The organism is Iodobacter sp. BJB302, assembly GCF_002735645.1.
Lineage (GTDB): Bacteria > Pseudomonadota > Gammaproteobacteria > Burkholderiales > Chitinibacteraceae > Iodobacter.
On record NZ_PDZG01000007.1, the window covers coordinates 56,872 to 100,325 of the forward strand.

Here is a 43,454-nt window from a genome sequence, read left to right on the forward strand (position 1 = left end):
TGGTGGCCTGGTCGCTGCGCGCCAGCAGAATCGGCAGCAAATAGTTGCCTATGGTTTGGGTGGCTCCAAGGCGAAGCTGGCCGACCGGCTCGCTATCGCTGGCAAACATCGTTTCAATATCCATCATCCGGGCGAGTAATTCTTCGGCCACGGGTTGTAATAATTTACCTTCTGCATTTAATTGCAGGCGTGGATGAACCCGATCAAACAGCGGCGTTGCCAGCTGGCGCTCTAACTCTTGCAAAGACTGCGAAATGGCCCCTTTACTCAGGCACAGCTCATTGGCTGCCGTGCCAAGATTGCCAAAACGGGCAATGGCAGCGAAGGATTTTAGCTGTTGCAGAGTAAGCTTCATTTGATTTTACTAAACGCCTTATTCAAATCATTTAGATATGATAAACAATATCTGAGCGTTATCCTATTTGTACTGTAATAAACAAGAAGGTCGTCGTATGTTTAAGCGAATTCATCAATTACTTGCCGCTGCCCCCACTCCTATGGCGGGCTTAGCTCTAGGCCTTGCCAGCCTTGGATGGAGTTGGGAAAACGCTGGCGATTTTTCGGGTAAAGCCCAATTATTAGGCGCGGTAATTGCCGCCTTGCTGTTACTTATCTTAGCTTTCAAATTTGTGCTTCACCCTCGTTTACTCTTGAAAGATTTGGCCCACCCTGTGGTGGGTAGCGTGGTCCCTACCTTTGCAATGGCAACGATGGTGGTGTCTAAGGCCTTAGGCCAGTTCACTCCCGATTTTGCTGAGGGCCTTTGGTTGTTTGCCGTGATCTTGCATATGGTGTTTCTGGCGACGTTTATTTGGCATCGGGCTAAAGACTTTGAAATTCACCATATGGTGCCAAGCTGGTTTGTGCCGCCGGTAGGGATTATCGTGGCCGATGTGGCCTTCCCCGGCGGGCAGTTTGCCGCTTTAGCGAATGGCTTACTGTGGTTTGGGATATTTTGCTACGCCGTGATGCTGCCGCTGATGCTTTACCGTCTGATCTTTAGCCACGAAGTACCCGATGCGGCCAAGCCTACCATCGCCATTCTGGCGGCCCCTGCCAGCCTTTCACTTGCTGGCTACTTAACCGTGACCGCCGAGCCATCGCTGCTGATTGTGGCGCTATTGTTTGGGATTGCTCTACTGATGACAGGCATTATCTACCTCGCCTTTTTCAAGCTGCTGATTCTGCCTTTTTCACCAGGCTATGCTGCCTTTACTTTCCCGTTGGTGATTGGTGCTACAGCGCTGTTTAAAGTGAGCCACCTGCTTGGGCAATGGGAATTTGCTGCTGCTTATGTGAATCAGATTCAATGGTTGGCGCAGTTTGAATTAGGCGTTGCCACCGTAGTTGTGGGCTATGTGGCTCTGCGGTATGTGATGTTCTTTATGACAAAAGAGGATGCAGTTACATATAAAGCAGGACAGTTGCTGCACAGATAAGAAGGTTTGCGTAATCTGAGTGGATTACTGAGGGGATTAAAAAAGGCCGCTGCTGCGGCCTTTTTTTATGGAGCAAAGCTTATTCTGCTTTGTTTTCTGCGCCGGTGATGTCTGCTTCTGCAATCACTTCGCTGGTCAGAATCGGATCAACCGCCACTTCTTCTGCTGTGGCTGCGGTTTGTGGCTTTTTGCGGTCTTCGATGTTTTGTACAAACTTGGCTGCGGCTGCTTTTTCTTCTGCAGTTACATCGCCTACCGGTTTGCCATTCAGATCAAAGCGCTTACCGCCACGGGCTACCGATTTCAGGTAGCGCACTTTACGGCAATGGGCCGCAATCGAGCGATGTACATGATTAGCACCGAATTGTGGCAGTGCTTTTTCCAGTTCTTTATGAACACCGATCATTAAAGGCTTGAACTGCTTCATCACCGGATAACGCTGATAAAGTAATTCAATAATCATAATTTGCTGTTGACGGGCTGATTTCTCGCCAATCGCAGATTGTAATGCTTGGGCTAAAGCTGAATTTTGATCGGTCATCATTAGAAAACTAGGGTTGGTATGAAGGGGTAGCTTACCTTAACTCGGCGTTTGCATATACCGTACTATCGCAAAGTGTCGCTTATCGGTCTTTTTGAAAATGGCTTTTTAGCTGGCTTGTGTTGCTGGAATACGCTGAAAAAAGCGGATTAAGCACCTTTAAACTCAATTTTTCAGGCATTTTTTGTCTTTTAGGCTGAATTTCACCCTGTTTTTTGTATTTTTGGCAGCAGGGGTACTATTTGCCGGAAGTGCTGTGCTTATGGCAACTAAAGGCTGGATTTGTGGATTAAAACCATGAAGCAGGGAGCTAAACAGGCGATACTGACCCGTTGAGAGGGCTCTCTTTCACTGGCCCAGTGCCAGGCTGGCTTGATATCCCCGTCAATCATTAAGCTGCTGCCACGGATTACCTGCTTACGAATACCGGCTTTAAAAGCCGCTTCACGCAGTGTCCAAAGCAAGTAAAAACGCTCTTGTGATTCTTCCGGAATGGCGTTAACCCAGCAGGCTTCATCCTGATGCAGTGCAAATTCAGCCAGCCTGGCGATATTGGCCTTGGGGCGGCAGCTTTCAATATCTAGCCCTACTCGCTCAGCATTGACCGTCACTCCTAAGCTATCTCCGCTATGCGAAATGCTGGCGTGCAAATGAGTGGCTAGTCTTAAATAAGGGAAAAATTCGCCTTCTTCAATATCAGCAGGCGCGTAATCAAATCCTAAAACTCGTGTAGCCGCTTGGGCGAGCAGTATGCGGCCAAGAATAAATTGCTGAGTGCGGGCAGGCGATTGAATTGCCGCCAGCTTAATTTTGCTACTGGCCGAGAGAGAATCGCTGCTTAGCGAGGGATTAAGCGAGATTTGGGTAAGAAGTACTTCGGCGTGAAGCATGAGCAAACCAAGGGCAAAGGATGAGGAATGATATACCTTGGTGCGGTACACAGCAGCGGAAATTCCTTCCTGTGCAAAACCCAAATCTTGAAACACAAAGAGCACAGAGGACACGGAGTTTCACGGAGAAAACCTTGCGTGTGTTTTTCTCCGTGGCCCTCCGTGGTTTAAGGTTTGGGTTTTAGGTATAACTACCCCGCCTTCCCATCCGCCCTGGGCTTTAAATACACCGGCATAAAGCGGCTGCCCCATAGCAAGAAGGCGAGCAGTGCGCCCAAGGCTGCGGCGCAGAGCAGGGTGTTTTGCCAAGGCAGCACTTCGGCCAGTACACGGGCAATGGCAACACCGTGCAATAGGCAATAGAGTGCCCAAGCCAAGCGGCTGAGGATAAGCGGCAGGCCAGCGTGGCCCAGACTCACCCTTGTGGCAAAGCCCAGCAGCATCGTGCCAAAAAAGCCGATGCTGATGGCGTGCAGCGGAGCAAATCCCAGAATGGTTGAGTCAGCCAACATGGCCGCATCTTGTAAGGTGTAAAGCAGCATAGCGACCGCCGCCCAAGCAAAGGCGAGGTGTAGCATGGCTAAGAGCCGGTTTTGGAGCGAGGCAAATAGACGCCAGCGGTAACTGGTATAAAGCAGCAGCCCAGCAAATATGGCATCAACAGGCAGGCTGTTGAAATGCGCCAGCTTTAAAGCACCATGCCCCCAAGATAAGGCAATCATGGCGTTTAACAGCCATAGCGGCCGCCATGCGCTGTAGTTTGGGATGGCGTTGGCAGAGAAAAACGGCAGCATTCTGTGGCTAACGGTTAAATACACCGGCAGTAGAAATCCCCATAAACCGATTTCTACCATACTCAGCCAGCTTGTCGTTGCACCAAACACGGCCCAATACAGCGCTAGTGCTTGTCCTATCCACCCCATGGCAAAGGCAAGTGCAATACGATTGGCGTGGCCACGATCTGGGGCGCTGCTGGCCCGCACACGGCCGAGCCAGACAAGGCTGGCGGCTCCCCAACTAATCCAGTGCAAGGCAATGCCAAGGCTAAGCAGTGGCTGCCAAAATAGCGCGGCAATCAAGAGGGCGCTGCCTAGGGCATAAGCGATAAAAATCGGTACATAGAGCTTGGCCGAGGGGCTGGCTACTCCCAGCCATTTGGGCCCTGCTGTATAGATAAAACCCAGCATAAACAGCGGAAAAAAACCGTACAGCATCAGATAGCCATGCAAAAACATCGGCGCAACGCTGCTGGGCATGGTGCTGCCACCAGCCCTGAACAGCATTTCGCTGGCCCACCAAGCAAGGCTTGCAATTAGTAATAAAGTGCCGCAAAAAAAGCCAATACGGTGAGGGGCGCTGAGAATGGTTTTCATAAGGTTTTATCACTGCTTTGGGTGCGTCGGTTTGCCATGTTCTGCCCCATTGTTGCTAGCGTAGGAGCATCAAGCAGCAATTCGGCGCTAGGATAAATACGGTCTTCTTCCAGATCCGCATGGGCGGGGTAGCGCTCGGCAAATTCACTGGCTAAAGCCAGCGGCAGGCTGCCACCTTGCCCTGCTGCCAGTGGGATTAGATAGCTGCGTACCTCTTGCCAGAGCAGGCCAAGTGCGTCGTGTTCGGCGCTGGTCGATGCAATGATGGCTTTCAGCTCAGCGTCGCCGTATTGGCTAAGCAGCGGAAATAGATCGAAATCTTCATCGTCGTGGTGCAGTGGTGCTGCTACATCGAAATAGCGCAAGATGCTGGCTGCAGCGTCCTGTGCTTTAGAGTCAGGTGCTGCTTGTTGCAGATATTGAGCTAGCTTGAGGGTTAATACAGCATATTGGCGCACCCTGTCGTGGCAAGCCATCAGCATGGTAATGGGTGTTTCAAAGGTGACTGTTTCGGCAGAAAACAAAGACATGATGCCTCTCCTTAATTCCCGACTAATTTAGTCGGATTTTACGCAGATACAGGGAGTGTGGTTTGATTTAAGCCAAAAAAATCGACAATCGTACACTTACGTTTGTAAGTATTTTTACTAACAAGATTTAATTAAAACAAGTCAGATTCGGTTAAGTATTTTGTGATTTAGCCGTTATAATCGCCGCTTTGTAAAAAATTGCAGGGGCATTATGGAAGACCAAGCTTCAACACCAGCAGCAAATAGCCAAAGGGCTGTGATCAAGCCATACGCTAATGAGCAGCGTTTATTTGTGATCATGGCGGTGATTTCGGGCCTAAGCTGGCTGGCTTTAACGCTGGTCACCTTTGGCATTATCTGGATCATTATGCTGGTGCTTTATCTCATTGGCTTATTTGGATTTTCATATTTTATTTCTTATGTACGCGGCAATGGTGTGCGTGTTACTGCTGAGCAGTTTCCTGATTTACATACCCGTTTTCAAAATTGCTGCCAGATTATCGGGCTGAAAAAACAGCCAGAATTCTATTTAATGACCGGTAATGGCGCTTTAAATGCATTTGCCACCCGTTTTTTACGCCGCTATTACGTGGTGCTGCTCAGCGATATTGTTGATGCTTTGCAGGATGATAACGAGGCGCTCAATTTCTATATCGGCCACGAGCTGGGTCATATCGCACAAAAGCATTTAGTGCATCACTGGTGGCTGGTTTTTGCCAGCTGGATTCCCCTGCTCGGCACTGCGTACTCCCGTGCCAGAGAATACAGCTGCGATCAGTACGGCTTAGCCTGCACAAGCAATAAACAAAGCGCTGTGCATGCTCTGGCGGTATTAGCAGCCGGCAGCAGCCGCTGGAAAAACCTGAATACTCAGGCCTATATCGCTCAGGCCCAAGATACAGATGGCTTCTGGATGGCGGTGAATGAATTAACCGCAGATTACCCATGGCTTTGTAAGCGGGTTGCCCGCATAGAAAACGGTGATGCTGCGGTATTTCCACACCGTAATATCTTTGCATGGATTATTTCTGCCACGATTCCAAACACAGGTTTTGGTTTAATTGGCGCGATGGTTGTTTATATCTACTTGCTGCTGATTCTGTTGCCGGTTTCTATCTCTGCGTATTCCAAGTACCAGACGAAAGCATTGAATGCCAAAACACAGGTGGAATTAAGCCAGGCTTATACAGAGGGCATGGTTGCGGCCAAGCTGGCAGGAAACTTCTATGAAGAAAACCAATATATGCCGGAAGCCGTTGAAGCATTGGGTTTTAAAATTCCGGCTAAGAGCCTGATTAAAAGTATAGAAATCAATCCTGAATCGGCCGAAATAAGCTTAGCGCTTAACGCGCCTCATCAGGATAAAGAGATTATTCTCAACCCTTCTGCAGGTGATGATGGCTCGGTCAGCTGGACTTGCAGCGTAACGGGTAAAGTGGATACAGATGCTTTACCACATGATTGCTCCCCCGCTTTTGATGAATCTGACGCTGGCAGTGAAGCGCCGGAATCAACAACATCGCTGGGTAAATTTCTTAAATTCTTAAAGTAATTTAATAAAAAAGGGCCACAGGATTAAATCTGCGGCCCTTTTTTTAAGGCGGTTTAAATCACATCAGGCTTAAACATCGGCCTCGGCTTCATTGCCCCGCGCTTCCAGCCACGCTTTGCGGCTGCTGGTTTCAGTTTTACCCATCAGCATATGCATCAGCTCACGGGTGTTGAGCGCCACATCGTCGTTAATGCCTACCCGCAGCATGCGGCGGGTATCCGGGTTCATGGTGGTGTCGAATAATTGCTCGGCATTCATTTCCCCGAGACCTTTAAAGCGGCTGATGCTCCATGCGTTTTCGCGGATTTTTTCTACACGCAGCTTATCCAAAATTGCTGTCAGCTCGCCTTCATCCAGCGCATAGAATTTACGCGGTGGCTTGGCCTTGCCGCTGCCAGCCACATCCACACGATAGAGCGGTGGTTGCGCCACAAACACATGGCCATGGGCAATCAGCTGCGGGAAATGGCGGTAAAACAGCGTGAGCAGCAGTACCTGAATATGGCTGCCGTCTACGTCCGCATCCGACATAATGATGATCTTGCCGTAGCGCAGGCCTGATAAATCGGCTTTGACATCATCCAGGGTATGCGGATCAACGCCAATGGCCACTGCCATATCGTGCACTTCATTATTGGCAAAAATCTGATCGCGATCGACTTCCCAGGTGTTCAGCACTTTACCGCGCAGAGGCAGAATGGCCTGAAAATCCTTATCGCGGCCTTGTTTGGCCGAGCCACCCGCCGAATCACCCTCTACTAAAAACAACTCGCAGCGCTCGCTTTCATCCGATGCGCAATCAGTTAGCTTGCCTGGTAAAACGGCTACGCCTGATGATTTTTTCTTTTCTACTTTTTGCGAATTCTTTTGCCTTGCCTGTGCCGCACGGATACACAGCTCTGCCAGTTTTTTAGCCAGATCAACGTGCTGATTCAGCCAGATTTCAAATGGCGAGCGCACTACAGTAGAAACCAGCTTTAAGCCATCGCGGCTGGTGAGCTTGTCTTTGGTCTGGCCTTGGAATTGTGGGTCCAGAATCTTGGCCGAAAGTACAAAAGAGCAGCGGCCAAACAAGTCTTCCGGCAGCACTTTCACGCCCTTAGGCAGCAGGCTGTGGAATTCAATAAAGGTTTTAACTGCCTGAAACACCCCGTCGCGCAGGCCCGATTCGTGCGTGCCGCCCGATGGCGTAGTAATCAGGTTTACATAGGATTCGCGGTTAACCGGGCCGTCTTCTGTCCAGGTTAGCGCCCATGCGCAGCCTTCTCCCAGCGAGAATGTATCGTCAACCTGCTCGATATATTTCTCGCCTTCAAAAATAGGGATCAGCTGGTTGTAGCCTGCTACTTTCTCGGATAAATAACCCGTTAAGCCGTCCGGGTAGCACCAGCTTTTATTGATCAGTTCGCCATTAGGCTGCTCGATGGCTAGGTTGACGACTAAGCCGGGTAAGAGCACGGCCTTGGATTTGAGCTGATGTTCCAGATCGGCCAGAGGGATATTGGGCGAATCAAAGTACTTTGGATCGGGCTCTACATAAACGCTGGTGCCGCTGTCTTTTTTGGCACATGTGCCTAGCACCACCAGTGGCTCGATCACTTCCCCTGAGCCAAATACAAGGCGATGCTGCTGGCCTTCACGTTTGACTTCTACTTCTAAGCGGGTAGATAAGGCATTGGTGACCGAAACGCCCACACCATGCAAACCACCCGAAAACGCGTAAGCACCGCCATCTTTTTTATCGAATTTACCGCCGGCATGCAGCTGGGTAAATACAACTTGCACCGTCGGTACGCCTTCTTCAGGGTGCAGCCCAACCGGAATACCACGGCCATTATCGCTGACGCGCACACTTTGATTGCGGTACAGCACCACGTCAATTTGAGTGGCATAGCCGCCCAAAGCCTCGTCGGCGGCGTTGTCGATCACCTCCTGGCAGATATGCAGGGGATTATCGGTGCGGGTGTACATACCGGGACGGTGCCGGACGGGATCAAGGCCTTTTAAAACCTTAACGGAAGATTCGTCGTATTTAGGAGTTGCCATGTTTCACGTGAAACCGATTACTAAAGTTGTCGCGAGTCTAGCAAGCTGCGGCAAATATAACTACCACAAGGCCACAGAAATAAAACCTGCAGGGCCGGAGTTAACCTTGTTTAGTGCTTGCTAGCGCTTCCTATAAAGTCTTAAAAAACCACATTTCCGTGGAAGGTCACCGGCAATCCTGCATCGTTGTATCTCCACAGAATGAGGCTCGTGTATTCATTATCCGCCAAGGCCGCGCCGGTATTGGATTGCCTCGGCAATATGCGCCGTGTTGATGGCTTCATCCCCTGCCAGATCGGCAATAGTTCTGGCTACTTTTAGCACACGGTGGGTGGCGCGGGCGGAAAGCGATAATTTCTGGATGGCGCTTTGCAGCAGGCCGCGCGCTTCCTCATCAAGCGGGCAGTGCTGCTCCAGCAGCTTGCCATTTAAGCGGGCGTTCGGTGTATTTTGCCGCGCTGCCTGCATCTGGTGGGCCGTGGCGACCCGTTTTCTGACAAGGGCTGAGCTCTCGCCGGTAGCCGCGGCAAGCAGGGTGGTTTCAGGTAACAGTGGCACCTCGATAACTAAATCGATCCGATCCATAAACGGGCCGGATAATTTACCCCGGTAGCGGGCAATTTGATCTGGTGTGCAGCGGCAGGCTTTTTTAGGGTGGCCTAAAAAGCCACACGGGCAGGGGTTCATGGCAGCAATTAATTGAAAATCAGCCGGAAATTCGGTGGAGTGTGCCGCTCGGGCGATATGGATTTTCTGGCTTTCTAATGGCTCACGCAAGACTTCCAGAACCTTTCTGTCAAACTCTGGTAATTCGTCTAAAAACAACACTCCGTGATGCGCCAAAGAGATTTCACCTGGTTGTGGCACACTGCCCCCGCCAACTAAGGCCACTGCGGATGCTGTGTGATGAGGTGATCTGTAAGCTCTGATCCCAAAGCGGCCGGCATCCAGACGCTCCCGGCCCAGCGACTGAATTCTGGCGGCTTCCAGCGCTTCCAGCTCGCTCATATCGGGCAGTAAGCTGGGTAAGCGCTGTGCCAGCATAGATTTACCCGTGCCCGGAGGCCCGATCAGGAGCAGGCTGTGCCTGCCCGCCGCAGCAATTTCTAAAGCGCGTTTGGCCTGTTGCTGCCCTTTTACCTCACTTAAATCGGGCATGGCTGGCGAGGCTTCGATGGCGACCGGGGTGGCTAGGGGAAGTTGATCACTGCCGAGTAAATGTCTGCAAACTTGCATCAGATGATTGGCAGACAGCACGCTGGCGCTGCTGAGTAAGGCGGCTTCTGCAGCGCTTTCTGCTGGCAGAATCAGCGTTCTGCCCACGGCTTGGGCGGCCCAGGCCATACCCAGCGCACCACGAATAGAGCGTAATTCACCCGATAGCCCTAATTCGCCGGCGAACTCAAAATCATTCAGCTGCTCTAAAGGAAGCTGGCCACTGGCTGCCAGAATGCCTACAGCAATGGGTAAGTCAAACAGACCCGATGATTTGGGTAAGTCGGCAGGCGCAAGGTTGACGGTGATGCGCCGGTTTGGAAATTCAAAACCACACACAGCCAAAGCAGCCCGCACGCGCTCCCTGCTTTCTTTGACTTCCAAATCAGGCAGCCCTACCAGATTAAAAGCTGGTAAACCGTTGGCCAGATGGATTTCTACCAGCACGGCGCTTGCTTCTATTCCTATCATGGCGCGGCTATGAACAATGGCAAGAGACATTCAGCAGGCTCGGAGTGGATTCCTTATAGTGTAGGTAACAATATGACGATGAGTCATGGGATGTTTTGATTTAGGTGTGATCCAGTTCTGGTGCAAAAATGGGTTGGCCGCCAGCTGTGTGGGTTTTTATGAAGATGGTTGTTTTTTCAATTTAGATCAAGACGTTGTAGGTACGAAAATGGATGCATCGCATGCTGCTTGAACAATCGACTGAAGAGCCGGTCCCGATTCCTGATTTCCGTAATTTTGGGGTGATGCTGCGTATTTTGCTGCTGATTCACCTTGGTATGCTGGCTTACGTATTGCTGGGGCTTTCTGCATGGGAGGAATGGCCGCTCAGGCTGGGCGAGGCGGCAATGTGGGTAGAGCCACCGCTGCTGGGCACTTTATTGCTGCTGTCTCTTGTAATGCCCTGGCTGAATCGTTTCTCTTATCGCACGGGCACTTTGGCTGTGAGCGTGCTGGCTATGCTGTTGGTTTTTGGCCAGAGAAAAGTCTTGTTCTCTGTATTACAGCCTGTAACGGCCTTGCTTCCTGCGCTTCTGTTTACCATGATGTTGGTAGTGTCTGTGATGCTTTATCTGCGTTTACGCTGGAAATCATTGTCACCAAGGCTGACAGAAGCAAGATTGGCGGCCTTGCAGGCAAGAATCAGGCCGCATTTCTTTTTTAATAGTCTGAATGCGGTGCTGTCCTTAATTCGCAGCGAGCCAAGGCGTGCAGAGCAGGTTCTGGAAGACCTGGCTGATTTGTTCAGGGTGGTCATGGTCGATAAGCAGCAGCTTTCCACGGTGGAATGTGAGCTGGAAGTGGCGCGCCGTTATCTGAATATTGAGGCCGTGCGTTTGGGGGACAGGCTAAAAGTGGAGTGGGATATTGCGCCATCATCTTTGATGGCCGCCCTGCCCCCGCTTCTATTACAGCCCCTGCTGGAAAATGCGATTTATTACGGAGTAGAGCCCATTTTAGATCCCGGGCCTGTACTGATCAGCATTGCAGTAAAAGATAAACATATTCATCTGGGCATTAAAAATTCTCTGCCGCCAGCAGGGACGGTGAGCCAGCATAAGGGCAATGGAATGGCGCTGCAAAATATTCGCCAGCGGTTGTTGCTCCACTTTGATGCTGAAGCTAATTTAAGCACTTACGCGAATAACGACTATTATCAAGTACATATCGTCTTGCCTTACCGGGAGATTCCCCATGGGAACGCCACTGCGCCTTTTTCTTGTTGATGATGAAATACCCGCCTTGCGCAGGCTGCAGGATGTGCTGGCCGACGTTGCTGACGAGTGCCCGCACGATGTGGTGGGCACCGCTACCAGCGGTATGGCCGCCCTTGCTGCCTTAGCCGAGGCCGACGCCGATGCGGTGATTGTGGATATTCAGATGCCACAAATGAGTGGCATTGAGCTGGCCCGCGAGCTAAGCCATTTTTCACACCCGCCTGTAGTGATTTTTGCCACAGCTTTTGAAGAATACGGTGTGGCCGCATTTGAGGTGCGGGCCGTCGATTATCTTTTAAAGCCGATTCGTAAAGAGCGGCTGATTTCTGCTTTAAAACGGGTGCAGGACATGCGCACCGCCAGATCGCAGGCAGAGCCAGCTAGCCATGCCCGCACACATTTCAGCGTTACAGAGCGTGGCCGGGTGCATTTAATCCCTGTTTCGGATGCTTATTATTTAAAGGCTGAGCAAAAATACATTACTTTGCGCACGCGCGATCGTGAGTATCTGCTGGAAGATTCGCTGACCCGTTTAGAAGAAGAATTTGGCAATCACTTTGTGCGTATTCATCGTAATTGCCTCGTTGCACGCGACATGATGTCGGGCTTTGAAAAATCTGCGGTAGGTGGCAGCGAAGTGCACTGGCAGGTGATTTTGCGCGATTTACCCGAGCGCCTTGCCGTAAGCCGCAGGCAGCAGCATGTGATTAAAGAGCTTAAAAAACTGGAAAGCGAAGGCAGGTAGGTGTCAGTGCGTAGCTTGGGTTAGACGATATTTTGCGGGTTTTAGCGGATAAACAGGCGTAACCCAACAGGCTTAAGCGAAAAGATCACAAAGCTTAAGGCGTACCCGAAGCGCAGCGTGCAACAGATTTTAGTCGCTTCGCGAATGCGCTGTTTGCCACTACCTGAATGAAAATTATCCATAGCTATTTCGGCCAGGCTAAATCCCAAGGCGCTGAGATCTCTGCTAGTTGCGCTTCAATCCCCTGAAAAGCCGATCCTGTTTCCGGGGCCAGCAAAATTCGCTGCTGTTCTCCCTGATAATCAAAATCTAAAGCCCATGCATGTAAATAGCCGCGATCCGCAGGCGTGCCGCCATAGCGCTCATCACCCAAAATAGGGCTGCCCAGGCTTTTAAGTGCCACGCGTAACTGATGGGTGCGCCCACTGAGCGGCCTTAGTACAAACAGCCGCTTACCTGTTTCCATATCTCCATAGCTAAAGAATTGCGTGGCTGCTTTTAGCTCGCCATCCCGGCATAAGCGCCACGATCCTCCCCTGCCCTTTTCCATCGCCCCCTTGATCCAGCCCTGTTTTTTGGATGGTTTTTTATCTGAAAGGGCCAGGTAATATTTATTAATACGATGCTCAGCAAAGGCTTCGCCAAAGTAGCGGGCCACTCCTGCACTTTTAGCAAAAAGCAGCAAACCTGAGGTAAGTTTATCCAGCCTGTGTACCGGCCAAAGTGGCATGCCACCTAGAGCCTGGCGTAATACTTCTACAAAGCCGGCTTCTCCGTCTTCCTGATGAAAAGACAGGCCAGCGGGTTTGATGGCAACCAGAAAATCAGGGTGCTCGTAGGCGATAAATGTGTGATTTGTATTTATGGTCATGCTTGGCTAGGCTAAAAATATTACGATGAAGGACATTTTCCTAAAGATAGGATGTAAGCATAATCGTATGCGCAAAAAGAAACTATTCTGGCAAGCCATTCTAATCTCGATTCTTGCCTGTGTGGCAGTCACCATGTTTGCAGCCTGGCTGGCCAGAGGGCAGGCAAAAAAAGAGTTACAGAGCTATCTGCAGGATATTGCAGAGCAAGCCATGCTGCGCAGCGATCGTGTGTTTGCAGTAAGCAGTCAATTTTTGGATAAACTAAATAACTCAGCCTTAAATGACTGCAGTGAAGAACATCAGCAACGTTTAAGTGAAATTGCCTTTGACGAGTTGTTTGTGCGAAATGTTTTGTATGCACCTGATGGCATTGTGCAATGCTCTGCCGCCAGCCGCCTGGTTTACCCTTTGCCAAAGCGGGATCAGAAAACCACCATGGGGCGCTCGCTTTGGTTTGAGTTTAAAGGAGATCTCCCTAAGCCCTCTGTTTTATATGGAGCTGGCCCTTACTACGCAGTGATGGATTCCCTGTATCTGGTGGATATTCTGCCGGTAAAAAAACGTGGCTTATATATTGAAGCCGTGCTGAATCATCGGATACTGGCAAGCAGTCAGGGGGCAAAGAGTAAGCCGGACAATACATGGCTAAGCCAGTCCAGGGTGAGCAAAACGAACCCTGAGTACATTATTACGGCCTATTTGCCCCTCGAAGAATTGCAGCGTGCATGGCTGGATTATTTTGAAGATTTGCTGCCGTTATGCAGCGTCATTTGTCTTGTTTTGATTGGCATTATTATTTGGTTTACCCGCCGCAGCTTTACCATGGGGCTGGAGATCATTGAAGGCCTGCAATTGGGCGAGTTTGAAGTGTATTATCAGCCTATGGTAACGCTGGCTACCGGTGAGGTGTGTTGTGCCGAAGCGTTATTACGCTGGAAAAGGCAAAATGGCTCCAAAATCAGCCCAGATCTGTTTATTGGCTATGCCGAAGAAAACGGCCAGATCAGCCTGCTGACACAATATGTTCTGGAAAAGGTGGCTGCTGATTTAGTGCAGCTTGCAAATACGGATATTGCGGTCTCTGTGAATTTAGCGGGGGCAGATTTAGCTTCGCCAATGTTTGTAGAAAACTTGGCTGCTCTGTGCAAAAAACATCAGCTGGCCCCGAGTCGCATAGAGCTGGAGATTACCGAGCGCAGCCTGGTCATGGGCCAGAACGAGATCGAGGTGATTACCCGCTTGCGGCAAGCGGGCCACGTCATCCTGATTGATGATTTTGGCACGGGCTATTCCAGCCTCAGCTATTTGCATAATCTGCCTGTTGATATATTAAAAATCGATAAAAGCTTTGTGCACGCATTAGGCAGTGGTGCCGCCACGCATTATGTGGCATCGCATATTGTACAAATGGCTAAAGACTTGGGTCTGAGCGTGGTGGCAGAAGGAATCGAAACCAGCGTGCAGGCAGATACGCTGAAAGAAATGGGTGTTGAATGGGGCCAAGGCTGGCTCTATGCCAAGGCGATGCCCTATGCAGATCTGAAGCAATTTTTGCACGCCTCTACCCTCGCATCGCTTAAACCGCTAAGCTTCGCCCCTTTGCCTGAAGCCGTATGAAACTCACTTTAATTGCTGTTGGGCACAAGATGCCGGATTGGATTGACTCCGGATATAAAGAGTTTTCTAAACGCATGCCCCGCGATTTTCCTCTGCAATTGCTTGAGCTGAAGCCCGATAAACGTGGCAGTGGCAAAACGGCACAGCAAGTAATGGTGGATGAAGCCGAGCGCATTCTGGCCGCCATCCCGCAAGATGCCCGTGTTCTGGCGCTGGATGAGCATGGTGCCAACTGGACTACGATGCAGCTCGCTGAAAAAATGAAGACCTGGCAAATTGATGGCCGTGAAACGGTATTTATCATCGGCGGCACCGATGGCCTCGACCCAAGCGTAAAAAAGCGCGCCGATCAGCTATTACAACTCTCCGCTATGACCCTGCCCCATGGCATGGTCAGAGTGATCCTGGCCGAGCAGCTTTATCGGGCCGTATCGATTATTAATAACCACCCTTATCATCGTGAGTGATGCTTGGTCTTACAGGATGGGTAGAGCTGGTTTTTGGCGATACCCATCACCCCAATTGGCCATCCATTTCTTCTAAATCCTGATATAAAAAACCATGCCAACGACCCAACTCTATCTTGCTTCAGGCAGCCCGCGCCGCCAGGAGCTTCTGGCGCAAATTGGCGTTCAATTTGAGCGCATCTCTGCCCCCATCGATGAAACACCCTTTCCAAATGAAACCGCCAAAGACTACGTGCTGCGCTTAGCCAAAGCCAAGGCAGAAGCAGGCTGGCAAGCCATGCTGGCACAGGGCAAGCATCCCCTGCCTGTTTTAGCAGCAGATACCACGGTGGTGCTGGACGGGCAAATCCTGGGTAAGCCCCTAGATGCCAGAGACGCTGCGGCCATGCTGGAGCAGCTGTCCGGCCGCAGCCACGAAGTGCTTACCAGCCTGGGTTTACGCACCAATACCGGCACAGAAGTGCTGCTGTCGGTCAGCAGCGTTACCTTTATGGCACTCAGCCCAGCCCAAATCGCCGCATATATTGCAAGCGGTGAGCCTATGGATAAGGCGGGCAGTTATGGCATACAAGGCACGGCGGGGCTGTTTATATCTGATCTGCAGGGCAGCTTTAGCGGCGTAATGGGCTTGCCCCTGCACGACACCGCCACCCTGCTCGCCCGCCATGGCTTGGGTTTGCTTGCTGTTTCAGCATAAAAGACTTCAATTTTTGCCTGAAAATTGGCTGGTTTTAAGCTTATTCACAATGTGCTTATAATATGACATTTGGAATAAATGATCTGCCTGATGTCAAATTTGGGCGCTACCTGACCATTTTCGTCACATTGCAGTTGACTACCGCAATAAAAAAAGCCCCAGTGGGGCTTTTTTTAATTAAATCAGATGGTGCCGTTGAGGTGAATCGAACACCCGACCTACTGATTACGAATCAGTTGCTCTGCCAACTGAGCTACAACGGCAGCTGCCTAACAGGCAGTACTCAACAAAGTATAAAGCACTCACCGTTGGTCTGCCGACTAATCCCGCCGTTAATCAGCTTACCCCTGAAACCTATGCCGTCAGGCACCTATATTGCATTGTCATACCCAAGCAAAGAACATATTTTGCATGTAAGTGCTCAGGGAAAAAAGCTTTTAAATCAAAGGTTAGGAGCAAGAAATGAAAAACATGCAAAAGGGTTTTACCCTGATCGAATTGATGATTGTTGTAGCCATTATCGGTATCCTGGCAGCAGTGGCGATCCCCTCTTATCAGGACTACACCAAGAAAGCGAAATTCTCTGAAGTGCTGAGTGTTTCTGATTCGTACAAGCAGGCTGTTTCTATGTGTCAGTCAGATTTAAATACCTTTGCGGGTTGTAATGGGGGTACAAATGGGATTCCAGCTACCCCGTCAGTTGCGACTGCAGGTTTGGCTTCAGGCGGAACGGTAACAAATGGTGTTATTAGTTTTACAGGTACTGCCGCAACAGGGTCTTATACCTTTATTTTAACGCCAACTCTGAATGCTGAAAGCTCAGCAATTAATTGGACTCAAACAGGTACATGCCTTGGTGTGAAATATTGTAAATAAAAAGTTTGTACTTAACAAAATGAGCTAATTTTAATTAGCTCATTTTTTTTGTTGAAAAAATTATTTTATACGTCTAGAAATTATATACAACTATAGTTTGTTTTTCTCAGGGGCTTATACAATGACTAAGTTAGATGATTGCAATTTTACTAAAATTGACAACTATAAATTTAGTCATGAAATAAAAATATCATTTTTCATTGCGATTTTTGGTATTTTAGTGAAAATATTTTTCTCATATATCGGTTTAATAGAATATTCTTTTGACAGTTTAGTGTTAAGCATCTGGCAGCTAGGTACTATGTCATCAATTTTTAGTTTTGCCAGTGTTATGCTTTTAAGCACTCACAGACAAAATGCTGCAAAATTAATATGGTTATTAAGCGGTGTTGTTTGTTTTATTTATGTATATTTTATGGTGAAAGATAATGATGCAGTTAAAAAAATAACAATTATTTTATTAACTCTGGGGATTGTTTCATTTTTTTTACTCATGTACACAGGTTTTTATGATTTAAATCATACAATAAGAACGCAAGCTAAGGAAAAACTATTCTTAGTTTTAATTATTGCGATTGTTTCTGTATACGGAGTTGGAATAGTTTCAATTTCAAGCTCTCTTAGCCCCAGGGTTTATGATGCTATTTTATATAAATTTGATGCCAGTTTAGGGTTTTCTGCCAGTGTTATTTTAAGTAAATATATTGCAGACAATCCAAATTTGTTAAATTTTATTATATACCCTGTTTATCTGGCGCTCCCTCTTGGTATGGGCTTGCAGTATGTTCAGCAGATGCAGTCAAAAGAGCCTCCAAAAACATATCTTTTACTGTTTTGGTTTAGCTCAATTTTTATAGTATGCCTGCTTGCCTATTTACTGCTTCCAGCAATGGGTCCTAAATATTTATTTGGAAATTATTTTCCACATAATATGCCGCCATTAGATAATATAATTTCAATTCCCGTTGTAAATCAAGCTACTTTTCCCAGAAATGCTTTCCCTTCCATGCATTTTGGATGGGCTTTTACTATGTGGCTGAATGCAATTCTCATGAAAGGAAAATGGCAAGCAAGGTTTTTCTTTATTATTGGAATACTCACGATTATTGCCACTTTGGGGCTGGGTGAACACTATCTGATTGATTTAATTGTTGCGGTTCCTTTTTCTTACGCTTTGCAAGGTATTTTTTTAAGAGGATTGCCAATAGAAAATGTGCACAGATGGAAATGTATTTTGATTGGCTTAAGTTTGTGGTTGTTTTGGGTTGTCACTTTAAGGTTATCTCTTGATATATATACTAAAAATAATTATTTATCATGGATATCCGTGATTTTTACAATTGCTGTTTCAAGTTTATATTATCGGAGAATGATTAAAGCCCAGGATGAGCATTTTTCATCTGTATCAAATATGCCAATAGCTAAAGCTAATTTACAGGAAAATAATAATTTAAAACCAATTTTTTATCTTTTTATATTATCTGGATTTTCCGGGCTTATTTATGAAGTAGTCTTTTCAAAAGAGCTGGCTTTAATTTTTGGCAGCAGCAGCATAGCTACATATACGGTATTAGCAACATATATGGGAGGTATGGCACTGGGAGCCGGCTTAGGCGGATGGATTAAAACTCACCGCCCATTATTAGGATATATTTCATGCGAGCTGTTTATTGGTGTCTATTGTATTATTACACCATTATTATTTAAGTTAATTCAATCGTTATATGTTTCTCTTGCCTCCGGAGTTTCCCCGGATGCAGGAGTGCTTACTTTTTACAGGCTAGCATTAGGTGCCATATTGCTCTTGCCCCCTACTATTGTGATGGGAGCTACTATGCCTTTATTATTAGCACATTGCCGAGAAAAACAAGGCCAGCTTCATTTGGCAGTTGCTAATCTTTATGCTGCAAATACCATAGGCGCTGCATTTGGTGCTTTATTAGCTGGTTATTTTATTATTCCGAAGTTTGGTATTTCTTTAAGCACGGCATTTGCTGCGGCAATAAACTTTTTTGTTGCATTTATTGGTATTCAATTATTTAAGCGTCATGAAAAACGTGCTCATTATTTAAATACTAAGGATGTATATATTGATACGCAGTTACCAGTTAATAGACTAAAGGGGGTTCAGGCTCTGACTGTTTTATTTTTCGGTGGTGTAATTACTTTAGCTTTGGAAGTGAAATATATGTTTTTACTTGCCGTGGTGGCTGGCAATAGCAGCTATGCTTTTTCTTTGATGCTGTTCACCTTTTTATTAGGGCTGGCTGCAGGGTCTATCTTAATCAAACCATGGCTAAAAAGTCCAAATATATTAGCATTGCTTGAGTTCAGTCTTGCTGCTGTAATTTTATTAGGGGTATTTAGCTGGCAAAGCATTCCTGCGTATTTTGCGAGCTTTGCCAATTATCCATCGGCTCAGGCCTTTGGTGCCAGGGAGTTTATTCGTGGTTTAGTGTGTTTTTGTGCCATGTTTCCACCCGCTTTATTAATTGGTGCAATTTATCCTGTTGCCATGAATTGCGTCGCTACTGCATTTCCTAATCACCCAATAGTGGCTTTGGGGCTGGCAAATTCCTTGAATACAAGCGGTAATATTGTCGGGGTGTTGCTCACCAGCTTTGTTTTGATTCCTGCACTTGGTGTGCTTTTATCAATAAAAATATTAGCATGTTTGGCTTTTACGCTGGCAATAATGCTAAGTGTAAGTTTTATAAAAAACAGTAATAAATTAAATATTATTTTTGCCTTAATTGTTGTTGTTGTTTTTTATATTCAACCAAAATCGTTTAACTACACTGAACTTGCTTCCGGGGCAAATGTGTATTTTTCTGCATTAAACTGGGGGGAGTCAATTGATCATGCGGAGAGTATTGATGGTGGGTTAACAACAGTAGTCTTAAATAAAAATCAGCAGGTTAAGACATTACTTACTAATGGTAAATTTCAAGGAAATAATGCATTAAAAGGTGAAATGCAGGCTCAAACTGGCTTTGCTCTTGCTCCTTTATTACATACGGATGCAAGAGAGCGTGCCCTGGTTATAGGTTATGGCACAGGGGCAACCAGCCGCGTATTAAATGAGACAGGCTTTAAAAATCTGGATATCGTTGATCTAAGTTCCGATATTGTGAGACTTGCAAATCAGCATTTTCCTGCGATTAACCAGCATGTCACTGAAAAAAAAGGCGTTGCTACTTATATTACGGATGGCAGGAATTATTTATTACTTACTGATAAGTCTTATGATTTGATTGGCCTTGAAATTACTTCAATTTGGTTTGCCGGTGCAGCTTCTTTATATAATCAGGAGTTTTATGCTCTGGCTAAAAGAAAGTTGAAGTCTGATGGGGTATTACAGCAGTGGGTACAATTACACCATACACAGCTCAATGATTTATTAAGTGTTTTAGCTTCAGTACGCAGTGAGTTTAAATATGTCTGGTTGTATGAAATTGGCGGGCAGGGAATTATTGTGGCGACGAATAATCATGATCGCAGCCCTAAGAAAAGTTACGCTGATTTAATTAGCCAGACATCTGGATTAAAAGAAGTTTTAAAAATTTATGATCGTCCTGTAAATGAGCTGGCACAAAAAATACTCTTAGAGCCCGAGGGCCTTGATCGATTTTTACTAAAAGTATCAAGTGGAGACCCTGAGGCATGGGTTAGCACCGATGATAATCTTTATCTTGAATATGAAACGCCTAAAGGCAATGTTTTAGACGGCGCTCAATCATTAGCAAATAATCTTGAAATGATAAAAAAGTTTTCAGCAAAGTAGTTGTATTAATAATTGAGTAGATAGAGATTAAGCAGAACAGAGTCTTTTTCTCTACTATTCCAAGGCGGCAAGATGAGTAAGGTTTATATCTTACTTAAGCAGCGTGGGTTTCTGGCACGCTAGTTGCTTAGTAGTCTCCCACGTAAAATCATAGGTAAAGCACAGCAGGGGCAGTGCTTCCTAATGGTTGTAGGAGTGCAGTATGAAAAACATGCAAAAAGGTTTTACCCTGATCGAATTGATGATCGTTGTTGCGATCATCGGTATCTTGGCTGCGGTTGCGATTCCTTCGTACCAAAATTACACAGCGAAGTCTAAATTTGGTGCTGCCTTAGCTGAAGTATCTGCTGGTACTACTGGTGTAGATGCTTTGATCTCTGAAGGCACTCAGCCAACAACTGAACTTGTTGGGCTAAAGCAAGCGACTAGCAGTTGTGTAACAAATGAGGTTGCATTTGCATCTGGTGCAGAAACAGGGACTATTAAATGCAAAATTAATAGTGGTCCTTTGAGTGTAAAAGATAAAACTATTACTTTTACTCGTGCTGCGGCTGATGGCAAATGGACATGTACGTCCGATGTTGCTTCAGGCGATAAGGCTAAAGTTGCTGCTAAAGAATGCCAAGGCTAAGTTTTTAATTTCTTAGTTTTTTATATATTAATATTTTAAACTTTGATTTTATATAAAAGACGCACAATATTTTTTGTGCGTCTTTTTCTATGTAAAGAAAAATATGAAATGCTTTTCTAGAACATTGTATTTAGTTGCTGTGTTGCCATTTATTTCTCTTTATCCATATAGGCCTTATGGGACATGGATTGCAGAAATTGTTGCACTGTTCTTAGCTGGCTTACTTTTGATGAAGAAGGGTGAAGAAAGAAAATTACATATTGGGCCAATTCCTGTTATGTTTTTAGGGCTAGTCTTCGCCGTTGTGCTTAGTAAAATAATAAATAATCCAAGTTATGATTCAATTGGCTTGATTAGTATATATTTTTTACTTGTTGGTGCTGCTTTATCTCACCATGTTTATAATATAAGTGGCTGTAAAGAAAAAATAATTCCACTCATTGCAAGGGGGATGTTTTTTGGTGGTTTATTACAGTTTGTTTTTTGTGTGGCTAAAATTTCAGGATTTTTTACTATTTACTCACAATGGGTTGATGGCTTGCCTTTATGGGTTCCTCATATCAATGTAAATAGAACACCAAACGGTTTCATGTTTCAGCGTAATCAATTTGCAGACTATTTGTTTATGAGTGGTGCAGCAACTTGCTATTTATATGCTCAGGCAGAAATAAAAAAAATAACGTTTATTGGCACTATTATTGCTATTGGCTTGGCTATTTCTTTGTCTATGTCCAGAACAGCTTTATTATATATTGCGATGGGATTTGCCGTTGTCGCCCTATTGCACTTCAAAGGCGATAATACTAAAAAATTTAGTAAAGCTTTCTTATGGTTTTTGGCGTGTTGTATTGTATTTCAGGTACTTAGCCCATATTTGAATAAAATAATGGTTGAGTATTTCCCTTTACTAACCGAGGGAAGTGGCTTAAAGCGCTTGGGCGCTGGTGTTAATGATACTCGCTGGCCGGAGTGGCAAAAAGCTTGGCACACCTTCTTGGCAAACCCCTGGTTTGGGACTGGAGTGGGTACTTATGCTGCGGCTAGTTATCAATTAGGCGCGCAGTTTCCTTATAAAGGCGGGGAGATTGTTTATCAGTTATTTGCACATTGCCATAATATCTTTTTACAACTGCTGGCAGAAACGGGCATATTAGGGGGAATCAGCCTGTTGTTTGGCACAATAGCTGTAGTATATGGAATTATAAAAAATAAGCTGGATATCCATGCGGCCTTTGTACTCATTGCACTGTCTACCATGTTTATTCATAGCCAGCTTGAATACCCACTTTGGTATGCTTCTTTCTTTATCTTATTTACTATTTTGGCGTCTACAGTAAAGCTGGACTTGTATAGTTACACATCAACAGCAAGGCCTGGAGTTAAATATATATTTCCAGTATTTATTCTTGTTGCAAGTATTTATGGCTTATATTCGGTTGTAAAGTTGATTGATTTGAATAACCGGTATGAAAGCGGAGCATATTCCGAAGCTTTAGTGAAAGAAAGTGTATCGCTAGGGGGGGATTTACTTGTTGAGGACATGGCTGATTTTTATACTTTAGCAATGCTTAGCTTAGACGATAGAAACCTGGACTATAAGCTTTATTTAAGCAGCAAAATTTTGAAATTCCGCCCTCATGCAGAAATGATATTCAGGCACGCTATTTTTATTAGCTATAAAAACAGGCCAGATGAAGGTGCGGCAATTGTGAAGAATATACTTGATCAATATCCGCAGTTTATTGGCTCATTTAGAGAGAGCTTTGCTTCTGTTCAGGATGATCCGCGTTTAGATAAAATAAAAACTGTATTGCAGCATAAGTATTAAAAAAATGGCCCGCTCAATGAGTGGGCCATTTTTATATTTTATGGGTATTTAACAACCATCACTCCTTAAAAATCTCCCTCACATCCCTTGCGCCCCATTCTGGGAAGTGTTTACGCACCAGCGCATTTAAATCCACTTCAAACGCCCGCCATTTGGCCAGTTCATCCTGCTTATCGCTGGCGGAATGGGCTGCGGCTTGTTCTATCATGCCTGCGCCTGCGGTGGCGTTGCTCAGGCGGTCGATCACGATAAAGCTGCCGGTGCCTTTGCAGTCGCGGTAGCTATCAAACACGACGGGTGCATTCAGAATGACGCGGCAGAGGCCGATTTCGTTGAGTTTCAGCTCGCTGGCCTCTACGTGCTCCATGCTGTTTACATCTACACGGTGACTAATCTGGCTGACCCGGCCGAAGACATTTTTGCCTGCCAGTTTAAAGCCGTATTCTTTGCCAACGGTGAGTGGTGCTTCGTTCATCCAGACGATGTGGGCATCAAGTGCCTGGCCGGTTTGCGGGGCTAGCTCGCTGGCTTTGACGATCATATCGCCACGGCTGATGTCGATCTCGCGATCCAGCGTCAGGGTAATCGCCTGGCCGGTGAAGGCGGTGTCTAATTCGCCCTCATAGGTGACAATTGCTTTGACCTTGGCGGTCTTGCCGGAGGGCAGGGCGATGATTTCGTCGCCAGGGAAAACGCGGCCAGCGGCGATGGTGCCGCAAAAGCCACGGAAATCAAGGTTAGGGCGGTTCACGTATTGCACCGGCAGGCGGAAGGCTTCCAGGCGGCTGTCGCGATTGATTTGCACGGCTTCCAGGTGCTGCATAAAGGTCAGGCCGCTATACCAGGGCGCTTGCTCGCTTGGTGTCACTACATTATCGCCGCGCAGGGCAGAAATCGGCACAAACTGAATGTCGGCGATATTGAGGGATTTAGCCAGCGTCAGATACTCTGCGCGAATTTCATTAAAGCGCGCTTCGCTGAACTCAACTAAATCCATTTTATTGATGGCGATAATCACGTGCTTAATACCCAGCAGGCTGACGATATAGCTGTGGCGGCGGGTCTGGGTTTGCACGCCGTAGCGCGCGTCGATCAGAATCACGGCCAGATCACAGGTGGAGGCACCTGTGGCCATATTGCGGGTGTATTGCTCGTGGCCGGGGCAATCGGCGATGATAAATTTGCGCTTATCGGTGCTGAAGTAGCGGTATGCCACGTCGATGGTAATGCCTTGCTCGCGCTCAGCTTGCAGGCCATCCACCAGCAGGGCCAGATCGATTTCCTGATCGGTGGTGTTAAACTTTTTGCTGTCTTTTTGAATGGCGGCCAGCTGGTCTTCAAAAATCAGTTTTGAATCGTGCAGCAGGCGGCCGATCAGGGTGGATTTACCGTCGTCCACATTGCCACAGGTAATAAAACGCAGCAGGTCTTTGTTCTCATGCTGCTTTAAATAGGCTTCGATATCGCTGGCGATCAGATCAGATTGGTGTGACATGTTTATATTCCGAGAGTGGGGAGTATCAAGGGAATGCAGATAGGTGTCGGACTGTTTAGGGAGTAGGGAGGGGGAGTAGGGAGTAAAATCTCTCCTTATCTACTCCCCACTCTCTAATCCCTACTCCCCGCTTTTAGAAATACCCTTCCATTTTTTTCTTTTCCATCGAGCCAGATGAATCGTGGTCGATCATGCGGCCTTGGCGTTCGCTGGTGGTGGTCAGCAGCATTTCTTGGATGATTTCTGGCAGCGTTTGCGCGGTGGATTCCACCGCGCCGGTGAGCGGATAACAGCCCAGCGTTCTAAAGCGCACCGATTTCATTTGCGGCACTTCACCTGGCTCTAATGGCATACGGTCGTCATCTACCATGATCAGGGTGCCATTTCGCTCTACCACGGGGCGAACGTCGGCGTAGTAGAGCGGCACGATATCGATGTTTTCCATATAGATATATTGCCAGATATCCAGCTCTGTCCAATTAGACAGCGGGAAAACGCGGATACTTTCGCCCTGGTCGATTTTGGAGTTGTAGATATTCCATAGCTCCGGGCGCTGCACTTTTGGATCCCAGCGATGGTTTTTATCGCGGAATGAATACACGCGCTCTTTGGCTCGGGATTTTTCTTCGTCACGGCGTGCGCCACCAAAGGCGGCATCAAATTTGTATTTATTCAGCGCCTGCTTCAGGCCTTCGGTTTTCATTACGTCGGTGTGTTTGGCTGAGCCTGCGCTAAATGGGTTGATGCCTGCTTTTACGCCTTCTTCATTGATATGAACAATCAGGTCAAAGCCGCACTTTGCTGCCATTTTGTCGCGAAATGTGATCATTTCGCCGAATTTCCATGTGGTATCCACATGCATCAGCGGAAAAGGCATTTTGCCCGGGGCAAAGGCTTTCAGGGCCAGATGCAGCATTACGGCAGAATCTTTACCGATGGAATAGAGCATGACCGGGTTATCAAATTCTGCGGCTACTTCTCGAATAATATGGATGGACTCTGCTTCGAGTTGCTTAAGGTGAGTCAGCCTTGCTTCACTGAGGGTAGTCATACTTTATCCGGGCAAAATAATCGGTTACGAAGCTTATATCCTTAGGAATTTACCGAAGTAATGCAGTTAAGCGAAGGATCTAATCGTTATATCTATATGGATGCTTTCGCGATGATTTCTTTTACTAACTCGACATTCGTTTCTATCAAGGCGTATTCGTCTTGGCCGGGGATGCCCATATGCACATTCGGGTTGCAATAGCGCATTTTGCTGGCAAAGGGCAGACGGGCCGAGGTGTGGAATTCTTTGCAGCCGGTAGCGGCGACTAATTCAGCAATATTATTACTGCGTACACCTGCACCGGGCATAACGATTAAGCGATCACCAGCGGCGGTTTGCAGCGTTTTGAGCATGGCCGCACCCTCTGAGGCCGTAGCGGCCTGGCCGCTGCTCAGTAGGCGGTTACAGCCGCTGGCAATCACGTCTTCCAGCGCTTTGAGCGGGTTTTGCGCCACATCGAAAGCGCGGTGGAAGGTGACTTGCATGGGGCTGGCCAGCTCAACCAGGGCTTTGCAGCGTGGTACATCAATATGGCCATTGGCCGTGAGTATGCCGATTACTACGCCTTCTACACCCAGCTTTTTACAGGCGATAATATCGCGCTGCATCACTTCGTATTCCAGTTCTGTGTATAAAAAATCGCCACCGCGCGGGCGGATAATGACATTCAGGCCAATCCACAGCCGCTCTCTGGCAACGGCGATTTGCCCGTAAGATGGTGTGGTGCCACCTTCAAGCAGATTGTCGCAAAACTCAACCCGATGTGCGCCGCCTTCTTGGGCAGCGAGGCATGAGGTGACCGATCCGGCACAGATTTCCAGCAAAATATCAGACATATCAGCTTCCAAAAGAGAACGCCGCCTGTGAAGGGCGGCGTTGATAGACAGATCCTGTAAGACACGATGAAGCTTGAAAGGTTCGGGTGAAGGCTAAAACGCGAAGGCGGGAAACGTTGTAGGGTCCTGCCTGCAGGGCTTTTTCACCTGAAGGCGCTCTTTATGCGTATTTACGCTGCTTTTGCCGCAAAAATATCTGCATTAAGCGCGGTATAAATATTGCGTAAACGCCCGTCCATATCGGCCAGCTGGGTGCCGAGCTGTCTGTCCATTTCTTCCAGCTCTTCGATACGGCCTTCCAGTGTGTCGGTGGCCTTATGGATGCGCTTGATGCTTTCCAGGCGGCGGCGTAATTGCAGCTGATGCTCGCGTACCTGTGTTTCCATCGGAGCCATCACCGCTTTCAGCCAGTTTTCAACATCGCGGTTGGCTACTTCAAATACATAAAGCACACGGCTGGCAATGGTTTCAAAAAACTTGTGCGAGAGCTTGCCCTTGCTGGTGGTCAGCAGGGTGCTGATGGTGTTGAAATGCTCGCGGAAGGATTTTTCCAGCCGTGAAATTTCTTTGTGGTATTTCAAAGTAGAGAAGGGCGGAGGCGTGACATTGCCAAGGCCGTGTTCTTCACTAAACTTTTTATACATTGCCGCCATCATGGCTTGGATTTCAGCTACCTGTACGGCAGACTGGCTGATGTTGCCGTTTACGTCTTTAAAAAACTGATCCATGATGGCGCGCAGGCCGCCTTCGCCAAAGGAAAACATACTGTGTTCCATTTGATTGCGTACGGCTTCAATATTGCTTTTCAGCGCATCAATGCCCAGCAAGGATAATAATTGATTGGTTTGCTGGCTAAAAATACTGCGCAGGGCCTGAAAACGCACCAAGCCCTGTTCAAATTTGCGTTTGTCGGCGTGGACTTTGTCCATCATTTGCCCGACCACATCCTGATTTTTGCCGCGCAGGGTGGATAGCTCGTTCAGCTGCTCCAGCACGCCGCTGCGGCGAACGCTAAGGATGGAGCGCATGCTTTTAACGATGTCTTCCACTTCGGTAATGGTGCTGTCGCGCACGATATCCTGCTTGGATGGAAGCAGCTCGTTAGACAACGCTTCTTCCAGGGCAGTGAGGCGCGAGCGGGCGAGTAAATCGACGTCCTGATTTACTTTTGCCACCAGCGCTTTTTGTGCCGAAATAGGATAAACATGGCCAACAGGCACGCCCAGCAGCTCGGCCGTTGTGTTGATCTGGTGCTCGATTTCCGCTTCGATTTGCTCTGGGGTTTTTAATTCGTCCCACATACTGTCAATTTTATTAAGCACAGCCAAGCGGCCACGATTGCCGCCTTTGGCAATGTGGGAGCGCCAGATATCAATATCAGAGCGGGTTACACCCGTGTCTGCCGCCAGAATAAACAGAATAGCGTGTGCATTTGGCAGCAGATTAAGCGTCAGCTCTGGCTCTGTACCAATCGCATTTAGGCCCGGCGTGTCTAAAATGACCAGGCCTTGCTTAAGCAGCGGATGCGGGAAGTTGATCACTGCATGGCGCCAGCATGGAATCTCAATAGTGCCCTGGGCGTCCACCGCAATCAGCTGATCCGGGTCTTCTGCATTATAAAGCCCATAGCTGGCGGCCTCTGCCACCGGGGCACGGCGTGTGAGGCCTACATGGCGAAACGACTCAAACATGGCGTCAGAATCATTGATATCCAGAGGAATGGTTTTCCATTCTTCCGGATAGCGGCGGTATTCGCTGGTGGTGACATTCTGAGCGCGGGTTTCAATGGGCAACAGCTGAATTGATGGCTCACGTGATGCATCGTAAAGCAGCTCGGTAGGGCACATGGTAGTGCGGCCTGCTGATGAGGGCAGGATGCGCTTGCCATAATGAGCAAAGAAAATCGCATTGATGAGCTCTGATTTCCCGCGGGAAAACTCCGCCACAAACGCAATATTCAGTTTGTCTTCACGCAGTTTTTCGATCAGCTGGGAAATACGTAAATTACTTTGTGCGTCTTCTAAATCCTGCTCGGTTAACCAGCGTGCAAGCTGGCTGATCGCCTGCGTGAGTTCGGCACGCCAAGTGCTGTACGCCTGGAAATCCCCGACTAAGCGATCGCTGCCACTTGGGTCATTTACTGCCAAATCGTTTTGATGCAGATAATCGGTGCTCATTGCCATCTCTCTATTTGCGATGCCCGCACAAATGCAGGCTTTGTAAGTCGTTCTTTTTAATTAAATTATTAATGCTGGCAATGTGGGCAATAAAATGTACTGCGTTGCCCCTGGCGTATTTGTTTAATTTCAGAGTTGCAAATGCGGCACGGCATACCTGCCCGGCCATATACAAATGCACTCAGCTGAAAATAACCTGCTTTACCATCGCTATCCACATAATCACGCAGTGTGCTTCCGCCCGCAATAATTGCATCCCCTAGTGTTGCTTTGATTGCTGCAACTAATTGCGCTGATTCCTGAGGATTTAAGCTATTTGCCGCCCGGTTTGGATTAATTTTTGCTCTGAATAATGATTCAGAGGCATAGATATTCCCTACGCCTACCACTGTATGATTATCCATAATCGCAAGTTTAATCGCTATTTTCCGATTAGAGTTGGCTGATAGAAGATGGTCGGTATTAAATTGCTCTGATAATGGCTCCGGCCCCAGCTTTTGTAATAGCGGATGTGGTCCGTTTTCTGTGGCTTGCCACAAGCAAGCGCCAAAACGGCGCGGGTCCCGGTAGCGCAGCCGCTTTCCATTACTTAAAACCAAATCAAAATGATCGTGCTTTTCTGCAGGAAAAGCTTCAGTTAATACGCGTAAATTACCTGACATGCCTAAATGGATAATCAGTGTGCCGTGCTCAAAGCTAAAAAGAAGGTATTTGGCACGGCGGCTCAGGCTAAGAATTTTCCGGCCTTCCAGCGTTTGTGCAAGATCGGCAGGAATGGGCCAGCGCAGCCTTGGCTGGCGAATAATCACACTTTTGATCTCTGCACCCTCAATATGCGATGCGATTCCTCTTCGTGTGGTTTCAACTTCTGGTAATTCTGGCACTTTGTCTTCCTGTGAGCGGGCTGAAGCCTGATCGGGCTATGGGGTGTTCTGACGCGGAAATAATTTACAAAATCAACGCAATTGTCTGTTTTAAAAGGATTTAGTTCTTTTTCTGCATGGTGTGGTGCATTCATTAGCTTATTGCTTGCTATGCGTTTTAAATAAAGTAAGCGTAAGACGAGCTATTACTATCTGAAATATCCGAGTTAATATGGAATGATTACTGACGTTACTGGATTGTGCCATGCCCGTCCCTTTCCGACACTATGCTCTTTGCTTACTTATTAGCGGCTTATTCTTGGGCGGCTGCGCCTCTGTGCCCGTTGCATCAACGTCTGGCACTGCCGCAAGCGAGCCCGCCGAAGCTGCAGGTGATGCTGAGCCTGTGAGGGATGAAAGTTTTGCTCCGGAATCCTTATCGCGCTTACCTTTAACCAATGATTTATTGCTGCGCTTTTTAGTCGCGGATATTTCTTTGCAGCGTGGCCGCACCGCACTTTCTGCGCAAACATGGTACGACCTTGCTAACCGCACGCATGACCCGCGTGTGGCGCGCCGGGCAACAGAAGTTGCGGTAGGGGCAGGGCAGCTGGGGCTTGCTCAGGAAACTGCTCAGCAATGGATTACGGCCGCACCTAATTCGGTAGGGGCCCGGCAAATATTACTGACTTTATTAATTCGCGCTGACCGGATAGAAGAAGCCCGCCCGCATATCGAGGCTTTACTCGCTGCAAAACCGGAGGAAGCCCCTGCTTTCTTTATGCAAATGCATTTGCTGTGGGATAAAACCAGCGACAGAAAAGCCGCATGGCTGCTGACGGATGAGCTGACACAAAAATATCCGCAGCTGCCAGAGGCGCATTTTGCCCGTGCGGTAGCGATGGCCAACCAGGAGCGCTTTAACGATGCAATTGCAGAGCTGGATCGCGCACTGGCCAGCCGCCCCAATTGGGATGCGGTGATTCAGTACAAAGCTCAGCTTTTATCGAATCAATCGCCTGCCAGCAGCGTGGCGTTTTTGCAAAAATCAGTGAAAGAAAATCCGATGTCGCTGGTGCTGCGCAATTCGCTGGCACGCGAGCTGGTTGCTGCCCAGCGCTTAGCAGAGGCAAATCAGGTTTACCAGGAAGTGCTGAATCTGCAGGCGACAAATTTAGACGCTTTAATTGGCACTGGCTTAATTGCATTGCAGCAGCGCGATTTGGATACGGCTTACCGGAATTTAAGCGCGGCTATTACACAAAACCCACGCAATGTGGATAACTTGCGTTATTACCTTGGACAGATTTCTGAAGAGCGCTACCGTTTTGATGAAGCACTGAGCTGGTATAGCCAGGTAGGGGGCGAGTTTGCACCTTCTGCTAAAAAACGCTTACCCCGGGTTTATGCCCGCTTAGGCAGAATGGAAGAGGCGCGTAAAGCCATCGCGGCCTTGCCTGCAGACACTGAGCAGGCGCGGATTGAACACATCCAGATGGATGCGCAGCTGTGGCGCGAGGCAAAAGATTTTAAAAAGGGTGTGGATACTTTAAGTAAGGGCATTGCTGCTTATCCGCAGTCGGCAGATTTAATTTACGACCGGGCTTTAATGGCGGATATGCAAGGTGATTACGCCTTGGCTGAAAGCGATTTACGTAAGTATGTGGCGCTGTTGCCCGCCAATGCTCAGGGAATGAATGCTTTGGGTTATACCCTGCTGACACGCACCAGTAAGCTGGCAGAAGCCGAAAAACTGCTGGAGCAGGCCATTGCGCTTGAGCCAGACAGCCCGGTTATTCTGGATAGCTTGGGCTGGCTGCGTTATAAGCAGGGCAAAAAGCAGGAGGCAAAAGATTTGCTGCAACGGGCTTATGCAAAATTAACCGAGCCGGATGTGGCGGCTCATCTGGCAGAAGTATTGTGGCAGCTCGGTGATAAAGCCGAAGCAAAAAAAATCGTGGATGAGGCGCTTTTAGTGGATGCAAAAAATGAAACGCTGCTTGAGGTGATTTCCCGCCTGGGTATCCGCTGATGCGTTTATGGCTGGTTTTGCTGCTTTTATTAAGCGCCTGCAGCTCTGTGCCCCAGGCCCCGCGTGCAGGTTATTCGGCTAGTGGCAGGGTGGCTTTAAAAGTTGCAAATGAAAGGCATTATGCGCAATTTGACTGGCATCAGCTGGGTGAGCAAAGCGAGCTTTCGCTATCCGGGCCACTTGGGCAAACGGCGGCAGAGCTGCGGTTCAGCCCTGGCAGTGCCAGCTTGCGTGATGCAAATCAGCGGGAAACTAAAGCTTTCTCTGCTGATGAGTTAATTGCTGAAACTTTAGGTTGGCCCTTGCCTGTGTCAGGTTTGCGCTGGTGGTTGCGTGGTGAGGCTGATCCAGAGCTTGCAGTAACAAGCCAGAGTGAGATTGAAAATGGCCGTTTGCTCTTACAATCAGGCTGGCGTATTGAAAGCACAGATTATCGCGGACAGCCCAGTTTGCCGCACAAATTAACGCTGAGCCGCAGTGATTTAGAAATTAAAGTTGTGATTACAGAATGGCAATGGAATCCTTAATGAGTAACTCACACGATTGGCAGGATTTTCCTGCTCCCGCCAAGCTCAACCTTTTTTTACATATTGTGGGGCGCCGGAGCGATGGCTACCATCTGCTGCAATCTGTTTTTCAGCTGATTGATCTGGCCGATACCATTAGCCTGCGCATCAATGAAGGCGGAGAAATCCAGCATCTGAATCCCTTGCCTGGTGTGCCTGCAGAAAGTGATTTAACTGTGCGCGCTGCGCGCTTGCTGCAAAAAGAAACCGGCTGCAACAAAGGCGTGGATATCCGCGTGGAAAAGCGCTTGCCTATGGGGGGCGGTGTAGGCGGAGGCAGCTCAGATGCTGCTACCGTCATGCTGGCACTTAATCGCTTATGGCAATTAAATTTGCCGCGCAGCAGGCTGATGGAGCTGGGTTTAAGCCTTGGTGCGGATGTGCCGTTTTTTATTTTTGGTGAATCAGCATTCGTAGAAGGAATCGGCGAAATCATGACGCCAGTGGCTACGCCCGACGTTGATTTTGTGGTTCTACACCCGCAAGTCCATGTGTCGACACCACAAATTTTTTCTGATCCTGACTTGACAAGAAATACGCCGCCGATTAAAGTTCCGCACCTCAGCAGCGCCACCACCCAAAATGATCTGGAATACGTGGCCTGTAAGAATCATCCTGAAATACGCGAAAACATTACGTGGCTTAGCCAGTATGCTAATGCAAGGATGACTGGTTCAGGTAGTTGTGTTTTTGCAAGTTTTTCTTCACCCAACGAAGCAAACCGTGTAATATACGACCTGCCTAAAAATATGACCGGATATGTTGCTAGGTCATTAAGTAAGCATCCATTACATGAATTTGCCGAGTTTTAGGCAGTTTCATTAGGGGAGTCGCCAAGTTGGTTAAGGCATCGGATTTTGATTCCGACATGCGAAGGTTCGAATCCTTCTTCCCCTGCCAATCATTCTCAGAGAAGCGTGTAATTTTAAATTACACGCTTTTCGTCATTCTGGAATACGGAAATGGCTTACGATAGCCTCATGGTGTTTACCGGCAATGCTAACCCCAAGCTTGCTGACAGTGTAGTTAACCACCTGGACATCTCGATCGGCCGTGCAACGGTTGGTCGATTCTCTGACGGCGAAGTGACCGTTGAGCTCCTGGAGAACGTTCGCGGTCGCGATGTATTTGTTCTTCAGTCCACCTGTGTACCTACCAACGACAATTTGATGGAAGTCATGCTAATGGTTGATTCGCTGAAACGCGCATCGGCTGGCCGCATTACTGCAGCGATTCCCTACCTTGGGTATTCCCGTCAGGATCGTCGTCCACGCTCTGCACGGGTGCCTATTTCTGCCAAAGTGGTTGCAAATATGCTAACCGTGGCCGGGGTAGACCGTGTTTTGACTGTGGATGTACACGCAGATCAAATCCAGGGCTTTTTTGATATCCCCGTAGATAACATCTACTCGACACCTGTATTGCTGTCGGATATCCGTGAAAAACGCTATGAAAACCTAATGGTTGTAAGCCCGGACGTAGGCGGCGTATTACGTGCCCGCGCCATGGCTAAGCAATTGGGTGTGGATATGGCGATTATTGATAAACGCCGCCCTAAGGCTGGCGTTGCCGAAGTCATGCATATTATCGGTGATGTTAAAGACCGTACCTGTGTGATTATCGATGACATGATCGATACCGCCAACACCCTGTGCAAAGCCGCACAAGCCCTGAAACAACACGGTGCGAAACGCGTATTGGCTTACGCAACGCACGCTGTATTCTCGGGTGCTGCAGTAGAACGCATTATGCAATCTGACCTGGATGAAGTGGTTGTGACTGACACTATCCCGGTCAGCCAGGCTGCACAAGACAGTGGTCGTGTACGTGTGGTATCGATTGCCGGTCTCTTGGCTGAAACGATGCGCCGTATTAACAACGACGAATCCGTTTCGTCCTTGTTTGTAGATTAAATTTTGGACTTCGGTCCGCTTGCTGTGCTGTCTGGTCGCGGACAGCACTTATTTAAATGCACTAAGCCTGCCCTGAGGGTAAGCAAAGTGCTTATGGAGTTTTATCATGACTTTTGAAATCAATGCAGTAGCACGTGACGCGCAAGGTACGGGTGCGAGCCGCCGCCAGCGTCGTGACGGTCGTTTGCCAGCAATCGTTTACGGTGGCGATGTAGCCCCTGTAGCCGTAACTCTTGACCACAACAGCATGTACTACGCTTTGCAAAAAGAAGCGTTCCACACTGCTCTGATCAAGCTGAACATCGAAGGCGCTGCTTCCGAGCAAGTTCTGGTTCGTGCTGTTCAATACCACCCATTCAAGCAATTGGTTCTGCACGTTGACTTGCAACGCGTAAGCGACGCTACTGTTGTTGAATTGAAAGTGCCATTGCACTTCATCAACGGTGACACTTGCCTGGGCGTTAAAATGCAAGGCGGTTCGATCAGCACTGTGCTGAACGAAGTAATGGTTCGTTGCGTAGCTTCCAAGCTGCCAGAATTTGTTACTGTTGACCTGAGCGAATTGTCTGCACTGAAGACATCTGTTCACTTGTCAGACATCAAGCTTGCAGATGGTATCGAACTGGTATCGCTGGCTTCTGGTAAAGACTTGGGTATCGTAAACCTGAACGGCGCAAAAGCTGTTTAAGTTTTAAAGCTCAAAAAAAACCCGCTGCGGCGGGTTTTTTTTCGTCTTTCATTTCTTGCTATCTGCTATTCTTTTTTGTTGGTAACAAATGGAGAAAGCAATGAGAGATGAAGAGTTATATTCCAGTCAGAATCACCTTCAGTCCTTTGTCTGGAGCCCCCTAGCCTGGCTGGCTAATTTACCAGTGATACCGCCGCGGCATAAGGCAAAAGTGAACGGTGCAGCCCTATTGCTGACAATTTGTCTGTTGATTTATTGGCTGGCTCCCAGGCTGGGTATTTCGCCGTTTCATGTCCGCCAGGATGGCCTAGATTACGCGCCTTATTTTACGGATGTGCAGGTATCTGTAGACCATAAAGCACCGCAGGGTATGCTTATTGCCCAGGCGGAGCTGGGCTTGCCTGGGACTTGGCCGTTTTATACGCTGAGCCAGTATTCATCTGAAAATACCCAGCAATTAGTATTAAGGAATCACACAGGCACAATTGTCTGGCAGGTTAGTCTGGATGTGCCCGCAGAAGGGGACGTGACAGCGGCAACTCCTGGCCGCTGGATTGGGCGGTTTAAATTGATTCCTGCCAGTGCAGGCTGGGCATGGTCTGGTGGCTGGAGTATCGAAATAGAATCAGATCGTATTGCATGGGGGAAAATTTATCTGGCCCCTGATGGCAGCTTGCGCCTTATCCGTCATGAGCCCAATGCTGCAACTATGGCCTCGCTCAGAAAAATGGGCGCATAACAGCCCGGCTGGCTAAAGCATTACAGACAGCACTGTGGCTGATTGTTTTATTGTTCTGTGCAAATTGTAAATCAAAGGTCGGCAGGCCCCAGGGTATCATATAGCCCTTTTCGCCCGTTTTTAAGAAAGACTATGCCGCAAATTAAACTGATCGTAGGGCTGGGTAATCCCGGCAGCGACTACGCGCAAACCCGTCATAATGCGGGCTTTTGGTGGGTGGATGAATTAGCTAAAGATGCCAATGCCTCTTTACGCCACGATAATAAATTCCACGGCCTGGCTGCCAAAGCCCGCCTGCATGGCAGTGATGTATGGCTGCTGGAGCCGCAAACTTTTATGAACCGCAGCGGCTTATCTGTGGTGGCCTTAGCACAGTTTTATAAAATTTTGCCCGCAGAAATCCTGGTGGTGCACGACGAGCTGGATATTCCCGCAGGGCAGATCAAGCTCAAACAGGGGGGCGGCAATGGCGGCCATAACGGCTTGAAAGATATTCAGGCCCATCTGGGCACGCCTGATTTCTGGCGCTTACGCGTAGGCATCGGCCATCCTGGCAATAAGGCCGAAGTGGCTAATTTTGTACTCAAGCCACCGCGCAAAGAAGAATTCGAAGGCATTATGGATGTGTTTATCAAAGCTCATCATGTACTGCCTAAAATGCTGGCGGGCGATATGGGCGGGGCGATGCAGCAATTGCATGCGGGTGTGCAAAGGCCAAATAAACCTAAGCCTGATACGGGCACAATAAGCTAGAACACCGCAATTCTTCTTGTACATAAAACCCAATTCTTGAACCACGGAGAGCGCGGATGACACAGAGTTACACGGAGAAAACCTTGTAATGCTTTTCTCCGTGGCCCTCCGTGTTCTCCTTTTCCTCCATGGTTCAAGATTTGGGTTTTGTGTCTAAAGAACTTTGAGATTTTCTGTTTTAGGACTAATGACAATCTATGAATCGCACTCCGGTCAATTTAATCAGTGGTTTTTTAGGGGTGGGCAAGACTACCGCCATGATGAAGCTGCTCGCCAGCAAGCCGCAGAATGAATACTGGGCAGTGGTGGTGAATGAGTTTGGCGAAGTGGGTATCGATGGCGCAAGCCTGTCGGTGGCGGCAGATGGTTTGCAGGTTGCTGAAGTACCTGGCGGCTGCATTTGCTGCACCACCAGCCCCATGCTGCGCGTGACGCTGACAAAATTACTCAAAGGTAAGCGCCCGGATCGCCTGCTGATCGAGCCGTCCGGCTTGGGCCATCCGGCTGGGATTATCGATTTGCTGCGGGATCCTTTTTTGGCCGCTGCGCTGGATGTGCGGGCGGTGCTCACCCTTTTGGATGCACGACATTTACAAGACAGCCGCTATACCAGCCATGAAACATGGCGCGATCAGCTGCAATTGGCCGATGTGATTGTGCTGAGCAAGGCTGATCTGGCCGATGTGGAGCAAATGGGTGCAGCGTGGAAAATGGCGCAAGCCATGTTCCCGCCTAAGCTCGCCATTGTAGAGGCGGTGCAAGGCGTATTCGATCCTGCTTTGCTGGATTTAGATCTGCATCCGGAGCGCTGGCCAGCTGTCAGCACGCCTAACACTCATAGCCATAATCTGCGCAAGCGTGTGAAACCGGTGGCTGCGGTGGAAAAAGAGCTAGTCTGGCCGATTAAAAAATCCCATTCTGCTTTAGGCTCGCACAGCTGCGGTTGGATTTTTTCCCCGGAAACTCTCTTTTTTAGCGGCAAGCTGGCCGATTTATTTGATGCGCTATCCAGCCCGCAAAGCTTAGGATTAGCAGGTTTATCCCGCGCGAAAGGCGTGTTTCATACCGAGCGGGACTGGTATCGATTCGATTGGGTAGATGGCATGCCCGGCGCCACCTCCACGGCTTATCGACGCGATTCTCGTTTTGAAGTGATTGTTAGCAGCGAAACAGCGCCTGATTGGTCGGCGATAGAGGCAGCCATCTTGGCTGCGATGATGTGAAGTCCAAACCCAAACTCAAACCCAAATCTTGAACCACAGAGGACACAGAGAGCACGGAGGGTCACGGAGAAATACCTTCTGTTTTTTTCTCCGTGATCCTCTGTGTCCTCCTAAACTCCGTGCTTCAAGATTTTGGTTTTTAGTTTTTATTTCGGCGTAATTCAATTGCATGGGCGTATTTGATGTAGGAGGCGATGGCTTTGCCTAACGATATCGCTAATCCATCGTGCCCGGCCAGAAAGCCCAGCTTAATCACATAATGTTTTAAAAACGAAAACAGGCAATGAAAGCCTGGTGTGAATGGGCCAATTTTTTTATTGGTTTTTGCGATAGTTTGCGCCTGCCATGTGCCGTAGAGGCAGGCTCGCTTAAAGATATCAGGATAATCTTTATAAGAATAATGGGTAATATGCGCGGGTATTTGTTTTAAAGAATTGCTTTGAATTTTAGTGTGCGCAGCGACAGGCGAAAAATCCACCTGCGTTTTATTAAAAATGCGCCGCACATAATCCGGGTATTGCCCGGCAAAGCGGGTGGTTTGATTGCCGATATAATTGCGGCGGCGCGTTTCAATGGCGCTGACATTTTGCTGGCTTAAATCAGTATTTTTTAAATAAGCCACCAAATCGTCTTCTAAACGCTCATCGGCGTCTAAATTCAGTACCCAATCGTGGCGGCAGTGCGGCAAACCTGCGCTGCGCTGCGGGCCATCGCCCAGGAAGGGCTGCGAAATCACCGTTGCACCTTCTTGTCTCGCTAATTCCACGGTGTTATCACTACTGCAAGAATCAACTACCACAATATCATCGCAAACCTGTTTCATGGAGCGCAGGCATTCAACGATATTGTGCGCTTCATTAAACGTAATAATCAGACCACTTATTTTTAACATGATTTGCAGGCGTATAAGGCTGTATTGAGGCTGCTATAATCTCCCGATTGGCTTGTTGCCCGCAAGGCTCTATTAACAATTTAGTACTTAGGCAAAACTTCCCCGCTGTGCTTGCCGTATTTCACATACAGGCGTCAAAGGTACTTCTGCTGGAAAACTTTTGCGTAATTACTTATCTCATTGTGTTTAATAGATCCTCACATTTTATGGATCCCCTATGAAAGTTAGTGGCTTTACCTTCCTGCGCAATGGCACTCTGCTGGGCTATCCCTATATTGAAAGTTTAAAAAGCTTACTTAGCGTTTGCGATGAAGTGGTCGTGGCGGTGGGTAAAAGCGATGACGATACTCTGGAGCGCGTGCGCGCCATTGGCGATGCGCGAATTCGGGTGATTGAAACCACCTGGAATGAAGATATGAAAGACCGTGGCTATGTCTATGCTCAGCAAAAAATGATTGCTCAGTTTAATTGCAGCGGTGATTGGGCATTTTATCTGGAAGGCGATGAAGTCATTCATGAAGAAGATGCGCCACTGATTCGTGCCGCAATGGAAAAGCATTTAGCCAATCCTGAAGTTGAAGCGCTGGTATTTGATTATCACCATTTCTATGGTTGCCCGGATTTAGTAGCAAAAAGCCCCGCATGGTATCGCCGCGCACCAAGGATTATTCGTAATACGATTCGCAGCTGGGCACCGGATGGCTTGTTTTGGGTAGTGATGCATCAGAATAAGCGGGGCCGCTATCCGAATGCTGCTTTGGTGGGCTGCCCGATTTATCATTACGGCCATGTGCGGTCCAGCGAAAAAATGAATGAAAAAATTCGCCAGGTATCCCGCTATTGGAATCACACCCCAAAGGCGCATGATTACAGCCAGATTGATGCCAGCATTTTGCAGCCCTTTAAAGGCAAGCACCCGGCGATTGTTCAGCCATGGTTTCAAGATTATGCCGAATTAGTATTCACGGCCGATCCACAATATCGTTTATCTAAGCGCGAAAAACGTCATCGCTGGCAAATGAAAGTAGAAAAACTACTGGGCCGCGATTTAACTAAAAAACATTATAGACTGGTGGTGGCATGAATTTAAATATCGCCCGGCAGCCTCTGCTTTGGTTTGCCTTCCTTGCAGGGTTTGCTATTCCCGTTTCCACCGCCATGCAAAATATCAGCGCGGGGGTATTGGTTTTATTCGCGATTTTTACGCCCGAAATCCGCCAGAATATTGGCAATGCATTACGCCAGCCTTTAATTCAGGCTTGTCTTTTGATGTATTCGCTGTTTGTCTTGGGCGTATTCTGGACCGATGCATCAATCAATGATGCACTCGGCATGCTGCTTAAAATGCGGGCTTATTTATTAGCGCCTTTATTTTTTGCTGTATGTACTTTAGCGCCTGTCCGCCAGTACTTATTAGCCGGATTTGGCTTAGGGGCTGCGATTACCCTTGTGCTTTCAATTGGCAGTGGCCTCAGTGGCACGCCCATTATTCAGGGCGCAATCGGCGATTATTCTGTGTTTAGAACCCATACCTATCACAGTACCTTTGTGAGTTTTCTTGCCTGCGGTATTGCCGCTTATTGGATGGCGGGGCGTTTGCCTTCAGCATGGCGCTGGCCAGCAGCAATCACGATTGCCCTGTGTATTTTTGATGTATTTTTTATGGTGAAAGGGCGCACGGCGCAAGTATTGCTGCTTTTACTTTTAGGTTTATTAGTAGTGCTATGGCAGGGCAGGCGTGGTTTTTTTATTGCGCTGATTGCTGCTGCGGTAATGGGCCCTTTGCTTTATTTAGGCTCCAGCTCATTGCGCACAGGAATGAGCACGGTGCAAAGTGATGTACAAAGCTACGATAAAGGCGATATTGATACCTCGGTTGGTTTACGATTATTTTTTCATAAAGTGGCTAAAGACTTAATTAAAGAAGCACCGGTTTTAGGGCACGGTACCGGCAGCTATAAGCAGAATTATTTAAAAAATGCCGGCGATTCAGAAGTGCGCCGCTCATTTGCTAATCCGCATAATGATTATTTATGGCTGGGTGTAGAGCTGGGTGTGGTGGGGATGTTGTCTTTGGTTTTAGTTTTACTCGCTACAGCAAAACAGGCCTGGAGTAGCATTTCGGCTGAACGCTGGCTGGGCTTGGTTTTAGTTTGCTCTTATGGCGTATCAACCTTAGCCAATTCCTTTTTCACCGATAATATTACGGGCCTGGCCTATGTTTTATTGGCTTGTGCCTTGTTGGCGGGTTCCAGTTTTCAGCGTAAGGTTTCTTTATGATCAGCATTATTACGGCCATTCATAATCAATTAGCGGTGAATCAACTATTTTGGGAAAACCTGCAGCGTTATACCCATCACCCTTTCGAGCTGATTATTATTGATAATGGCTCATCTGATGGCAGTGCGGAGTTTTTTGATTCGGTGGGCGTAACGGTGATTCGCAATCACGCGAATTATGCTTATCCACACAGCCAGAATCAGGGTATTGCCATTGCAAAATATGACTGGCTTGCGTTTCTAAATAATGACATTATCGTATCCCCCCAATGGGACCTGAAGCTGATTGAATCGATGACAGCGAATGGCTTAGAGGTGGCGACGGTTTGCGGAATTGAGCAAATTGAAAATGCCCAAGCGACTAAAAAGCTAAAGCACCGCTGGCAAAAAATTAAAAACATCCTCGGTTTATTTGGTTTTAATCGCAGCACGCTCAGCTGGATGCATAAGCTGATGTATCGTAATTGGGAAGGTTTTTGCCTGGATCGGCAAACACGGTTTAAGCATCAGATTAAAGAAGGCTTTGTGGGTAATACGGTAATGATTGCCCGCAGTGCTTTGGCTAAAATTGGCGAGTGGGATGAGCGCATTCAGGCCGCCGATTTCGATTTATATTTACGCACTAAAAAGCGTGAACAGGAAGTGGGCGATATGCGCGCGATGCATGTTTGCCTGGATGTATTTATCCACCACTATATCCGCCTGACAATGAAGGCAGGCTATCCGCCTTTTGCGGATAGAGATCAGCTGATTGGTCTGGAAGATAAATGGTCGGAAGCAGAGCGGGCGCAATTAGCACAATTGAATAAATAGGGCTTAAAACCCAAATCTTAAACCACGGAGAACACAGAGAACACGGAGTTTCACAGAGAAAACCTTTAGTTAGATTTATATTTTCTTACTCTCGTTTTTGTTTTTCTCCGTGTACTCCGTGTCGAAGGTTTATGGTTTGGGTTGTAGTTTGAGCTTTTTAAGACTTGGGAAAAACAATGCAGCTACCTCGCAGCGTTGGTTTAGTCACCGCTCAAAAAGCGGTTTTTGACGAGCCAATTACTTTATCTTCCGGCACTATCCTGCCGTATTACGAGTTGGTTTATGAAACCTATGGCAAGTTAAATGCCGATGCTTCTAATGCTATTTTGGTTTGCCATGCCCTTTCTGGTAATCACCATGTAGCGGGCCGCTATACCGTTGATGATAAAAATCCGGGCTGGTGGGATAGCATGATCGGGCCGGGCAAGCCAATTGATACAGATAAATTCTTTGTAATTGGTTTAAATAATCTGGGTGGCTGCCATGGCTCAACCGGCCCTTCTTCAATTAATCCTGCTACGGGCCAGCCCTATGGTTCGACTTTCCCGCTGGTATTAGTGAGGGATTGGGTAGAAACGCAAAAACGATTAGCCGATCGATTAGGCATTGCCCAATTTGCGGCGGTTATTGGCGGCAGCTTAGGCGGGATGCAGGCGCTGCGTTGGTCGATTACTCATCCAGAGCGAATTCGCCATTGCCTCGTTATTGCCTCTGCACCTAAATTAACTGCACAAAATATTGCCTTTAATGATGTGGCCCGCCAGGCGATTCTGACCGATCCGGATTTCCATGGCGGCGATTATTATCAGCACAATACCCTGCCACGCCGTGGCCTGCGCTTGGCGCGTATGCTGGGGCATATCACCTATTTAAGCGACGATGGTATGGGCGAGAAATTTGGCCGCCTGTTGCGTTCGGGCGAATATAAATACGGCTTTGAAGTGGAATTCGAAATCGAATCCTATCTGCGCTATCAGGGTGATAAATTTGCCGAAGTCTTCGATGCCAATACTTATTTACTAATGACCAAGGCGCTGGATTATTTTGATCCGGCCCGTCATTACAATAATGATTTAGTGGCGGCTTTAAGTGAGGCCCAAGCGAAATTCCTGGTGGTTTCATTTACTACTGACTGGCGCTTTTCTTCTGCCCGTTCTAAAGAAATTGTAAAAGCATTACTCGCAGCTAAGCGCCAGGTTTCTTATGCAGAAATTGAATCAGAACACGGCCATGATGCATTCTTAATGGAAGACGCTCCTTATCACGCCATTATGCGCAACTATATGCAGCGGATTGCGAAGGAGATTGCCCAATGAGCCAACTAAGTTCTTTACGTCCTGATTTGCAATATATTGCCGACTGGATTCCCCCTCAATCCAGAGTATTGGATTTAGGTTGTGGTGACGGTGAATTGCTGGCCTGGCTGGCGGCCAAAAAAGAAGTCAGTGGCTATGGCGTGGAAATTGATGTTAATGGCGTAGTGGCTTGCGTGGCCAATGGCGTAAATGTGATTCAAAGCGATATGGAAAGTGGTTTATCCACTTTTGAAGACCATTCCTTTGATTATGTGGTGCTTTCCCTCACGATTCAGGCTATGCACAATATTGAAGGTATTTTGCAGGAAATGGTCAGAGTGGGTAAAACCGGTATCGTCACCTTTCCTAACTTTGGCTTCTGGGAAAACCGCTGGCAAATCCTTATGGGCAGAATGCCGGTGTCGGAAACGATTCCATTTGAATGGTATAACACCCCCAATATTCATTTTTGTACCGTGAATGATTTTGCTAAGTTATTGAATAAATTAGGTTTAAAAATCGATCATCAATTGGTATTAAATCAGGGTGAAAAAGTAGAGTTCCTGCCTAATCTGTTAGGTAGCCTGGCTTTGGTGCGGTTTAATAAAGTTTAATAGTAATTTAAAAAAACCTAAATCTTGAAACACGGAGGACACAGAGAGCACGGAGTTTCACGGAGAAAAACATGACTCTAATTAAGTTGTTTCGTAGGTTTTAAGTATTTCAAAACTTGTCTAATTAGAATTTGTATCGCAGTTAGTGGCACGGGGCTTAAATCTCCCCTTGAAACACGCCGGAGTGAGGAACAAGCGGGGCGGGGGATCGCTTGGGAGCGAGGCAGCGAGCCAATCCCGCCCGCCGCCGACTCGATTGTCCGCAGCGCCCCCTGTGTCAGGATAGTTGAGATACTCCCTTTTCAGGGATTCTAACTTACTCAGGGGGCTGGTTACTTATCATGTCGCGTATTCCCAAGGCTCGTAAAGATGCCATTTTAAGCAAAATGCTTGCT

General features: G+C 47.7%; 38 protein-coding genes and 2 tRNA genes (1 of these 40 running past the window's edge). 25 read left to right on the forward strand and 15 right to left on the reverse strand.

Annotation, left to right across the window (positions count from 1 at the left end):
- A protein-coding gene (locus CSQ88_RS03825; protein WP_099396779.1) for a LysR substrate-binding domain-containing protein crosses the window boundary here: on the reverse strand, positions 1–355 show its 5' end (the start). 530 nt of this gene lie to the left of the window's left edge; 355 of the gene's 885 nt are visible here — the first part of the coding sequence; the start codon lies at positions 353–355; the stop codon falls past the left edge of the window.
- 97 nt (positions 356–452) lie between these two features.
- On the opposite strand from CSQ88_RS03825, the gene CSQ88_RS03830 reads away from it, so the two are divergent.
- Positions 453–1,439 (forward strand): TDT family transporter, encoded by a 987-nt coding sequence (locus CSQ88_RS03830; protein WP_099396780.1) that lies wholly within the window; start codon positions 453–455, stop codon positions 1,437–1,439.
- A 79-nt stretch (positions 1,440–1,518) separates the two neighbouring features.
- Here the strand turns inward: CSQ88_RS03830 and CSQ88_RS03835 are convergent, their stop codons facing one another.
- The 4 genes from CSQ88_RS03835 to CSQ88_RS03850 all read right to left on the reverse strand — a co-directional run bounded on the left by CSQ88_RS03835 (position 1,519) and on the right by CSQ88_RS03850 (position 4,773).
- The gene (locus CSQ88_RS03835) at positions 1,519–1,983 is read right to left on the reverse strand and encodes a ProQ/FINO family protein (RefSeq protein ID WP_099396781.1); all 465 of its coding nucleotides are present in this window, start codon (positions 1,981–1,983) and stop codon (positions 1,519–1,521) included.
- A gap of 266 nt (positions 1,984–2,249) precedes the next feature.
- Positions 2,250–2,870, reverse strand: coding sequence for a 4'-phosphopantetheinyl transferase superfamily protein (locus tag CSQ88_RS03840; RefSeq protein WP_143449404.1), 621 nt, complete (start codon positions 2,868–2,870; stop codon positions 2,250–2,252).
- A 191-nt stretch (positions 2,871–3,061) separates the two neighbouring features.
- The gene (locus CSQ88_RS03845) at positions 3,062–4,243 is read right to left on the reverse strand and encodes an NnrS family protein (protein WP_099396783.1); all 1,182 of its coding nucleotides are present in this window, start codon (positions 4,241–4,243) and stop codon (positions 3,062–3,064) included.
- A complete protein-coding gene (locus tag CSQ88_RS03850; RefSeq protein WP_099396784.1) occupies positions 4,240–4,773 on the reverse strand; it encodes a hemerythrin domain-containing protein in 534 nt (177 codons plus the stop codon). Before CSQ88_RS03850 ends, CSQ88_RS03845 begins: the two co-directional genes overlap by 4 nt.
- 211 nt (positions 4,774–4,984) lie before the next feature.
- On the opposite strand from CSQ88_RS03850, the gene CSQ88_RS03855 reads away from it, so the two are divergent.
- Positions 4,985–6,325 carry a M48 family metallopeptidase gene (locus CSQ88_RS03855; RefSeq protein WP_099396785.1) on the forward strand — a complete coding sequence of 447 codons (1,341 nt, stop codon included), beginning with the start codon at positions 4,985–4,987 and terminating at the stop codon, positions 6,323–6,325.
- Positions 6,326–6,394: 69 nt separating this feature from the next.
- Here CSQ88_RS03855 and parE read toward each other — a convergent pair whose 3' ends face one another.
- Positions 6,395–8,371 (reverse strand): DNA topoisomerase IV subunit B, encoded by a 1,977-nt coding sequence (gene parE, locus CSQ88_RS03860; protein WP_099396786.1) that lies wholly within the window; start codon positions 8,369–8,371, stop codon positions 6,395–6,397.
- Between the two features lie 219 nt (positions 8,372–8,590).
- Positions 8,591–10,087: a YifB family Mg chelatase-like AAA ATPase gene (locus CSQ88_RS03865; protein WP_099396787.1), complete on the reverse strand. Its 1,497-nt coding sequence runs from the start codon at positions 10,085–10,087 to the stop codon at positions 8,591–8,593.
- 191 nt (positions 10,088–10,278) lie between these two features.
- Between CSQ88_RS03865 and CSQ88_RS03870 the strand changes: the two genes are divergently transcribed.
- Positions 10,279–11,322 (forward strand): sensor histidine kinase, encoded by a 1,044-nt coding sequence (locus CSQ88_RS03870; RefSeq protein WP_180273517.1) that lies wholly within the window; start codon positions 10,279–10,281, stop codon positions 11,320–11,322.
- Positions 11,291–12,058, forward strand: coding sequence for a LytTR family DNA-binding domain-containing protein (locus tag CSQ88_RS03875; RefSeq protein ID WP_099396789.1), 768 nt, complete (start codon positions 11,291–11,293; stop codon positions 12,056–12,058). The genes CSQ88_RS03870 and CSQ88_RS03875 overlap by 32 nt, the downstream gene beginning before the upstream one ends.
- Before the next feature lie 184 nt (positions 12,059–12,242).
- On the opposite strand, the gene CSQ88_RS03880 is transcribed toward CSQ88_RS03875, so the two are convergent.
- A complete protein-coding gene (locus CSQ88_RS03880; protein ID WP_099396790.1) occupies positions 12,243–12,929 on the reverse strand; it encodes a TIGR01621 family pseudouridine synthase in 687 nt (228 codons plus the stop codon).
- Between the two features lie 67 nt (positions 12,930–12,996).
- Between CSQ88_RS03880 and CSQ88_RS03885 the strand changes: the two genes are divergently transcribed.
- The 3 genes from CSQ88_RS03885 to CSQ88_RS03895 all read left to right on the forward strand — a co-directional run bounded on the left by CSQ88_RS03885 (position 12,997) and on the right by CSQ88_RS03895 (position 15,711).
- On the forward strand, positions 12,997–14,547 hold the full coding sequence (locus CSQ88_RS03885) for an EAL domain-containing protein (protein ID WP_180273518.1): 1,551 nt from the start codon (positions 12,997–12,999) through the stop codon (positions 14,545–14,547).
- Positions 14,544–15,014 (forward strand): 23S rRNA (pseudouridine(1915)-N(3))-methyltransferase RlmH, encoded by a 471-nt coding sequence (rlmH, locus tag CSQ88_RS03890; protein ID WP_099396792.1) that lies wholly within the window; start codon positions 14,544–14,546, stop codon positions 15,012–15,014. The genes CSQ88_RS03885 and rlmH overlap by 4 nt, the downstream gene beginning before the upstream one ends.
- A gap of 94 nt (positions 15,015–15,108) precedes the next feature.
- Positions 15,109–15,711, forward strand: a complete 603-nt coding sequence (locus CSQ88_RS03895) for a nucleoside triphosphate pyrophosphatase (RefSeq protein ID WP_099396793.1) — start codon at positions 15,109–15,111, stop codon at positions 15,709–15,711.
- A gap of 187 nt (positions 15,712–15,898) precedes the next feature.
- On the opposite strand, the gene CSQ88_RS03900 is transcribed toward CSQ88_RS03895, so the two are convergent.
- Positions 15,899–15,974 (reverse strand) — tRNA-Thr (locus CSQ88_RS03900).
- Between the two features lie 199 nt (positions 15,975–16,173).
- On the opposite strand from CSQ88_RS03900, the gene CSQ88_RS03905 reads away from it, so the two are divergent.
- The 4 genes from CSQ88_RS03905 to CSQ88_RS03920 all read left to right on the forward strand — a co-directional run bounded on the left by CSQ88_RS03905 (position 16,174) and on the right by CSQ88_RS03920 (position 22,830).
- Complete coding sequence (locus tag CSQ88_RS03905; protein ID WP_099396794.1) at positions 16,174–16,587, forward strand: prepilin-type N-terminal cleavage/methylation domain-containing protein; 414 nt, start codon at positions 16,174–16,176, stop codon at positions 16,585–16,587.
- A 121-nt stretch (positions 16,588–16,708) separates the two neighbouring features.
- Positions 16,709–20,371, forward strand: a complete 3,663-nt coding sequence (locus CSQ88_RS03910) for a fused MFS/spermidine synthase (protein ID WP_099396795.1) — start codon at positions 16,709–16,711, stop codon at positions 20,369–20,371.
- A gap of 202 nt (positions 20,372–20,573) precedes the next feature.
- Complete coding sequence (locus CSQ88_RS03915; RefSeq protein WP_099396796.1) at positions 20,574–21,002, forward strand: pilin; 429 nt, start codon at positions 20,574–20,576, stop codon at positions 21,000–21,002.
- 103 nt (positions 21,003–21,105) lie between these two features.
- On the forward strand, positions 21,106–22,830 hold the full coding sequence (locus tag CSQ88_RS03920) for a PglL family O-oligosaccharyltransferase (protein ID WP_099396797.1): 1,725 nt from the start codon (positions 21,106–21,108) through the stop codon (positions 22,828–22,830).
- A 58-nt stretch (positions 22,831–22,888) separates the two neighbouring features.
- Here the strand turns inward: CSQ88_RS03920 and cysN are convergent, their stop codons facing one another.
- From cysN to mutM, 5 genes are all read right to left on the reverse strand, one after another.
- Positions 22,889–24,325 (reverse strand): sulfate adenylyltransferase subunit CysN, encoded by a 1,437-nt coding sequence (gene cysN / locus CSQ88_RS03925; protein WP_099396798.1) that lies wholly within the window; start codon positions 24,323–24,325, stop codon positions 22,889–22,891.
- 133 nt (positions 24,326–24,458) lie between these two features.
- A complete protein-coding gene (gene cysD / locus CSQ88_RS03930; protein WP_099396799.1) occupies positions 24,459–25,376 on the reverse strand; it encodes a sulfate adenylyltransferase subunit CysD in 918 nt (305 codons plus the stop codon).
- 92 nt (positions 25,377–25,468) lie between these two features.
- Positions 25,469–26,212, reverse strand: a complete 744-nt coding sequence (locus CSQ88_RS03935; protein WP_099396800.1) for a copper homeostasis protein CutC — start codon at positions 26,210–26,212, stop codon at positions 25,469–25,471.
- Positions 26,213–26,382: 170 nt separating this feature from the next.
- Complete coding sequence (locus CSQ88_RS03940) at positions 26,383–28,389, reverse strand: dynamin family protein (RefSeq protein WP_099396801.1); 2,007 nt, start codon at positions 28,387–28,389, stop codon at positions 26,383–26,385.
- 68 nt (positions 28,390–28,457) lie between these two features.
- Entirely contained in the window at positions 28,458–29,273 is an 816-nt protein-coding gene (gene mutM, locus CSQ88_RS03945; protein ID WP_099396802.1) for a bifunctional DNA-formamidopyrimidine glycosylase/DNA-(apurinic or apyrimidinic site) lyase, read from the reverse strand.
- A 244-nt stretch (positions 29,274–29,517) separates the two neighbouring features.
- Between mutM and CSQ88_RS03950 the strand changes: the two genes are divergently transcribed.
- From CSQ88_RS03950 to CSQ88_RS03990, 9 genes are all read left to right on the forward strand, one after another.
- Positions 29,518–31,284 (forward strand): tetratricopeptide repeat protein, encoded by a 1,767-nt coding sequence (locus CSQ88_RS03950; protein WP_099396803.1) that lies wholly within the window; start codon positions 29,518–29,520, stop codon positions 31,282–31,284.
- Entirely contained in the window at positions 31,284–31,811 is a 528-nt protein-coding gene (gene lolB, locus CSQ88_RS03955) for a lipoprotein insertase outer membrane protein LolB (protein WP_099396804.1), read from the forward strand. The genes CSQ88_RS03950 and lolB overlap by 1 nt, the downstream gene beginning before the upstream one ends.
- Entirely contained in the window at positions 31,811–32,662 is an 852-nt protein-coding gene (ispE, locus tag CSQ88_RS03960) for a 4-(cytidine 5'-diphospho)-2-C-methyl-D-erythritol kinase (RefSeq protein WP_099396805.1), read from the forward strand. Before lolB ends, ispE begins: the two co-directional genes overlap by 1 nt.
- An 11-nt stretch (positions 32,663–32,673) precedes the next feature.
- Positions 32,674–32,750, forward strand: a tRNA-Gln gene (locus CSQ88_RS03965).
- A 62-nt stretch (positions 32,751–32,812) separates the two neighbouring features.
- On the forward strand, positions 32,813–33,763 hold the full coding sequence (locus CSQ88_RS03970) for a ribose-phosphate pyrophosphokinase (RefSeq protein WP_099396806.1): 951 nt from the start codon (positions 32,813–32,815) through the stop codon (positions 33,761–33,763).
- Between the two features lie 106 nt (positions 33,764–33,869).
- Positions 33,870–34,451, forward strand: a complete 582-nt coding sequence (locus CSQ88_RS03975; RefSeq protein ID WP_099396807.1) for a 50S ribosomal protein L25/general stress protein Ctc — start codon at positions 33,870–33,872, stop codon at positions 34,449–34,451.
- Between the two features lie 100 nt (positions 34,452–34,551).
- Positions 34,552–35,190 (forward strand): hypothetical protein, encoded by a 639-nt coding sequence (locus tag CSQ88_RS03980; RefSeq protein ID WP_099396808.1) that lies wholly within the window; start codon positions 34,552–34,554, stop codon positions 35,188–35,190.
- Between the two features lie 132 nt (positions 35,191–35,322).
- Positions 35,323–35,943 (forward strand): aminoacyl-tRNA hydrolase, encoded by a 621-nt coding sequence (gene pth / locus CSQ88_RS03985; protein ID WP_099396809.1) that lies wholly within the window; start codon positions 35,323–35,325, stop codon positions 35,941–35,943.
- Positions 35,944–36,140: 197 nt separating this feature from the next.
- Entirely contained in the window at positions 36,141–37,166 is a 1,026-nt protein-coding gene (locus CSQ88_RS03990) for a GTP-binding protein (RefSeq protein ID WP_099396810.1), read from the forward strand.
- Between the two features lie 139 nt (positions 37,167–37,305).
- Here the strand turns inward: CSQ88_RS03990 and CSQ88_RS03995 are convergent, their stop codons facing one another.
- Positions 37,306–38,058 carry a glycosyltransferase family 2 protein gene (locus CSQ88_RS03995; protein ID WP_099396811.1) on the reverse strand — a complete coding sequence of 251 codons (753 nt, stop codon included), beginning with the start codon at positions 38,056–38,058 and terminating at the stop codon, positions 37,306–37,308.
- Positions 38,059–38,275: 217 nt separating this feature from the next.
- On the opposite strand from CSQ88_RS03995, the gene CSQ88_RS04000 reads away from it, so the two are divergent.
- The 5 genes from CSQ88_RS04000 (at position 38,276) to metW (ending at position 43,059) form a co-directional block, all read left to right on the forward strand.
- The gene (locus tag CSQ88_RS04000; RefSeq protein ID WP_099396812.1) at positions 38,276–39,142 is read left to right on the forward strand and encodes a glycosyltransferase; all 867 of its coding nucleotides are present in this window, start codon (positions 38,276–38,278) and stop codon (positions 39,140–39,142) included.
- Positions 39,139–40,338 carry an O-antigen ligase gene (locus CSQ88_RS04005; protein ID WP_099396813.1) on the forward strand — a complete coding sequence of 400 codons (1,200 nt, stop codon included), beginning with the start codon at positions 39,139–39,141 and terminating at the stop codon, positions 40,336–40,338. Before CSQ88_RS04000 ends, CSQ88_RS04005 begins: the two co-directional genes overlap by 4 nt.
- Entirely contained in the window at positions 40,335–41,150 is an 816-nt protein-coding gene (locus tag CSQ88_RS04010; protein ID WP_099396814.1) for a glycosyltransferase family 2 protein, read from the forward strand. The genes CSQ88_RS04005 and CSQ88_RS04010 overlap by 4 nt, the downstream gene beginning before the upstream one ends.
- Positions 41,151–41,326: 176 nt before the next feature.
- The gene (locus tag CSQ88_RS04015) at positions 41,327–42,466 is read left to right on the forward strand and encodes a homoserine O-acetyltransferase (protein ID WP_099396815.1); all 1,140 of its coding nucleotides are present in this window, start codon (positions 41,327–41,329) and stop codon (positions 42,464–42,466) included.
- Positions 42,463–43,059, forward strand: coding sequence for a methionine biosynthesis protein MetW (metW, locus tag CSQ88_RS04020; RefSeq protein ID WP_099396816.1), 597 nt, complete (start codon positions 42,463–42,465; stop codon positions 43,057–43,059). Before CSQ88_RS04015 ends, metW begins: the two co-directional genes overlap by 4 nt.
- Positions 43,060–43,454: the final 395 nt, after the last annotated feature.

What these genes read in the sequence shown, in the direction of transcription:
- ispE (WP_099396805.1), top strand. Translation starts at nt 31,811, where the DNA reads ATGAGTAACTCACACGATTGGCAGGATTTTCCTGCTCCCGCCAAGCTC.
- CSQ88_RS04000 (WP_099396812.1), top strand. Translation starts at nt 38,276, where the DNA reads ATGAAAGTTAGTGGCTTTACCTTCCTGCGCAATGGCACTCTGCTGGGC.
- CSQ88_RS03975 (WP_099396807.1), top strand. Translation starts at nt 33,870, where the DNA reads ATGACTTTTGAAATCAATGCAGTAGCACGTGACGCGCAAGGTACGGGT.
- CSQ88_RS03870 (WP_180273517.1), top strand. Translation starts at nt 10,279, where the DNA reads ATGCTGCTTGAACAATCGACTGAAGAGCCGGTCCCGATTCCTGATTTC.
- CSQ88_RS03970 (WP_099396806.1), top strand. Translation starts at nt 32,813, where the DNA reads ATGGCTTACGATAGCCTCATGGTGTTTACCGGCAATGCTAACCCCAAG.
- CSQ88_RS03880 (WP_099396790.1), bottom strand. Translation starts at nt 12,929, where the DNA reads ATGACCATAAATACAAATCACACATTTATCGCCTACGAGCACCCTGAT.
- CSQ88_RS03950 (WP_099396803.1), top strand. Translation starts at nt 29,518, where the DNA reads ATGCCCGTCCCTTTCCGACACTATGCTCTTTGCTTACTTATTAGCGGC.
- parE (WP_099396786.1), bottom strand. Translation starts at nt 8,371, where the DNA reads ATGGCAACTCCTAAATACGACGAATCTTCCGTTAAGGTTTTAAAAGGC.
- CSQ88_RS03920 (WP_099396797.1), top strand. Translation starts at nt 21,106, where the DNA reads ATGAAATGCTTTTCTAGAACATTGTATTTAGTTGCTGTGTTGCCATTT.
- CSQ88_RS03935 (WP_099396800.1), bottom strand. Translation starts at nt 26,212, where the DNA reads ATGTCTGATATTTTGCTGGAAATCTGTGCCGGATCGGTCACCTCATGC.
- CSQ88_RS03895 (WP_099396793.1), top strand. Translation starts at nt 15,109, where the DNA reads ATGCCAACGACCCAACTCTATCTTGCTTCAGGCAGCCCGCGCCGCCAG.
- CSQ88_RS03995 (WP_099396811.1), bottom strand. Translation starts at nt 38,058, where the DNA reads ATGTTAAAAATAAGTGGTCTGATTATTACGTTTAATGAAGCGCACAAT.
- rlmH (WP_099396792.1), top strand. Translation starts at nt 14,544, where the DNA reads ATGAAACTCACTTTAATTGCTGTTGGGCACAAGATGCCGGATTGGATT.
- cysN (WP_099396798.1), bottom strand. Translation starts at nt 24,325, where the DNA reads ATGTCACACCAATCTGATCTGATCGCCAGCGATATCGAAGCCTATTTA.
- CSQ88_RS03830 (WP_099396780.1), top strand. Translation starts at nt 453, where the DNA reads ATGTTTAAGCGAATTCATCAATTACTTGCCGCTGCCCCCACTCCTATG.
- CSQ88_RS03940 (WP_099396801.1), bottom strand. Translation starts at nt 28,389, where the DNA reads ATGAGCACCGATTATCTGCATCAAAACGATTTGGCAGTAAATGACCCA.
- pth (WP_099396809.1), top strand. Translation starts at nt 35,323, where the DNA reads ATGCCGCAAATTAAACTGATCGTAGGGCTGGGTAATCCCGGCAGCGAC.
- CSQ88_RS03865 (WP_099396787.1), bottom strand. Translation starts at nt 10,087, where the DNA reads ATGTCTCTTGCCATTGTTCATAGCCGCGCCATGATAGGAATAGAAGCA.
- metW (WP_099396816.1), top strand. Translation starts at nt 42,463, where the DNA reads ATGAGCCAACTAAGTTCTTTACGTCCTGATTTGCAATATATTGCCGAC.
- CSQ88_RS03850 (WP_099396784.1), bottom strand. Translation starts at nt 4,773, where the DNA reads ATGTCTTTGTTTTCTGCCGAAACAGTCACCTTTGAAACACCCATTACC.
- CSQ88_RS04005 (WP_099396813.1), top strand. Translation starts at nt 39,139, where the DNA reads ATGAATTTAAATATCGCCCGGCAGCCTCTGCTTTGGTTTGCCTTCCTT.
- CSQ88_RS04015 (WP_099396815.1), top strand. Translation starts at nt 41,327, where the DNA reads ATGCAGCTACCTCGCAGCGTTGGTTTAGTCACCGCTCAAAAAGCGGTT.
- CSQ88_RS03915 (WP_099396796.1), top strand. Translation starts at nt 20,574, where the DNA reads ATGAAAAACATGCAAAAAGGTTTTACCCTGATCGAATTGATGATCGTT.
- CSQ88_RS03845 (WP_099396783.1), bottom strand. Translation starts at nt 4,243, where the DNA reads ATGAAAACCATTCTCAGCGCCCCTCACCGTATTGGCTTTTTTTGCGGC.
- CSQ88_RS03905 (WP_099396794.1), top strand. Translation starts at nt 16,174, where the DNA reads ATGAAAAACATGCAAAAGGGTTTTACCCTGATCGAATTGATGATTGTT.
- CSQ88_RS03840 (WP_143449404.1), bottom strand. Translation starts at nt 2,870, where the DNA reads ATGCTTCACGCCGAAGTACTTCTTACCCAAATCTCGCTTAATCCCTCG.
- cysD (WP_099396799.1), bottom strand. Translation starts at nt 25,376, where the DNA reads ATGACTACCCTCAGTGAAGCAAGGCTGACTCACCTTAAGCAACTCGAA.
- CSQ88_RS03990 (WP_099396810.1), top strand. Translation starts at nt 36,141, where the DNA reads ATGAATCGCACTCCGGTCAATTTAATCAGTGGTTTTTTAGGGGTGGGC.
- CSQ88_RS03875 (WP_099396789.1), top strand. Translation starts at nt 11,291, where the DNA reads ATGGGAACGCCACTGCGCCTTTTTCTTGTTGATGATGAAATACCCGCC.
- CSQ88_RS03910 (WP_099396795.1), top strand. Translation starts at nt 16,709, where the DNA reads ATGACTAAGTTAGATGATTGCAATTTTACTAAAATTGACAACTATAAA.
- CSQ88_RS03835 (WP_099396781.1), bottom strand. Translation starts at nt 1,983, where the DNA reads ATGATGACCGATCAAAATTCAGCTTTAGCCCAAGCATTACAATCTGCG.
- CSQ88_RS03855 (WP_099396785.1), top strand. Translation starts at nt 4,985, where the DNA reads ATGGAAGACCAAGCTTCAACACCAGCAGCAAATAGCCAAAGGGCTGTG.
- CSQ88_RS04010 (WP_099396814.1), top strand. Translation starts at nt 40,335, where the DNA reads ATGATCAGCATTATTACGGCCATTCATAATCAATTAGCGGTGAATCAA.
- lolB (WP_099396804.1), top strand. Translation starts at nt 31,284, where the DNA reads ATGCGTTTATGGCTGGTTTTGCTGCTTTTATTAAGCGCCTGCAGCTCT.
- CSQ88_RS03885 (WP_180273518.1), top strand. Translation starts at nt 12,997, where the DNA reads ATGCGCAAAAAGAAACTATTCTGGCAAGCCATTCTAATCTCGATTCTT.
- CSQ88_RS03980 (WP_099396808.1), top strand. Translation starts at nt 34,552, where the DNA reads ATGAGAGATGAAGAGTTATATTCCAGTCAGAATCACCTTCAGTCCTTT.